Source organism: Herpetosiphon giganteus (genome assembly GCF_016907925.1).
In the GTDB taxonomy this organism is placed as follows: domain Bacteria; phylum Chloroflexota; class Chloroflexia; order Chloroflexales; family Herpetosiphonaceae; genus Herpetosiphon; species Herpetosiphon giganteus.
Genome location: NZ_JAFBCZ010000040.1, coordinates 1 through 50726, shown reverse-complemented (window position 1 = coordinate 50726; position 50726 = coordinate 1). Strand labels below are relative to the sequence as shown.

Below are 50726 nucleotides of genomic sequence, written 5' to 3'. Positions count from 1 at the left end.
CGATTGGGCAATGGTATGGGCCTCCGCCACCCATCGCGTTGGATCGCTATTGTCCCGCATCAGCCGCTACGGCGAAATGGTGACATACTGATGATCCAAGCGACGTGGTATCCGAGCGAGGACGCTGCGCAGGCGTTAGGTATCAGCCCCGCCACCGACCCGCCGCTTGAGGAATCAGGCGACACGTTGATCGGCGGCTACCCGATCGGCACCAGTAGCCGCACGCTGGTGTTTGAAGCGCCCGCAGGGGATGCCCAGGCATGGGGGATTACACTCACGAACGCCGATACCAGTCGCGATGATGGTGCAGGGAGCGGCCAAGTCTGGGTTTTACTGCGCAACGACCCGAATTGCACGACGGGCGTGGGTGGCGGAGCCAGCGAGGGCGGGGCGGTTCCCCCCGCAGGGATTCCGAGTACCGGATCAGGCCGTTGGCCTGTTCCTTTAGACACGCCAATTACCCGTGGCTACGCCTGCCACGCCTTTTTCACGGGGACGCGTGGCCCGTGTGGAGGCGCGACCCCGTGGTGGCATGACGGCATCGACTTTGCGAAACCGGAAGGCACACCGCTGTATGCCACGCGCGATATGACCATCCTCTTCGCGGGACGTGACACCTCAACGATTGATTGTTCCGGTATCAGCGGGTCAAAATCACCCCATTTTGGGTTTGGGAATTATGTCAAAACACAGGATGCGCAAGGCTTCAGGTATTGGTATGGCCACGTTTCCGCGTGGTCGGTCAGTGCAGGCCAAACCGTGCAGGCAGGCCAGCAGATCGCGTCGATGGGGTCAACAGGCTGTTCCACCGGATCGCATCTGCACTTTCGGGTGCGACTGAACGGCCTCGATAGAAATCCGCTGGATGTTATCGCGAAATAGGAGGAACGATGCACACCTTGGTTCAAGCGGTGGTGGCGGCCTATGCCAGCGGCACGCCGGATGTGGTTGCGCTGACGCTGGCCCATATGACCACGCAAATCACCGGACAGCCCATGGCAGCGGAAGCCTATACGACGCTCTTGATGCACTGTCGCTCAGGGCTTCGGGCGATGGAGCGCGACGGCACGGGCATCATTCCGCTCGTGCTCAACGATGGCCGCACGGTGTTGGGGATTCGGCTCACGCTCGATCAGCGCACGCTGCTGGTGACGGTGTTGCCGTGGAAAGGCGAGATTTGTACCGTGGTGCGGTGGCTGGATCGCTTCGGCGTGGCCAGTCCACGGGTACGGATTCCGCCCTTGGCACTGCGGGAGGTCGGCGCATGAGGCTCATCTTCTTCTTCCTTATGGCAACGCTCACCCCTGTGGTCGCAGGGCGCGGTGATTTGACCCTGTTGGTGCGTGACCCCACAGGCCAACCCATCCCCCAGTTAACCGTGACGGTGTTTCAGGACACCGACACCGATGGGCGCGTGCTGGTCGCGACCATGACGACCGATGTCACCGGACGAATCATGCTGCCGCAGCTGGCATGGGGACTGTACATTGTGCAGTTTCAGGGCGCAGGGATTCAAGCACCAGAGCAGCAAAACATGGGGCTGCTCGACGACGGCGGGGGGACGAGCAATGGCTTTGGGGTACGCTTTGCCGAGGCGGCTCGCACCGAGCGCTTTGTGCTCACGCCGATGAATGGCGAACCAGCCCTCGTCCCACTCTTTGACATGGCCGAGCGCGATGATGCGCCGCCCCAGCCCTACGATCCGCTCGTGGCGATGATCGGGGTTCCGACCCCCACGCCGTTTTTGGTACGCGATGTCGTTGAAGGGCGGGTTGATGCCAGTGGCCAGCCGATCCGTGCCCGATGGGATACTGGCTGCTTCATCGGCATTGGCCTCATGGTGTGGGGCATGGCGCTCATCGCGTTTTTGGGCTGGTGGCGGTTGCGACGATCACGGCCCCCAACACAGCAGAAGGAGGCTGATGATGCCGGATTGGATGGATAATTTAGTCCAACAGCCGCTCTACCAGTTAGAGCAAACGGTCGCGCAGGTGACGTGGGGGATCAATCGGGCGATGTTGTTCATTGTGGATGTGTTGGATCGCTTTCGCGAACAACTGGTCACGACCGGATTCACGCGGGCGCTGGATACGGTCAGCACCGAGATTTTAGGCATTAGCCGCCCCGTGGTGGAATTGTCGTTGACCGTGGGCATGCTCTTAATCATCGCTACGCCGATTATCAAATTCCAGTGGGTGAATATCAAGAAGGTCTTAGGCTTGGCCGTGATTGTCCCGCTCTTGTTGCCGATGCTGGCAGGGGGCTTTCAGGACATCGACGCAGCCCGCAGCGATCTTGGCAGTTTGTTTTATAACCAAATCTTTAGCGGGTCATCGTTCAACATCGCGCCCAGTGACGCGGCGCAGGGAACCGAGCGCGGGATTTTGGTGGATGGCAGCGGCCAGATTCCGGCCTATGGGCCACGGAATGACGGACGGTCGGGCTTACGTGGGGTCGATATTGCGGCTTCCTACTTATGGGCCACGCGGGCGGATGTGATGGAGAGTAGCCGCCTGTTACCGACGGCGTTTGAACAGCAGTATTTTCCCTACGATATTGGCCAATTTGGCGATCAAGAAAGCGCGACGCGCTGGGAGTTGATCGAACGGGCAGGCGGCGGGATTACGCGCACCGTGTATGGCCTGATTTTGGTCGCCTTCGCCTTTCTCGAAACATTAATCAATTTGGCGTTTACCCTTGCGTTGGGCTTTCAGTTGATTGCCCTCATCATTGCGACCTTATTCATGTGGTTCACGCCCTTTGAGGGCATGGTGGTTGGGATTATCAAGAAGATGGCCGACCTCATGTTACAGAGCTGGGGCATCAGCGCGGTGCAAGGCTTGACACTCGCTGCCGTGGTGAGCGCCGCCAACCAAAGTGGCTCGATTGCCGTGCTTGGGGTCGGGATTCTTGGGCTTGCCTTAGAGATTGTCTATGTCACCGTGGCCTATAAGGCGGTTATCGGGGCGATTACGGGCATGGGGAGCAGTAGCGGCGGCATCAGTTCGGTCGGGCGGGCGTTGGCCCCCGCAGCGGCGTTGGCCACGGGTGGCGCGAGTGCGGTACTTGGTGGTGCGCTGGCTGCCCCGAAAGCGGCACTCGCCTACCAAACGGCGCGTCAGTCCGGCGTGAGCAGCAGCGCGGCCTTGGGCTATGCCGCCCAAAGCAATCGACCCCTTGCCGCGATCGGCAATCTCGCGACGATGATGGGCTATGGCAATAGTGAATACACTGCCGGAGCCGCCATTGGCCAGAACGCCAAGGATCGCCGCTATGGCATGCACAGTCCCATGGCCCGCCATCAATTAGGGATGCACGCCGACCGCGAGCAGCAACGCACGGAACGAACCCAGGATCGCCAAGTGGCCCACGCGCGCCAACAGCAGCAGGAGGCGGATCGCCACCATGCGCTCGAACGGCAGGCCCAGCAGGCGATGGCGCGAGAACAAGCCCAGGCCCGCCAAGCCCAGCAGGAGGCGGAACGACAGGCCGAACGGCAAAAACGCATGGCCCGTGAGGCGTATGAAGCGCCCATCAAAGCCATCGGGCGACCGCAGATTGCCGAGGCGATGACCAACGCCTATGCGAGCGCCTATGCGAGCGACCCGACCACGCCAGCGAATGTGGACAGTGTGACCAACGCAATTGGCCTTGCGCCTGGTGCATTTGGCTACCAGACCGCCGCCATCCAAACCGTCTTGGATGATTTACATGCAACGCCGTTTGCGCCGGATTTGGCGCAGCGCCTCATGGTGGAGGCGGGACAGGAAGGGCAATTTCGACCGGAAACCCGCGCCGAAGCGCAGCACGACTTAATGGCGAGTGGGATGACCGAGGCGGTTGCGAATCGCCGGATGCAGACGATGGAGCGGCATATGCAACGCATACCCAGTGGCGTGAAGGTCAGTGATGCCGAGGCCGCCGCTGCGCTTCAACAGCAACCGAGTTCGTATGCAGGCTACAGCGCGGAGCATCGGCAGCGGCCCAGCGAGCGTGAACCCGTGATTACGCCGACCCCCGAACGGATTGCCGCCCCGCCCCCTGCGGCCTTGCGCGCGCCAACGGAACAACGCCCACGCGGCTATGGGCGCACCCCGCGCCGATCCCGCGCTGGCCAGTAATCGATCCGACAAACCCTGATTGAGAAAGGAATAGCGATGACTCGCACCCTTGTGCGGCGCTGGCCCACGGTAAGCATGCTGCTGATCGTGTGGTTGGTGCTGCTCACGACGACCGCCCGCGCATCCATGCCGCTGGCGGTGCAGTTCACTGTACCCGAAGCAGGCCACGGTGAACCCGTGACGCTGACGATCACCGCAGCGATGCCGCTGGCCACCACAATCACGGTGGATATTGCAGCCCCATTGACCGTCACCGCATCGCCTGCGGATTGCCAACCGACCGCAGCCCAGTGGCAGTGTCGGACGAGCGACAGCCCATGGATTGGGGTGTTTGCCGTGGCGTTTGACCCCACCACGACCATTGGAACCGTGGCCACCGCAACCGCGACCGCATCCGATGCCAGCGCAACCGCGCAGCTGGTCGCAATTGGGATTCCCGCCGCGACGGCCACCGCAACCGCGACGAGCCAGCCAAGCGTAACCGCGACCATACCAAGCGTGGCCACCGAAACCGCGTGGCCACCCGCAACCCCGTGGCTCACGCCCACGCCGATGCTGCCGAGTGCCGAGCCAGTACCCGATAGCGCGGAACCCAATAATGAGGCGAGTCGTGCAACGCCATTGGGCGCGCCCGCGACGCTGGATAAACTCTCGTTTTGGCCATTGGGCGATGTGGACTATTTCAGTGTCGTGATTAAGCCGAGCCAAGCAGGCCTCACGCTCACGATCAACACCTATTTAACGGTGGGGTTGGATACGCAGCTGCGCGTGTTGGCCAGCGACGGTGCTGAAGTCGTGAGCAATGATGATGTCGGGCCAACCGACCCGCGTTCGTCACTCGCCGTGCGCGCCGAAGCCGGAACCTATCTGGTGGAAGTGCGCAACGTGGCCCCGACCCATCCAGCCTTCAAAACCTATCGCTTGGAGGTGGCATTCATCACAGCCCCCGTTGGCGCGCCAAACCCCACGGCGGAGGCCGCGCCCGCAGCGGCCCCGTGGGATAGCTACCACGGCAACTACCAGTGGGACACCGCCGCGCTCATTCCCATCGGCGCGACGGTGGAGGCCCTGACCTTTGGCTGTCCTGACTATGCCTATTTGGATTTGGCCAGCTGCACCGTGCCCGACTTTTTCACCGTGAGCGTCAAAGGCGGCTTGTGTTATTCGGCGAGCACCACGGTTTCGCCTGGCGTAGACAGCAACTTAATCGTGTATGGGCCAGAACGGGACATGGCCGCGCCATGGGCTGGCAACGACGACGCGACACCGGAGGACGCAGGCAGCACGGTGCTGTTTTGTGTGCCCGAAGCGGCAGGGGTCTTAGATGCCTATCTGCTGATTGGCCAGGTCGGCAGGCTCGCCCCACCCCTGAACGAACGCACCTACACGCTGCGGGTTGATCGCTGGTTGCCGACGACGGCCACGCCAACGGCCACAACCACGACGATCCCCATGGGAACGGGTGGCACGGCAGGCGGCAGCGCCCCGAATAACGGTGGTGATGGCATGGGCGGCGCGCCGAGCGGGAGCAATCCCCAGCCCCAACCCGCCGCCCCGCAGCCGACCACGATCCAGCGTGATACGCCATTAGCAGGCATTCAGATTGAGGAAATCGCGATCGCGCAAGCGGCCCAACCCACGGCACAGCCCACCATTCTTGTTCCGCTCAGTGTCGTGGTCTGTTACGACGGTATTCACAGCAATAAAAGCTGTGACATCGACGAAGGGGTAGCAGGTGTGACGGTCTACGTGACCGACGAACAAAGCGGCACGGTGTTGGCCCAAGCCGTCACTGACCCCAGCGGCAGGGCGGCGATGAGCGTGCGGGTGCGCGACACGGCCATGCTGATTGTCAGTATGCCGAGCTTCGATGCCACCCAGCGGGTCTCAGCGCGCACCCCGCAGGTCAAGCCGATCATGGTCTCGACCGTGACCCCCTTGCCTGCACTGCTGCCTTAAGTCAATGAGCGAGGAACCCTATGAGTGAGCATCAGATTGAAGCCCTCCTTGCCGAAATTCCGGCGGATGAACGCGCCACGTTCCAGGCGTTCTACCAAGAGCGCTTGTATGCCGCGATGCAGGCGGCGAGTCGGCGCGGCGGGATGGAGGTCGATCCCGACCAGATTGAAGAAGAGTTGGTTGATGCCTTGATTCGCGAGGCGGAAGGCAGGGATAGCCCAACCGGGCTGGGCATGGTGCCAACCAGCGAGGGCGAATATGCCCTCATTCCACCAGAAAGTGACCCCCGCTTGACCCAACCAACCAAGGGGAGTGGCCGGAGCGGGGACGCAGGCGCGATGACCCCGCAGCGCTGGGCCGCGATTGGGCTGGTGGTGCTGCTGCCGTTGCTCTGGTTCTTGTGGCCAAGCGGCGACGGCGATACCGATACCGACGCGCAAGCGTTGGACACGACAACCACGCCAATCACCACCACACTCGCCTTGGTTACGCCAACGGCACTGACCGACTTCAGCGGCGGCAACGACGTGACGGTGGCCTACCCCGCCTCGCTCGAACTCTCGCGCGACGATGGAGCCAGCCCCGATGTGTATCGGGTGTTGGCCAGTGCCAGCGAGCTTGGCGGCGTATGGGAGCCGGATGTGCCCGAAGGAGTCGCGGCATGGCTGAATGGCTCCTATGTGAATCATATTTTTTGTTTGCCAACAACCGCCAAAAGCACCATTGACGGCCTCAATCGGGGCAGCGTGATCACGATGCGCCCTGCCAGTGGAGCCGTACGGGAGTACACGGTGGTGCGCGTGCGCCAAGTCGGCAGGCAGGAGGTGGAAGTCTTAGATCAGCGCCGTGCAGGCATGACGCTGATTCTCTGCGGGGACGGCCAGAATGAACGCACTATCGTGGAAGCAGCCCACCAGCCGACGAGCCAAACCACCGCGCTGCTGCAACGGGGCCAAGCCGCGACCGTGCCGGATATGGCCCGCCTCACCGTGCACACGGTGCAGACCCTTGCGCCAACAACCACCACGCCTGTGGGCTATGCCGAGGTGGCGATCACGGTGCAGGTGGAAAACCTCACCGGACAGGTGTGGACCAGCCAAGCGATGGCTGATCAGCTCGTCCTCGACGGGGTGTTGGCCGAGCGGGTGACGGTCGAACACGATGCAATCGATGCCCACGCGGCGCGCCGCGTGACCTATCACTATCTCGTGCAAGAAACAGGCGGCCAAGCAATCTGGCGGGCAACCGCCCTCACGGGGGAAACGGTGGCAGTGGCGCTGACGATTCCGCCTGCCCCTGCCGGAGCCGACCGCCGCCCGTTCGTGACCACGCTTGACCCCGCGTCCGTTCGGCTTGAACCCTTGGGCAATGGTCACCGCTTCACGATCACGGCAGTGCTCACGGCCACGGGGAGCGACCCCGTGACGGTCGATCTGAACGCGGTAAGCGTGTGGAGCGGCGGGCGCACTGTCCCGCTCGATGGCACGAGCGATAGTTTGCCGATTGTCCTTCAGCCAGGCACGCCCACGCCGCTGCGGCTGGTGGCGAGCGTGCCCGATGTGGCGCAGCTTGAACTTCAGATTGGGCAGCAGCGTTGGCGCATCACGCTGCCCTAGATCGATACAGAGGAGGAACGCAATGAACCGACAACAACGGAGCCGGTATCAGGGGTGGTGGTGGGGAATCGGGGTGGTCAGTGGCCTTGGTGTTGGGTTGGTTGGATTGGTCGGGTTGGATGCCACGCTCGTCAGCCGAGGGCTGGCACTGGTGGCGGTCGGGTTGGTCGTGTGGAGCTATCGCCCCACGGGTCGTGTTGGATTGGATTAATTGTTTGTATGGAGGAAATCGCTATGAAATCGTTCGCCTATACCGTGTTGACCGTGATTGTGTTTGGGTTGGCCGTCTTTGCTGGCCCTGTTGCAGCAAGTTACGCCGCGCCGATTGACGGCAGCAGCGTCGTTGCCGAGGAGCCGACCTTGAATCAAGTCGGGCAATTAGAAGCCAAGATCGAGGACATCACCGAGCAACTGACGACCATTGGCCGCCCGCTCGCTGTCCTTGCCTTGGTGCTCGTCTTTATCAGTTATGTCGCGGAGCCAGTCCTGCCCGACTGGGCCAGAGACAATAAAGGGATGATGCGCAAAGTGTTGTTCGCTGCTATTGGTCTGGGTGTGATTCCCGACCTCGTGGGATTCGCCTTCGGTAGCTAGGGTTAGCGGTGATGGTGTGACCGTGGTGGGGTGCGATGCCCCGCCAGTCCGTTGTGCTTTGATTGATCGTGTTTTTTTGGAGGAAACCCCATGAAATCGTTCGCCTATGGAATTTTGTCGATCATCGTGTTTGGGTTGGCCGTGTTTGCTGGCCCCGTGGCCGCCAGTTACGCCGCGCCGATTGGCGGGAGTTCGGAAGTCGTTGTCGACGAGCCAACGCTCAACCAAGTCGGGCAGCTTGAGGCAAAGATTGAGGATATTACCGAGCAGTTGACCACCATTGGTCGTCCGCTCGCTGTCCTTGCCTTGGTGTTGGTCTTCATCAGTTATGTCGCCGAGCCAGTTCTGCCCGACTGGGCCAGAGACAATAAAGGGATGATGCGGAAGGTGCTGTTTGCGGCTATCGGCTTGGGTGTGATTCCCGACCTCGTGGGATTCGCCTTCGGCAGCTAGCTGGCACACGACACATTGTTCGCAACGCGCCGCTGCGGCGGCGCGTTGATCATGGGAGGTTGCAATGGCTCGTGAATTAGAACAGTTTTTAGGTCGTGGGGAAGAGGCAGCTTTTTGGATTTTTTCCTATAAAAATGTCGGCGCAGCGATTGTTGGCGGATTCATGGGCAGCCGCATTGGCCAACTCATGGGGACGGGTGGGATTGTGATGCTGCTGAGCGTGGTTGGCCTTGCCCTTGGCTTGGGACTCTCACTGAATCGACGCGGCCTGATGTGGGGCCGACGACTGTGGTTAGCCCTGCTCTTTTATGTGCGCAGTGCGATCAAACCGCGCACGCTTGACGCGGGGGAGTGGTATCGGGTCGTCGAGGAACGCGAGCATGCCGTTGGGTTAAGCCACGCTGGTCAGCTGGTGCTTGCGCCGCGCACGATGGCCACCGAGGCCAGCACCAGCGCACGGTCGGAAGGAGAACGCCCATGAATCAGCCGCCCTTGTGTTTGACGATTGACCCCTTTTCGGTGCGCCAATATCGGGAGGAATTGCCACAACTCGAACAACGCTTTGCCAACTTTTGGGCAGGGATCACCTACGATGCGCGCTTGATCTCGTGTACACGGCGCTTTTCGTTTGCCCCCATTCGCCAGCGTCTCCGGCAGCAAACCAGCCCGCTCGATGACTTGCGCGATCTGCTGCCGCTAGTGGTGTCAGCGCAGGACGGTGAGCCGCGTGCTGAGGTATTAATCAGCCTGGTCCAGAAACGGCTCGCGACCTATGAACGAGCAACCGCCGCCTTGCAGGATGCGCCAGCGGTGCAGCGGGCCTTGCGGATGTTGGCCGACGGCGCGAGCGATGCCACGACGCTGGCCGTGGTTGCCGATGGCTGCCGCCGTGCGCTCTGGCCGTGGCGCTGGCTGAAAAACTACCGCCGCGCCTACGAAGTGATGGAGCGCGAAGGCAATCCGCTTGGTATCCAGCACTACTTTGTGGCGTGGCCGTCTGAATACACTGATGCAGAAGCGGTGCGCAGCGTGGTGAAAGGGACATTCTTGCTGCCCGATGTCCAGATCGCGCCGCTGCCGCCCTTGTTTCAGGGGAAATACCGCGAAATGGCCACCTATCTCAGTCCGCTCGACGAGGGCCGTCCGTATTTGCGCGTCATCCATGCGTTTGACGTGCGTGGCGAGTGGGATTTGTGCAGTATGCAGGATCTTTTAGGCGGCGAGGAGGAAATCGCGGTGGCGCTCGATGTGACGACCTTGCCACGTGCCAAGGCCCAACGGGCCACGACCGATGCCTTTAATGTGCTCGAAGGCGCATTGACCGCCCGCAACGCCGTGAAGGATGCCAGGGCAGAACGGGCATACCGCGATGTCAGTTACGCGATGAATCAGTTGGATGTCCAGCAGTTGCACGAAGTCGCCTATGCCATTTTGGTGCAAGCGCCGAGCGTGCGGGACTTGAATCGGATTACCCAAACGCTGCGTGACCGCATGGGCGCTCGCTTGAAATTGGATGTGCTGAGCGGAACCCAAGGCGAATACCTCAAATTGTTCACGACCACGCCGAGCAAACAGATTGCCGCGCCGCTCATCCGGCGGAATGCCTTGAGTGAGCATGTCGCGGCCAAGACCCCCTGGGGCATTCGCAAGAGTGACCGTACCAGCGGCATCCTGTGGGGCTTTGACCCACACGATCAACTGCCATTTCACTATGACCTCTTTGGGGCCACCGGAACCGATAACCCGCACTTGCTCATGCTCGGAAAATCGGGCAGCGGCAAAACCGTGAGTCTCGGCATGTTGGCGTTGCGCCATGCGGTGGCAGGCCACCAGATCGTGATGTTCGATCCGGTCGGGAATTGTGCGCGGTTATGCGAGGCGGTGGGCGGTGGCGCGGCCTACTATCACTTGGCCGAGGATGTGGCGATCAATGTGCTTGATCCCATGGAAACCAGCTTGCATCGGCAGAAAAGCCATGTCGAACGCAAGCTGTCGATGGTGTTGGGCCGCGCGATCACCAGCGGGTCAGGGGTGCAGTTGCGGCCCCGCGAGTTCAGCAACGCCGAACGGGGCGCGCTCGATGCCGCATTAGCATCAACCCGCATCTATGGCCCTGATGGGGTGTTTCTGGCCCAAATGGATGACGATACCGCGCCGCTGCTGCGGGATCTTGTCGTAGCGTTGCGGGAAACCAATCGCCCTGTTGGGTTGGCTTTAGCCGAAGAAATCACCGATATTGCCCTGCAATCGCAGGCCCATCTGTTCGATCGCCAGACCACGCTCAAGTGGGATTTTGGCAGCGATGTGGTGGCCTACAACCTCAACAATGCCGATAAAGCCTTGCTGCCACTCTACCTCGACCATGGCATCGGCGCGCTCAACCACTATATTCGCAGCCCCGAACGGCGGGCGCGCGGCCAAAAGCTGATCTGCGTGATCGATGAATTTGGCATTCTGTCACAAATTGAAAGCCTGAAAAAAGAGGTGGCCAATGCGACGAAAGAATGGCGGAATTACGGGGCGGCACTCTGGTCGTGTGATCAAAACGGGGCCACCTACATGGGCGGCAGCGGGAATGCGCAGGATTTTAATAATCTGACCACCAACAATACCGCCGTGAAATTGTTTGGGCGGCAAGAGGGGACGGACGCAAACCTGTTGGCCGAGGCATACCCTGAATTGTCGCCAAGTGACATCGCAGCAATTAGAACCGCAGGCGCAGGCGAGTTCGTGGGGATTTTCGGGACGAATGAAGTCCATCACTTGCGCATGCAGTTAACCGATCAAGAAGTGGCCTATTTCATTCGGAAGGGCTAAAGGAGGCAGGGATGAAGCTGATGAAACGCACGAATACGACAGGTCAGCAGGAACGGGCCGACTTGGCCAACGCGACCGAGCAGCTGCACCGCGTGTTGGTGGTGCGCTGGTGGCGCTGGCGGCATGGGTTTTTGGCGGCGAAACGCGTGGAGATCGAGCAACGCCGCCGCGAAGGGTAACAATCGATTGGCTATGGAGGATGCAACAATGCAACGATGGATTTTGGTGCTGGTGGTGGCAGGGTTGTTGGGCGGGTGTGGAAACGATGCGAGCGCCTCAAAAACATCCGTGGATGTGATCACCACCTGGGCGGAGGCGGTGGTAGCCGATGACTGGGCAACGGCAACATCCATGATTGGCTGGGAGCCGGAGCGCTGGGAGCGGGTGCTGCGCGGCAAGGACGGAACCGATGACTACACGGCCTATGCGCTGGTGGGTGATCCGGTGGTGTTGACCGCCTCGACCACGGCGAAGATTCAATGGACACGGGCAGGCGATCCGAAACCGCAGTGTATGACGGTCGAGGTAGGGAAAAGTAACCGCATCACGGTCAATGGCTGGTCACGCTGTTCCGATGAACGCTAGGAACAGTGCCCACCCATGCAACCTTTGCGACGGTCGTGCGTTTAACATGACAGTATGATTGACGTGAAGGAGTATCGAATGAAGACGCGATGGAATGCCGTGATTGGCATGCTGGTGCTGCTCGTGCTGGTAGGCTGTAGTACCACGACCGAGCGAGTGGTGGGCGATACCCTCCCTGCGAACCCAACACCATCGGATATTCCGCCCCCGACATTTACCCCGACGGTGGTGTATGAACCGCACGCAGATCCCGCCCTTCCGGTGGTGCTGGAAGAAGCGATGGTGGATGACCATGCGTATGGGATCTATGCGTGGGATGGCGGGTTGCAGATAGTGCTGATCTATACGGGTTTGGCGACCGACCCGACCTGTGAGCGTGCCCCTGCCAATGGCCCTTCCGGCGAAGCGCACCGCTGCTCGGTTGTGTTTACGAATGGCCGAACGACACGATGGTCACTCATCACAACGGACGGGACAACGGGGATGCTCCTGGTTAATGAAACCCTCTATCAGCTGCCGCATGATGCCACGATGCTATGGATCAAGCCGAATGGTGAAGGCCTTGTGATGACCTCGTCGCAAAAGATTGTGCCGTCCTTGACAACGGGCGATGCACCCACCACGTTGGGGCAATGGATGGCCAGCGATCCGGAGCTTGCCACGTGGGCGGAGGCATTCCGCACGCCGTAGCCACGACCCACAACCAATGAAACGAAGAACGACACCAGCACGCCAATGCTGGTGTTTGGTTTTAAGCAGCGCGGGACGGTGAATCACCGTCGCGCGTTTGTGTATCCACAAAGGAGGATGGAATGACAACTACCGCGATTTCTGCTGATCATCCGATGAACGAGCAAACCATCGCGCCATCATGGCGAACGTGGCGTGACCATCGGGACGACGTATGGGCATCTGATGTCAATGCCAACAGCTACCGTGGCCCAGTAGATACGGTAGCATTCCACGCCATGACGACCACCAATACGGCAATCCGTTTTGACCTCGACCAATCCGAGGAGCCACGCGATGAGTAATCCACCGCCAGCTGCCCAATCCGCGCCGAGCAGCGACAGCGGCGGCGCAATGATGGGCTTTTTCATGGGCTTGATTGTGGTGATCGTGGCCTTGCCCGCTGCCATTGGCGCACTATGGGGCCGCAGGTATCTGAAAACGCATCAGCCGATGGTAGCAATGGCCGCCCTTGCAGGCGCAGGCTTCATGGCCTTGGTCGTCTGGTCGCCCTTGCGCGATCACTTAAAGGAAAGCCGCACGGCAATTGAGCGAGGCAAGCGGCGCGATGGGATGATGGGCGTGGTGAGCGCCGGAGCCACTGCCATTCCACTGCTGTGGCTGTATACGATGCCGCTTGCCCCTGCCTTAACCATGGTGTGGGAAAGTGTACGGCCAAAATCCTTAGCGGAACAACAGTCCGAGAAGGACAGCCACGCCAAGGAAAAGCGGGACATCCAGCTGGAATCCGCCAAGCGCCGCGCCATGAAGGCGAGCGCAGCCAGTCTGACCCAGCGGCCTATTACCAAGGAGATTGCGAGCGCCACGGTCTTAGGGGCCAAGATTCAGGGCGATTCCTTGTTCTTTGCGGTAGAGCATAAACGCCTGCTGTATCTCACCACCAACATCGGTGCAGCCAGTCTGCATATGCTGTTTATTGGTGAGAACGGCGCAGGCAAGTCGGAGTCGATGTTGCGCGTCGCAGCGTCAATCGCGGCTTCGACGAACTGGGATGTGTTTTTTGTGAACCCCAAAAACGACGTGAAGATGATGCAACAGTTTTACGACTTAATGGCCTTCTATGGGCGGCAGTGTCGGTTATTCCCCCAAGAAGCCTATAACGGCTGGGAAGGGGACAGCGGGGCCTTGCTCAGTCGCATCATGGCGATTCCGGCCTATGCGACCGAGGGTGCCGCTTCATTTTATTCCGACATGGCCGAGGTCTACTTACGCGCGGTCTTGAACACCGACGAAGCCTTACCAGGCTCGTTTGAAGAACTCGAAGAACGCTTGCAATACGGTCGGTTGGCTGATCAATATAAGAACAATGCCCAGGGCTTTGCACGGGTGGCCAGTATCAGTGCATCCGATGCGAAAAGCGTGTTCATGCGCTTTGCGACCATGACCCCGAAATTGACCCAAATTCGCCGCGATGGCTGGCGCTTAAGCGAGGCCCGCGCCGCCTACTTTGGTTTGCCCGTGTTGGCCAACGAACGCGATAGCCAGAGCATTGCCAAGTTTCTGCTCGAGGATGTCAAGCACTACTTATCGACCCGCAAGCCCGCCGACCGTCGGGCCGTGCTGATCATCGACGAGTTCTCATCATTAGGAACCGAGAGCGTGATCCGCTTGGCCGAAATGGCGCGGAGCTTGGGCGGGATCGTGATGCTCGGAACCCAAACGCTGGCAGGGCTTGGTGATGCCGATCAACAAGCACGGATTGTGGGCAATATGACCGTGGTGTTGCACCGCATGAGTGCCCCCGAAGAATTGACCAAACTTGCGGGGGTGCAGCAGGCGATAGCAACGACCTATCAGTTTCAGGGGAAGCAGGTCTTGAAACGCGGAACCTATCGCATGGAGGAGGAAGCGCGCATCGACCCGCAAGATGTCAGAACCCTGCCAACCGGATGCGCCTGGGTCATCGCGCGCGGGGCAGCGGCGAAGGTGCAGATCGCGATGATGCCCGCTGTTCCCCATGTGCCGATTGTCATTCAGCGACCCCGCCGCACGCCGACCCCTGCGCAGGCATTCGCGCCGCCAGTGCTTGCTGCCACTATGGCCAACACAGGCGCAACCATGCCGTTGGCCAATGCCGAAGAAACAAGTTTTGGGGCAACCTTTACGCCCATTAACGAACCGACCCCTGTGCCGAGCGACCCCCAACCCCCGATGGAGGAATCATTCGATGATGCAGACCCTGTGATGGAGGATACCCATGAGCCAGAGCCAACCCCACCATTTGATCCCACGGGCCTTACTTTCAGGTAGGGTGGCCGTGACGGCACGGGATCATGTCATGCTTGAAGCATTGGCCACGGCCCGTTTTTTGACGGCAACCGCGCTGGAATGGATTGCCTTTCCCGACCGTCGCCCCATGTGGGAAGCGGATATGCAGGCGCGCCGAGAGCAGCGCGACCTCCCGCCGTATAAACCAGGGCGCGTGGTCTATCGGCGGTTGAGTACGTTAGAAAGTGCGGGTTTAATCCATCGGATACCACGCCCCATCGCCCGCGCAGGCCATGGCGGTGGGCGTGACCCTGACCTCTTTATGCTGACCCCGTTAGGCGCAGCGGTCTTAGTCGAAACCACGACGCTTGATCCCGACCGCATTGCCGCCTTTCGGATTCGGCCACGGTCGAGTTTCACGACCAATCATAGTGCCGAGATTGGCCAAATCTACGCTGCCTTACGGGCGAAAATCGCGATGATGGAGGGCATCGCCTTAAGCGACTGGCGCGGCGACCATCTCACGGCGCGCGCCTATGATCAGGTCACGGTAATGCGCCAACAACGCGGCAGTATGGTGCGGATGCAGTTGCCCGTGGTTCCCGATGGATCGTTTGTGCTCATCCATCCCAAAGGGAAACTGCAAGTCTTTATCGAAGTGGATCGGGCCACGCGGCGGATTGAAACCTGGCGGGACAAGATTGCGGCGTATGCTGCCTATGGTGGAAGCGCCGCCTTGCAGGCACGCTACCAGACCGACAGCTTTGTCTTGTTGACGGTTACGCCGACCGCAACCCAACGCGACAAGGTGATGCGCGCGACCGCCCAAGTGTTGGGGCAGGGGAATGCGCGCTATCTCTTTACGCTGCATGAAGCGGTGCATCCGCTGCGGATTGGGAATGCGTGGCAGCGGATTGGTCAGATTGAGCGATCCATGCAGCCCACGGGATTGAATGGCCAATTGGTCGAACGGGTTACGGTGGAGGCGATTCCGCATGTCTTTTTGCAGTAAGGACGGCCAAAAACCTGGCCACCACGACCGTACACCAGCCTATTCACCGGAAACGAAGCCCCGACATGACCGGGGTTGGTGAACACCCACACGGGCAGGTGGAAGCCCCAAACGGGGATACGGAGCTAACGACGATTGCACTATTGCGGGGGGTATGCTGTCGCCGTTTGACCCACCAGCAAGGGCTAAAGCCTGCTGCGCTGCGCTTGCACTGGTGTTCCACCCGTCGCCATCAACCCCCCGCAATAGTGCAGCCGCCCTGCGGGGCGGCAGGCGCGGCGGCTGCGCCGCGCCACCGTGGGAAATCCCATCGTCCAGGTGCTGCCTATCTCACCTCGCTGCGCGAGCGCCTGCGGCGGTTCTGCGAACGTTGCGATACACGGCTGAACGCACGCTGGACTCATGGCTGCGCAGCCCCTTCGGGCAATCCTTCGGCTTGGTTTGCAACGCTGCTTGGGGTTCGTCGCGGGGGCGCTCCTCACCCGATTTCCCACGGTGGCGCGGCGACGTGCGCTTCAACCCTCAACAGTCTGAGCCATCACCCAGTGTGTGCAATCCCCATAGTCAGAGCCATCAACCAGGCGCACTCTGCCTTGCCGCGTCTGCCGCCGTCGCTCCCGCATGGAAGGTCAGGCCACGCCAACGCCCCTGCACGGCAACGATGCCCAACGATACTTTTCGTTAAGCAGCCTATCCAGCCCCAAAAGGCGAACCAGAACCAAGGGCCGTGCGAGGGCTTTTGACGCGACGCTTCCCGGACGTTTTTAAAGGTGCTTCGCGTGGACTATCCGATTTATAGGAACTACATACAAATACACTACAATTGTAGTTATTACTCTTCTTTGTCTATACTACAAATACACTACAATTGTAGTTGACACATCCATGCGCATCCACTACAATTGTCGTAGCTCGATGGGATTCAATTTTAGGAGAATCTGTTTATGTCACTCACGACAACCCGACCCGTGACCGTCTACGATCATTTGGCCGCAGGCTTGCCCCTACGCAATGAATCGATGCAATTACCTGCCCAAATCCAGATCAATGGTGAAGTGTTGATTCCGTTGGGGGATGATGATGGCAACGGCAAGAAGAAACTGGCGCTGTTGAATCGTTCCGCCGAGGTGATTACGGTTGAAATTCCGGCTTCGTATATGGAAGCGAAAGAAATTCGTATGGGCAAAAGCCTGACAACCTACCAAGTCAATAACGGGCCATTGTTTTGGATTGGCGAAGATGCGGTGCGCAGTGGCGGCGATGCCTTGCCGATTGGCCCAACTGCCCAACGGTTGTCCGATCAGCGTCACCGTGATTTTGGCGCGGCCTGCGTGGTTGAAATTTTGCGGAAGGGTGGCTTTTCCTCTGGCACCTACCGTTTAGCGGTTGCCCGCGCAATTCCCAACGAAGAGATTAAGGCCAAGAAAAAAGAAGATGACGCTGGTGGCGCGACGGAAACGCTGGCCGTGAAGAAAGAAACCCGCACCGCTCTGAAAGAGCATCTGTTAGGGAAAACCTTCAGTGTCGTGCGGACTGATGAAGATGGGCGCGAAGAACAGTGGACAATTACCTATGCACAAGTTGTTCCCCAAGCCCAGTCGGTTGGTACCTTTGTCGCCTATACGCGTGATTTGTACGGGCGCAACCAAATGGGCGATATTGAAGCCATGCGCATTAACGATATTGGCGGCGGCGATGATCAGATCATTGAGGTGATTCATGATCGGGGCAATTGGCGCATGACCACCAAACCCCGCAAGGAAGGCACGATTGGCTTAGCACGAGCCTTGGCGCGCCAGTTTCCCCGTTTGTCCTTGAACGATGCGCAAGCCCAGTTTGCCCTAGAAAATCGCTATATCCGCAATGATGCAGGCCGACGGCAAGTGATTGATCTCGAAATTCGGCGGGTGATGGATTCGGAAGGTCAGGATATGGTTGCGCAAAAACTGCCCTTGCTGCAAGAACCTGGGTTTTTTCTCTTATTTACGGGGGGGGGTATTCGGATTCCAGAGCTTCGTGCTATGATTGCCGAACGCGCGATGGTTGCTGGAAAAGAAGAAGAAACCCACTTTGCCTTTGTTGATCCTACGGTGAGCGGTGTCATGAATGCCTTTGGGGTGCTCATGTTGCTCATCTTCGCCACAAGCGGTCGGAGTATCTAATGACAAATTCACCCCGCCAGGTGCGCATTGATGAAGACGATCTTCAGCTGATGGAGAACATCAAGGCGAACCGTCCGAACTATCATCATGAAAAAGATCTGAAAGCAGTAGCCCTCAAACGAGGGCTACGGTTGCTTGCCGCAGAAGCAACCCTTGATGGTCCTGGTCAATATGGCGGGTTGAATAAACGACAGCTTGCCCGTGAACTGCGCCAGATGATCTTGCCCATCCTCGATTTTCTGGCCGAGGCCAATGAGCTACCGGCTATTGTGGCAGCTAGTGGCAATAGCGTGGACATGCCAGCAGCGGAAACCTTGGTATCGGTGCTATCAACCCCAGCCCCAATTCAACCGGAGCCAATTAACTACGAGCGCAATATGCAGGACTTGCGCGGGGTGATGACGAGCCTTGATGATGATGACGACGATGATGATGAATAAGTGTGGGTTACGAGCACATCGAACAAATTGACCAAGCTGTTATAATGAGCGCAACAAAAATCCCCGCACCACAAAGCGTCAACCAGTGGTCGGGGGATGGACGACCCTATATGCTTCGCTAGGCCGTCACCGCAATGATACCATGCGGAACGGCCTCCCGAAAAGGAGGCACTGTATGCACACAAATCCTGACCCCAACGCACCAACAACCTCGCCATCAACCAATTCGAGTGGTGTTGCCGCAATGGCGCAACCATTTCCAGTCACAACACCACTATCAGCCCCGCGTGTAGAACGGGTCGATACCGTTACGCGGCCCGCTCCAGCGATGATTCGTCGTCCGAAACCACCACGGCGGGCCGCCAATCCGGTGCTGTCGCTTGGCGTTGAAGCGCTCATGTGTGTTGTGTTATTAGGCATTGCTACGCTGCTCTGGTACTGGGATGGTGCGTTTACCCTGACATTTTTACGGGAACACTTTCCCCAACTCGGAACATGGCTCGCTGGTTATGGCCAATGGCTGATTCCGGTTGCGATTACGATTTTGACCTTGGCCTCATGGCCACGCAAAGAGCTTCGTGGTGAAGTATCGAAGGCCCGTGCAGCATGGCGTGAAAGCAAAACCGATCATGATTTGCTGGACTATATTGATATTCGCCGCGTGTTGCGCGTAAAAACCGTGATTTTTAGCATTGTTGGCGCGTTTAATCTCGGAACATCGTTTAGTGGCCTCTTGATTTGGGGCGCAGGCCGCGAACTCGATTTGTTTGTGGGCTTGACTATTCCAACGACAGGCTGGGGCTTGTGGGCATTTGCGGGGATTGTTGGGCTGGTGTGTTCCTATGGGCCAGAAAAGATTGCTCGCTGGTCATTGAGCTACCTTGATCGCCTTCGCTATGCCTGGAAACGGGGGATTGCATGACAACCGGAATGACACTGCTTCTGCTCTTTGGCTGTCTTGGTGTGATTGCCGTATTTAAAGGGCGCGACATCTATGATGAAGTGCGGCTCTATCGCATGTGGCGTTCGCGCTACTATGCAGGGTTGCTCGATGCCGCCGTGCCTGCGAATCCTGGGCCAGCCACGCCGCCTGTGGTGCAGGCTGTGTCAGTGGTTCCAGTCATGCCTGCTCTCCCAGCAACACCTGCCCCGTTATTTGATACAACTGATGATATATCCCCGCCATTGACCGGAACGGTCTTAGAGGGCGCTGGTCGGGCCTTGAAGAACCCACCCTCAGACTTGCGTATTGCAATCAAGGAGTGTTTGCGCTTGCATCCTACCGGACGCTATGGCGTGCCATTGGGCTGGTGGTTTGGCTTTGCAAAACCGAATTTGGCTACTGCGTCGTTGGTGAACGATGTCAATATGACCTTGGTAACAGGGTTTACCGACTCTGGTAAAGATAACTTTGTCTTGACTTGGCTCTTTTCCTTAGCCTATCGCCATACTCCACGCGAGCTTCAGTTTGCCTTGATCGATGGTAAGGGCGGATTGTCGTTGAATGGTTGGCATACCAAGCAACACACCTGGCTCTTTGCTCGTGGCAAACAAGACATCCAGCCTGCCATGGATGCGCTGCGAGCCGAGCGCGAGCGCCGCACCAAGATTTTATGGGATGCGAAGTGCGAAAAATGGGAAGAATATGAACAAGGTGATTTGCCCCTTTTGGTAGTCTATGTATCCGAATTAATGTTGCTTCAGAGCATTGTTGGCAAAACCGATCTGGCCGATTGGCTAAATGAGGAACTGACCAGTTGCCGTGCGATGGGCATTCGCTACATTATCGGAACACAGAACGCAACCAAGCTCGATACCCGTTGGCGTTCGCAAATTAGCTTGCATGTGGCAGGCTATCAGCAATCACAAGATGGTGACGAGCCAAATACAGGGATTAGCAGCAATGCGCTGCGCAAACTGGGGACGCGCGATGATGGCACGGTCGTGGGTGTTCCCCCATCCGAATTGCCTATCCCACCCGCAGGTGCAGGGGTCTTTACCTGTGTTCAAGGCCGTGAAGTATTGACGATTCGTGCCCCGTTCTTGGATCGCGCACAACGCCAATGGTGGCTGGCTCAATTACCCGATGATGCAGCGAAATTGGCTGCCGAGCGGAAAGCCACCGCAACCGTGATGTCACAGCCTGATAGTGATCCATCATCCTTATTACATGCGTTAATGACTGGACAGCCATTGGCCATTGCTGATGCGAAGCCTATCCAGTCTGCTGTTTCTATTGCTGATCTGGTCAAACACAAGACCTTGGCGGAACTCGAAAAAGACCCAACCTTCATTGAAACCTGTGTGCAAATCTATACCCGTTTGCGCCAAGTTCGCCCCGTCACTGCCGAGCTTTTTGAATCAAAGCCTGGTGCGAAAGATGGCTATACCGGCAGTCGCCACCAGCTGGTGACACGGGTGCTCCGAGCAGCAGGTGCTCTGGCCGATGATGCCTCAATTCCTGCAATGGCCGCTGCATAACCTAGAGCGCTCTGGCTTGCTCTACGCCTGTCTAATGCCCTAAATGGCGCTCTGAACACCGGAGCGCCAGAGCATACCGGAGCGCTCTACGGGAGCATTTTGGAGCGGCATAAACCTCCTGCGAAATAATCGGATATCCCTTGAATTGAAAGCAGTCTAGCAGCATTGATTAATATTAGAGAAGAACTGTAAAATAGTGTTGGATGTAATTGTATGACATGCCACATTATAGGATTTTGAGGTATTGATTCAGTAACTTGTTTGGCAATTGCTCGTAATAGATTAACAAATACTTGACCTTCGGTAAGGATAAATCAATGCAAACGAAAACTGCTAGATTTTCGATAGGGGATAAAATTGCTTTTGCTGGAGTAGTTGTAGCAATAGTATTACCGCTGGTTCTATACTGGATCAGCATAAAAGGCAAGGAAATTTCATATGAAATTGTTGCCAATACCCCTCTTTTAAGTGTAAAAGAAATACCCGATACAAGATTGCAACTATCTTTCGATGGCCAAGAGGTTAACGATGTTTCTCTGGTAATCCTTAAGGTCATTAACACAGGCGATGAGCCGATCGTTGTAGCAGATTATCAGCGTCCAATGGAATTTGCGTTTGGAAGTGATGCGGATATTTTAAGCGCCGAGGTTCTTTCAACTGTGCCAGCCGGAATTCCAATCAGTATTACACATAGTAGTGAAACCCTTTCCTTATTACCAACATTACTTAATGAGGATGACAGTATCGCAGTTCGTGTGTTGGCATCTGGTCCGAATACAATTAGTGCTTCTTGCAGGATTGCAGGCGTAAAAGAATGCAATCTGGCTGATTTGACAAAAGAAAATGGTAGTTTAAATATATTTATTGGCGGCTTGCTTGGCGCAGGTTTTGTATTTCTCTACGGTCTTGTTGCAGGAATGCTTTATAGGGAAATGAAAATCGATATACTATCTCCTGTATTGGGAATATTGTTTTGGAGAGGAGATGATATTGCTAAATTGATATTGAAGGAATCTGATAAAGCCATTATTAGTAATACTGAAAAGGGATAATACAACTATGTTTCTGTTGGCGCATCTCGGTAACAATATGAATCATCTTTTTCACTATTAAAATAGGACACTTTTAATTCGACCATAGAAAGAATTTACAGAAGAATTGGGACATGATCTAACATAACTGCGAAGTTTATTTATTACACACCCTTGGAGAATATAGAATATGAGCGAATCAACCTGCATCATTGGACAACTTCCGTTTTGCCTTTATCTTGAAGATGCTTGGTACACGATTTTAGTTCCTGAATTATCGAATTCAGAGACTATAGAAGTAAAACTAACTAAGTTCAGACGGCCAAAAGAGAAAATTGATTATAAAAGCTTTTGGGGAGCTGAACATGTAGGCCGTGGTGAACTATGGAATGACAAGAATGGGACGTTTCGACGTACTGAATTCGTGATTTTATTTCCACCTTCAATAATAGTATTAGGACAATCATTACAAAATAGTTATTTTGGAGATGATGTTGATAGGATTATTGATTGTACAGTTACAGTTCTTAATAGACTTATTAGAATATATCGATATGTGACACAAGACACATACATACCTTTTATTGATAAGACGGAAATTTGGAACTCATTTTCATATGGTGTTGTTTCACGAAGCAGTGAAGGGCAGCTACAAGGAAACATACGAAACGCTGGCTATGATGTTAACTTAGTTAATACTATCCAAGAATACGATCATAATATCCATCATCAAATCTCACAGATGCTAATTACTGAAGATAAAATACCTCTATACGAGGAACTATTAATTAGCGCGAGATACTATTTAAGTATATCAAATTGGCGAATGGCGTGTGTTGAAATACAAACTTGCTTTGAGGTTTTTGTTAGTGAGATAGTTAGAGAGTATTATGTAAAAAAGGGTAAGACCCTGAATCAAATAACAAATATTCTTGATTGCGGTCTTAAGAACTTAATTAAAGATCATATGAATAAGGTACTAAGCAAGCAATTCGATACAAATAACCCAATCTATAATGACTGGCTCAACAAGACGTATAATATTCGGAATAAGATAGTTCATGAAGGTTATCAGGTTGCCTATGAAGAAGCGATTGAATCTATATTAGCCGTCGAAGAGTCATTAGAATATCTAATCCAACGACCTAAACAAAAATCTTGGACTAAGGGTCGCCCTATTGTAAATGTTAATGAGTTCATTGTTCCAGATAATAATAATTCTTGAGAACTTTTAAGTTTTTGAAACGATGGGCTAGGGTGACCAAAATCGCTTCTGTATCAGCATTTCAGCAGGATTGCTGCAAATTTGAAGCAGACCTAAGTTTTAAGAGCAATGGACATAAGGCTATACTAAATGAAACCCCGCGCGCTAATGACCAAGCCAGCGCCAGGAGAAAATCCTATGGAATACCCAATGCGTGAAGTGGGAAGAATATGAAGGTGGGACACTGTGCCACATCATGCTTAATGGGTGCATTCACTCATCCCTCACTATACTGGATTTTTGTATGAGTAAACGCCAAGTCATCGTTGGCCAACACACCCGATCTATGCCGCTGCGTACAATCACTATTGTGTGTCGCTGGTGTGGCAATGAATCAACCATCGAAAGCTACCCAGGGCGAACGCCAACGCTCTGTAGTCCTGAATGTGCTGATGCTGCCCGTAAAGACCACGACCGCCAACGGAAAGCGGCGCAGCGTGCGAATAAGCCCGCGCCAGTGTCAGCACGAGGCCGGAAGCCGATCCCACGTCCGCAGCGGTTTGTGCTGTGGCCGTCGCAGGTGGAGCGCAGCCTGGACCGATCGATTGATCGCCAGCTGACGGCGATGAAGACCAAGTTCGATGGCCGGAATCTGATCGCCACGTTGAAGGCGCTGCTCGTCGAATATCTGGCCGTGAGTGTGCGCTGGGTCATTTTAGAGTGCATCGCGCGCGAGCAACACACGTTGGCCGAACGCACCGAGGTCGTGTTAACCACAATAGACGATCCTGAACACAAGCATAACCGCTGGCAACGGGAGCTAGAGCAATTGCGCAGCGAACTTGCAGGGAATGGAAAGTTAAATCATGCCCAGCGGGATCAGCTGTGGTCACTCGCCCGAACGATTGAATTTGCGGTGGTGGGCCGACATGGGCTGAGTCAAGATTTTGAGGAACGCTTAACCGGATCACAACGGGCGACCGCCGAGCGAGCGCTGATAGCCGCGTTGGTCCGGCTGGAAGGGCTGCTGGTTGGTGCTGATTAAAATAAAGATACCTACTGGATTCGCAGGCTTAAAAAACAACTCGTGTAGTAATTATTACACCTACCCATTCTCGAAATGAATAAATGCTGCATAGGTATGTTGGATAAATCGATCATAAATACTCTTTATTTGATGCCTCTATTGTAAAGATTAATCCCCCTTATCGTAATGATTATGCTTGGTTTGTGGTAAAAATACTCAAAAGATCCCCCTATACAGATTGCAACTCTCATCCTATAATTTTGGTATAGTGATATGAGAGTTCCCTTGAATCGCTTCGAAGGGTAATGTTATGAGTAAACATGATTTTTTTATCAAATTACTATCACCGACAGAACGCAAACGCGATCAATTGCTAAAAAATCTTCGTGTACTCCAAAAAAAGGCAGCTTCCTTAGTCGATGAAGGGAACGTCTACGGGATTTGGTCAATTTATGAGCTAAAGGCTCGACGAGAGACATTACAACAAACGATTGAATCATTATTGGCATTTATCAATAATGCAGAAACATTTGATCAGTTAAATCGTATAACAGCCGCAACCATCCAAAAAAATATGAATCTTCTTAGCCAGTCTGTAAAAGCACAAATTTTGGCTATCCCACCTCGTGATCGGGTCGAGAAAATTTTTGATTGGTTGCGGGATATGCTGGCAACGCTACATGAGGCTGGATCTATCAATGAATCGGATCGACAAATGTTGCTCATTACGGCAGAAGGCTTTGGTCAGCCTATTATTGAGCGACTTAATAGTTCAACATTTGCTGATCGGGTTGTTGTTGATACATTAATAGCTGCATACTATGAAGAAATAAGCCAGCTGATCGCAAATATCGCCATGCGCCATCCTGAAATTGCCCCTATTTCGCCTCATCCTGAGGCTGAATCACGGGCAACCCAACCGTTACTCAATAGACCAGAGGAGGGATATAAAAGATGACAGAAGCCCTCGTTATGTATGGCATTCTCTTTCTTATTGTTCCTGCCGCATTGGCTCCAATTTATATTAGTCTATATAAAAGTATGAGACGGCATTCGCGTCGGCCTGGAGCATCCGAGACAAGTCGGTGGGCCACAGGATATCTGTCAAACATTGCAAATATCGTTGTACAAAGCCCTATTGGCGGTATTCTGATTATTGATGCAATCTTTTCAAGCATGGTTACTATTTTTTTTTATCCAGACACGTGGGGATGGATTCTTTCCATAAGTCTAGCGATATGCTGTGTTGTTTCTGTTACGGATTAAGGCATTTACCAAGTTGCTGGGAGAGATATTGATGAATACTCATAATAGTGGCATGCAACAGACGCAAGTATCGGTGCCTATACCTATAGCCGGCTCATCATTACCAATAACATTACACCATTCAGCACAAATGAGTGTTCAAGTACTTGAACTGATCGTGGGAACTGTGGTGAAAGGTGTTTTTACCATTGGTAAGCATGTTATTGACGGTATTAATTACTTGGCGAATGAAATTATCAAAAGTATCAAAATCTCGTGGCATCGTAGTCGGACGGAAACATACATAGGAATGATCGAAGTTACGTCTCAGGGCTTTGGTGCTGCATTGAGCATGCTAGATGCAAATACTAGTATGCCTCAAATAGTAAAAGATGCAACGCATAAAACCCTTCAAGACGGTATGCAAGCTGAACTTGCTCGTATCACGAAACTGTTTCTTAACTAATTCAAGGAGCTAACAATGACGAATCAATCCGAACAGGAATGGAATGATGGAGAAAATAAAGATGGAGAAAATTTATTATTTTCTCCATCTGACCTACTTCCATTAGCCCAATATACTCGAAATTTATCTTTGCGAGCCAAGCTTGCTGTGGCTATCCAAGCGAAGCGTGTCAATATCGTTCATATCCAACCAGCCTTATTTGATGCGTGGCTTGCGGAACATGAGAAATAATGGTGTAAGAAACTTACGCCAATACGTGGAATACCTATCTGTTCTTAAGCACCAGCGGATTTGACCATTGATGACGATCCATAGTTCATTCAGTGTAATTGCCTAAAATGGCTTTTCCGATACGTAATATAGATGGATTCTAACGTATTGGCGTAGGGTATTATAGGGATTGTGATATGTTATGAATAGAATGCAGAAATTCATACTAAAAACTGCCACTATTTTATTTTTTGCCCTCCTCATGTTTTTTGCTATTTGGAGCGCAGATCAAGAATTGAGAAAAAAAGTTTTTGATTTTATCGATAATAAGAACGCAGTTCCAACCGTTATTATTTATCAAGTATCTCCAGATATTATAGTCAATACCGCAAAGTTAGAAAATACTATTATTATATCGGGCCAATATGTAAAGGGATATTATATTTGTTCCCGCTATCCATATAAACAATCTTGTGATGGAAAAGGATATCTTAACCTTCGATCATACCCGTGTTCTCTTGATAAAAATGTTATTAAAGAATTGAAGAGTGGTCAATATGTCGTGCCTACAGGGCCAATAGTTGCTGCTAATTGTGATGGTCGGAATGATGCGGTGCCAGAGTGGATTCCTGTGAAAACAGAAGATGGAAAAGAGGGATACATATCGGCCTCACCGAAATATAGTGTTGCTGATGTTATTGAGATCATTCCCACTGTTACGACCCCTATTCCTACCCATTACGCCCCTTAAACTAAAATCTAAAGGGATTAGTTTTTATTTTTTGTCCAGTATCCCTCACGATAGTGGAATACAATTTTGCTCACCATGCCATGGTCATGGTTCGAACCTTCAGAAGCCGCGCCACGAGCTATCACAGCCAACAAATGCCATACCGTACCCTCGTGAAATCCCATCGGTCAGCCCATGTGAGGCTGGTGGCGGGTCTTCTTCCGGCACTCTGCACGCCATTTCGCCAGCATGACATATCCCGCAACAGAGCATATGCCCACAATCCCTGCCGTATCCATGAACTCACTGCCCCCGCGAACCGTCGTGCGCCGCGATTCCCCCGTGCCACTTCACCAGGCATGCTATTCCTCATTTGTCCGCGCCAACTAACCCTGTGTCATGCGCCCGGCAAGCGAGCCATAATCACCAAATGCTCACGTCATCCTTGGTCTGTTATCAGATGGTGGCCACTGCGCGGCAGTCATTGGGTTGGTATCCAAAATCAAACGGCAGAACTGGCACGAATGCGATTATCCAAACGTAACGATTGTTCTTGGGGGAAGGAAGGGAGACCATCGCCCCAAGGTTTCCCTTCCTTCCCCCAAACCCCCATCCAACCCATCCTTCCCCTTCTCCTCTCGCTCTCTCACGACCAAGGAAACTGCCGTGCGCGGCAGGCCAATTAGCGCGCGGAGCGCCGCGCGAAGCCGAACGGCCACGCCAGCCAATGCCCCGTAGCGGCCCGTACAGCGTTTTATAGCAGCATCACCACGACCCCAACGAGCCAGCGTCAAGCCTGAAAACAGAGGCGCTGAATTGGTCAGAATTGGTCGTTTTAGGGCATCAGAAAGCAAAAAAAGGTATTGAAAAAGAGTTGAAAAAGATATATAATATAAAGGAATTCAAGAACGGCAGCACGTGTACCAGCACCGCTATCGCCGAGCACAAGGGAGCCAATCTATGAACACCTCGATTGATACCACCACCGACGTAGAAATTTTGAGCGATGCCGAGTTAGAAGCTCGTGAAGCTGCTATCAAGGCCCACATTGACCACTTGCAACGCTCTTTGTGGGAGATTGACGTAGAGCGTTGGAGCCGCACCCAATTCCCCATGCCCGCGAGCATTCCCGTGATGGCCGAAGAATACGCCGCTTAAACAGGAATGAGCAGACGCGAGCGGCCAAACATGGCCGCTCGTCAGCAATGAGAGGGGAAGCCCCATGCAGCCAACCATGAGCCAGCAAATGGATTTGTTCAATTATACAGCCCCCGTGATAACCCAACCCGTGATTGTGAAACAATCAGCCGCAGCCCGCACGACCGAGCGCATGATCCACGCGAGCAGCTGGATGGGTGTGAGTGTGGTACGCGCGGCCTTCACGAAGCCGAACAGCACGATGCTGCACCTCATTGTTGGCACGGAGTGCTACCAGTTTGGCGCACGCGAATTGCGCCGCTTGTTGGAGGATGTGGCCGACACCCACACCATTCAGATCAGTGCCGACCTTAACGAGGATGCGATTCGCGTCCAGATCCGCGACGCAGCCCAGCAGATCTATAGCACGATGCTGATTCGTGACGGTGCATGGTTTCGCGAACCCCGCGCAAAGATTCCCGCCAAACGGCAGCGCTGGATCATGGGCGATGCAGCCTATACCGCCGCGCATGAAACCGCCGAGCGTGAAGCCGTCAAGAAAACCACGGCCCAAACCATCCGCGTGCTGTTGCATTCATGCGAGTAAGCAGATCCAATCCATGACCCGACTAAACTACACCAGCAATCGCCCGCAGAAGCCCGCACAGCGCGTTACGGCAGCCGCGAAACGACCTCAACCAGCCAAGTCTACATCACAAAATCGAGGCGCTGAATTGGTCAGAAATGGTCGTTTTAGGGCATTAGGAAGCAATACATTTTATTGACAAAGAGTTGAAAAGAGTATATAATACAAAGGAAATCAAGAACGACAGCGTGTGTACCAGCGCCGCTGCCGCCGAATGCACAAGGAGCCAATCTATGAACACCCCGATTGATACCACCACCGATGTAGAAACCTTGACCGATGCGGAATTGGAGGCCCACGAAGCCGCCGCCCGTGCCTTGATTAATGAGCTGGGTGTCTATATGTGGAAAATTGACTTTGAACGCTGGAACCGCACCCAGCCCCCTCTGGTTATCAATACGCCCATCGCCACGGACTACACCGCTTAAACAGGACGATAGCCATCAATCAGCGCGGCAGCGTGTGTACCAGCACCGTTGCCGCCGAGTGAACAGGGAGCCAACCTATGAACACCAAACGCAAGCCCGTGTTGACCGCCGACGAACGCACCGCCCGTGATACCAACCGCCGTAGCCAGCTCGATAGCGCCTTACTGGCAGGTGTCCAAGCGATTTTGGATAGTGCCTCGTTCCAAGCGGTATTGGCCGCTAACGCAAAGTTTCACACGTATAGCGCCAACAATGCCATGCTGATTTGGCTGCAAAAGCCTGCCGCCCAGCGCGTGGCAGGCTTTCACACCTGGCGGAAACTTGGGCGAACCGTGAAAAAGGGCGAAAAAGGCATCATGATTTATGCGCCGCGTGTGGCCGCCAAGGTCGATGCTGCTACGGGCTGCGAAGAAACCCACGTCTACTTTGGGGTTGAACATGTGTTTGATGTGTCGCAAACGGAAGGCGACGACATCCCCACGCTGGATTGTCCTCTCTTGACCGAGGAACGCGGCCACTCCATCTATGATTGCTTGGTGTCCTACGCTGAACGCGAAGGATTAACCATCAGCAGCGACGAACGCCACGCCATGGGCGAGGCCATGGGCTATTATTCGGCAGCGTCGAAGCTGATTTGGATTCGACCCGCTGCCAAGGCGCAAATGCTCAAGACCTTGGTGCACGAAATCGCCCACCACCTTACGGAAGGCAAGTACACCCGCGAGGCGCACGAAACCATCGCGGAAGGGGTGGCGTTCCAAGTGTGTGCCTGCATCAACATTGACAGCGGCGAGCGCTCATTCCCGTATATAGCGGGATGGTCGGCCAGTGAGGGAGGAACCGCATTGATTAAGCAGGTGTTGGGGACGATTCAAACCCTCACCAAGCAGATCATGGCCATCGTTGTGCCAGCCGAGGAAGCCAGCGACGGCGCGCCCGAACCGCCGCCCGCCGCCGCTGCTGCCATCAAACGCCGCCGCACGACGACCGTGATGGCTGCCTAACGAGGAAAAAAACGGCAGCGGCCTCACGCCGCTGCCGATGACAGAGGAGGATCAAGCTATGACGAGCCACACCGACATCACCACGCTGTACCAGACCATCGCCGCGTTAGACGACCAGATCGCCAGCCTGAATACGGAACGCGAGCAGGCACGGACAGCATTAAGCAGTCTCGTTGAAGCCGCAGGAGGCAAGGTCGTGCTTGATGGCATCGCGACGCTGGAAATAACGCGCCCTGCAATTGTCGTGAGTTATGATCGGGCTGGACTAGAGGATCTGGTACGAAAACTCGTGGCCAATGGGCGGGGAGGGATTGCCGAGATGATCGAAAAGCAACGTAAGCAGCACCATCGTGCAGGCAGCTTGCGAATTACCAAGGTAAAAGGAACGACGGTCGAATCAGCCGCTTAAAACAATGCGCTGGCAGTGTAACCAGCACTGCCAGCGCGTGTTTAGTACCCAAAGGGAACCAAACTATGAACGCCTTAATTGTACCCGAAGCCGATCGCATGCGTCAAGCCCTCTATGCGCAGATTGCTAGCACAACGAGCGCCCACGACCTGCATGCCCTCGCCCGTTCGTTATCAGCCGTTGATCGTGCCGTGGCGCTGATCGCGGCCCAGCATCCGCAGACCATTGACGATCTTTCGGACGAGGTGGTGCACTGTGTCCTGGTCTGCGATGGCACACGCCGCTATCGGGTGACGGTTGGCCACAATGCATCAGGCGTGGCATGGTTGTGTCACTGTTCTCGCCGCCAGCGTGGCTATAAGGAAACCTGTGTGCATATGATCGCGGTTTCGTTGTGGCTCGCTGCCGAGCGTGAACGCCAACGCCAAAGCGCCCATCACTTCGCGCAACACATGCTTAATGTGGCGATTACAGCCTACGAGGATGCGACCGAACAGCGCATGATCTGCGAAGAACAACTGGCCGAAGCCCACCGCGCGGAAGCGAATGCGTGGCAACTGGTGTGCGAGCGCCGCGAGGATGTGGCACGGATTGAGCGACAAGCTCCGCTGCCGATTGTTCCGCGTGAGCAGGAGCGGAACGCGGCCTAAGAAGCGTCATGCGCCATGGTGGGGTGATTCCACCATGGCGCATCAGCATATGAAGGAATGATGATTAAGGAGGAGTAATGTATGATCGATACGAATGACCAATGGAGGCGCGTATGGCCCGACCGACCGACCGAACCTATGCTGATCAGGGCATTCCTGGACGGGTGAAACAAAGCATCAGCCGCACGACTGGACAGCCCGTGACCTTATATTATGCTGAGCAAGCAGGAATTGAAGCCGAACACTCGTGGGTCGTGGTGTGTGAAACCCATGGCGAACAAGCGAGCTACCCAACCTTACGCCAAGCGGAGCAGCATATCCCGCTTGGTGATTGGTGTGCCGCATGTATGGCCGCACCGAAGCGCACGCCGACGGTTATCGCCTATGGCACGCCCGCAAACCCGCACAAAGGTCGCCGAACAAGTCGCTTTGTGCGGGTTCATGGGGATCGGTTTCTGGCATTTGGCAAGGATGTTTATGATCATCTTGGGAATCCTGACTGGATCGCGCTTCAAATGAAGGGCAATATGGTGATCTTGCTCGCTGCCGAGGAACCAGAGAAGCACGGGCAGGGGATTCATAAGGTGAAGCCGAGTAGCCATACCGGGGTTGTTTTAACGGTGAAAACCTTCCTTGCTGAACACCAGATCGCGAATGGCAAATATATTCCAGTGTTAACCGGTACGACCGTGCGGTTTGTACCAGAGCGGACGACTGACCAGCCCGCTGCCGGAGGAACTGAGGATGCATGAGTTATTATCCAGTGCCCAGGTGGCCACGCTTTGCAAGGTCTCGCTGGGGACGATTCATCGCGAGATTATGGCTGGGCATCTTATCCCAAGTTTTAAATCGGAAGGCAAACAGCGCACCCGCTACCTGTTTACGCGCGCGGATGTCTTGGCGTATCAAGCATGGCGCACAAAAACCTATAACGAGCAGTTTGATCCGCTGCCGGACGAGCATGCTGAATGAACCTTGTGCTGTTGATGCAGTGATGAAAGGATCGCGATGGATGATGCATGGACCCAGCTGCATGCCGATGGTGCTGCTATGGATTCGTTGATTATTTCCCGACAAGCGGGCTACCCTGGTTTGTTTGCGATGCAGTGGCTTGACGATGCGGTGAAGCAGCACGCGACGCATATTCTGCTTGCACCAGCGCATGCCCAACTGTATTGTGCGGATCAGCCTGTTGGGATGATCTTTCCCTTTAATGATGCGCGCTTGTATCCTGCGATTCGGCAGGGCTTCGATCAGGTGTTGGCGCTGTATCCACAGCTGGCGCGCTGGGTGGGGCAGGAAGAAGGGCACGATCAGATCTGCTATCGGATTCTTCGGGATGCATAGCCAGACTTAATTGCGCGTTGGGCTGGCCCGCGCGCTCAGCTATCGGTATACTAGACAGCAGATGTGTGAAAGGAGTCAGGATGCCAGAAGCATTAACGCTCCATCGGGGCTTTATTCAAATGCTGATCGAATCACCTGACCCCTGTTTGGGCTTGGGGATGCTGCTCTGCGGTGGCGTGCGCACCGGCTATGTGGTGATGCGGCCCGCAACCCCGATTCCCGCCCGCGTGACCAACCAGGGCTTTCGTTTTGGCCATGCGATGCTGGGCGATCCGCAGGATCAAGTGATGCTGATGAGTTTGCAGTTTTATGGCGCAACCACCTACCATGGCCTTGTGAATCCGAGTAATCGGGTGGCCTTGGCGGTAATTGATCAGATGTTGGCCATGCGCGATTATTTCTTTATGGTGCTTGACCCGAAGGCAGGGTTGACGGTGTTCCGCTCACGGGGTGAAGAAGCCAATTTGGTTGGCTTGCGCACCAATCGCGAAACCTTCCCGACCGCCCAATGCTCGCCTGCGGCCTATACGCGGATGGTTAACATTTTTCGCAAGAACCCAACTCCACCGCGAAGTGTTGACCTGGCTTGACAGCGAGGATCGGGATATGCTTGACGTGATGAATGATCCACTGGAATTGCATGGCGGCTAACCCAACGACACGGAGGCTCTGATGATGGTAATTGACATAACCATGGTGCAACAAAACCTTGCAGAACTGATTGAGGCTGCTGCTCAAGGCAACGAGGTGATTATCACCCGCCCCGATGGCAGCGACGTCCGATTGATTCCGGTGGCCACGGGCACGCCCCAGTTTGGCAGTGCCTGTGGCAAAATTCGCCTGCATGCTGATTTTGACGACCCGCTTGCGGATGGGATGCAGGATGCGGCATGAGGTTTTTGCTCGATACATATACGCTGCTCTTGTATTTGGCGGGTGATCCGCAACTGCCCGCAGCGGTGCGCGAGCGGATTGAGTAGCCGTCAACGCATTATTAAGAAGCCCTTGCCTCACTCTCAGAATATGACAACTGTTGGTTCATGGCTATGCCCGTCCGGCGGTAACTCGTGGTGCGGAGCGATACCACGCTTGCCGACTTGTATTTCGTCATCCGAATTACTTTTGGCTGGGACGGCCCAACGGTAATATTAATTTCTTCTAGAGCCACGGAATTTCATGATAGATACAAGAATGATATGTAAAAACAAAATACTCTAGAATACATTATGGCTATGCTGAATAGCTAGCTTTAATATTTTCCTATCAGTAGTTGCAATTCAATTAAGAGGATGTTTATAATACATAGTAGCTACATATTGATGCCGTTCCAGAGGCTATACTTTGGATGTGTGAGGCCAGCATGCAACAATGGAAAAAACTGTTAGCTGACTCAGGGGTGGGAATTCTAATTACCAGCCTGATACGGATAGCCTTCGAAGGTGTTCTCGGAAATCGAGCCGATGGTCTATTTGTATCGATCGTTTCATTCAATCTTCGTAATACTCTTATTTGGATTGGGTTAGCAATACTGGTTTTAATTGGGTATAAGGTATATAACATGAAAAGATATTATGAAAATGAAATCAGTAAAATGAGAAATAATTATGAAATATTAAATAAACGCAAAGATTTGGGAGACAAAATGTCATTAATTCGACAAAGTATTTTGCAATTTATATACACTATTGCAATACGTTTAGATCAAGCAAAGGACCGTGAAAAGTTTAATGAGATTACCAATCGTATTTTACGAGATATTGCTGATGTTTTACCAGATAGACAATTCCGTATTTCTATTTTCATGAGAGATAAAAAAGAACCAGATTATTTAACACGTTGGAAATCAAGTGGTATACCAAGTGAAACACTTGAGAAACCACGATTTTATATTGGAAATCAGACTAATATAAGGAGAGGCATAGCCGGAAAATCATATATGATGGGAAAACCATATAATGTTACTATCGAATATAGTAAAGGGGAAAGAATAGTCAGCGATCTCGATTACAAAGACTTTGGTCCTAGCACTGGAAATAAGAAATATCGTGCATTTCGTGTTATACCGTTGAAAAATGATAATGAGTGTATCGGGGTTATTTCCTTTGATAGTATGGATAAAAATGTATTTGATGATCCATCGATAACAGAAACATTGGATGATCTATCAAATCAAATAGCGATTGCGATATTGTTGTACCAAACGTTGTATAATACAATACGACCCAAACTTGGCCATGGTGGTAATGATACCAATCATTCCTAAATGAGATAGTGAGGCAGGATAGACTGTAGGTTTGTTGATCCAATAACACAGGACTATTTGGTCACTAGCGAAAAGAACGATGGTATGTATACTGCACTCATGACGCTATACGACTATTGACAACATAACCAATCGAGGAACGGTATGCCGAGCTTACCCAAAAACGATGCAACAGTAACGGATGAATTTGTGGCATTGAATGAAGCATCTCGTCAATATATTGACGGGAAGATCACCATCGAAGATTATGATGCCGCAAAGAACCGCTACAACCAAGCCTATACACGGCTGCTTGATCGGGTTGTTGGATTAGATACAGAAAAGCCAGAAGAAGCTGAACGCGGTGGATTATTCCGCTTACGACGGCGGAATCAACGTTAGATCGTGAATTTTACATTTACTTTCTGGAACCAAGGATAGCATTGTTGCTATTTTTATGGCACATAGCCAATATGGCTCTGTTTTCTTCTGCACAAGGGATCATGCTATCGTATTATAACGAGATAGTATGATCCTTTTCGACTTCTACTATGATATAGCCTCAAACGGATTCAGCTATCGTAGAATTTGATACTATCTGGTATACTAGATGCTCGACGTTCTCGCCACGTAACGGCGAACGCGCAGTTCATGGGGTGAACTGCGCGTTTTTTTTGTCCGTTCCGCCATCGTATCCCGCTCGAGCGTGTGGTTATGGCTGATGCGCTGTGGCAGTATGGTGAGTCCTATTGCCGCCCTACTACGTTTTTGGTACACTTGCCAATATGTCCGCTGATGGAGTGTGTCGCCTCGCGAGGAGCGATGGCGCTGTACGAACTAGTAACGACAGACGCGCCGTATATATCGTTATTATGCGATGTTGGCTGAATTTGCTATATCAATGACCGCGCCCCATTCCCCTCTATAGCCTACGCTGCGTTATACCGATGAAAGCAGAGATATATCCGCTAGGCATACAAGGACGTTTACTAGCGTGGCATCAATGCACATAAGCGATATGAGTCCATATAGCACAAACCACCTATGCATGCCTATAGGCGATTTTGAATAACGAGATAATCCACACTCGAACCTATGACATGATTGGTACCTTATGCCGTGATTTATACGAATATATCGAAATCTTTGACCCTCGCTATCGGCTACATATTGTCGTAGTCTACCAAATGCCTTCGATGATTAAAACGGGTGAGAGTGGATAAGCATCGGCCTTCATTAAGTCATGATTTTATAAGACTCCAATGGCTAAGAAAGAAGCTCTTTAAATGAATCACCCCCCCCAATACATCAAGTCCAAACAACGTGTTGCTGATCACGGCGAAGTTTTCACCCCACCTTGGCTAGTTGAGGCTATGCTCGACTTGGTAAAGGATGAAACACAGCGCATTGATGCCCGTTTCTTGGAGCCAGCATGCGGCAGTGGTAATTTTCTGATACCGATCTTACAGCGCAAACTGGCTGCTGTGGAACTTCGGTACGGTAAGTCAAATTTTGAACGCCAACACTATGCCCTGCTAGCCCTAATGTGTATCTATGGTATCGAATTGTTGAAGGATAACATCACCGAGTGTCGCGAGAACTTGCTGGAGATTTTTAGTGGTTATCTTAAACTCGACGAATCGGATGACCTTTATCAGGCTGCATCGTATGTCCTTACCCTGAACCTAGTGCATGGCGATGCGTTGATAATGCGTACCATTGATAACCAGCCGATTATTTTTGTTGAGTGGGGCTATTTGGGTAAAGGTAAATTCCAACGTCGCAATTTTCGCTATGACACACTTGCCCTTGCATCAACGTTCAATATGGAAGGGTCGCTCTTTGCCAACCTTGGTATACATGAAATTTTTAAGCCAGATGCAACTTGGCCACCACTAACCGTGGGTGAGCTAGCAGCTATTGGCATAGCTCCACAGGAGGCTTTATGAGTACCCAAGCCCAATTTTCGTTGCGTGGACGTAACCCTGATGTGTTGTCGTGTATTGCTAATCTTTCCAATGACGAAGTGTTTACGCCACCGGAACTCGCTAATCACATGTTAGATATGGTAGCAGAAGCGTGGGCAGCGAATAATAGCGGTGCAAATATCTGGGAGGACAGTTCTGTTCGTTTTCTTGATCCATTTACTAAGTCAGGTATCTTCCTGCGTGAAATTACGAGTCGTCTTACTTCTGGGTTGGCCTCCAAAATCCCCAACCTTGAGGAGCGAATCAACCACATCTTAAAACGACAGGTGTACGGTATCGCCATTACCCACCTCACTAGCTTATTGGCACGGCGCAGTGTTTACTGCTCTAAGAATGCTAATGGTCAACATTCGATTGCTAAGGGGTTTGATGGTGAGGCGGGCAATATCTGGTTTGAGCAGTTGAAGCATACTTGGGTCAACGCAAAGTGTACATTTTGTGGTGCAAGTCAAGGTACTCTCGATCGCGGCGCGGGATTGGAAACCCACGCTTATCCATTTATCCACACTAACAACATTAAGACCCGGATTAGCGAGTTTTTTGGAGGGGATATGCAGTTTGATGTGATTATTGGGAATCCACCATATCAATTGGCAAGTGATGGTGGTACCAGAGATGTTCCAATCTATCACCATTTTGTTGAACAGGCAAAAATGCTTGAGCCACGATACTTGGTCATGATCATCCCATCACGTTGGATGACAGCCGGGCTAGGACTGAATGAATTCCGTAAGACTATGCTCAACGATCAACGTATACGAACGCTTATAGATTATCCGGTTGCTAAAGAAGTATTCAGTAGTGTTGAGGTGAAGGGTGGAGTTTGCTACTTCTTGTGGGATGCTGCGCACAGTGGAGACTGCGAAGTAACGATAAGCCGTGATGGGGTGTCTGTTGGGCCAACGAAGCGTAATTTATCTGATTATGACGTATTTGTTCGAGATGTCCGTGCTATATCAATCCTAAATAAAGTCCTTGCGAAGGATGAACGTTCAATTATGTCTATCCTTTCTGCTGATAAGGAGTTTGGATGGACTTCGAACTTTAATCAATTTCATGACACTAGAGAGCGTGGTGATATACCTTTACACTATGCCCGAAATGGGAAGCGGTATATAGGATACATTCACCGTAATAAAGTTGTAAAGAGTGCAGGGCTTATTGACACATGGAAAGTCCTAGTTCCAAAGGCAGGGTCTGGCGCGATAACTGTGCCCGATTATGTTCTTGGAACACCGATTATTGCTCCATCTCCATCGGTATGTACGCAAACATTTTTGTTTTTCTATGTGAATAGTTTGTCTGAGGCAGAAAGTGTGCGGTCATACTTGGGTTCACGATTTTTGCGATTTCTTGTCTCATTGCGAAAGATTACGCAAGATGCCACTAAATCTACGTACACCTGGGTACCAATGCAGAGTTGGGATCGTATATGGACTGATGCTGAACTTTACGCAAAGTACGGAATTATCACAGAAGAACAGGAATATATTGAGTCACAGATCAAACCTGTCTCATGGGGGGAGGGCAGTGATAATGAGCAAGCCCATTGAGGAAATTCTTGTACCCAAGCCAGAAGTCAAACCCCGTATTTATGCCTATACGATCCACGATGATACGCACGTTGGTCTGCTCAAGGTGGGGCAAACAACACGTAATGTGAAGCAGCGTGTCGCTGAGCAGCTCAAAACGGCGGCAATAACAAATTACACAATCGAACTTGATGAACTAGCGATTCGTGATGATGGTAGTTTCTTTAGCGACTACGAAGTACGTGCTGCATTAATCAAAAAGGGATTCGTAAACACAAAACTTGAATGGATGCGCTGTACTATCGCTGATGTACAGACGGTGATCGGCGAACTACGTAGCGGCAACCACTTTAGTGGTACACATCACCAGACGTTTGCAATGCGTCCTGAACAACAAGAGGCGGTTGACAAAACATATGCGTACTTTCACTCCATCTGGAAGGAGAATATGCATGCCGTCCCGCGTTTTCTCTGGAACGCTAAAATGCGTTTCGGTAAGACATTCACTGCCTATCAACTTGCCAAACGGCTTGGTGCCAAACGTATACTCGTTGTCACCTTTAAACCTGCTGTTGAAGATGCATGGCAAACGGATCTCGAAGCACACAGAGATTTTGACGGCTGGCAGTATCTGTCCCGCATATCTGACCTTAATCCGACAGAGGTTAATCATCGCGATCCAGTAGTCTATTTCGGCTCCTTTCAAGACCTACTCGGTCGTGATAAAGCTGGAAATATCAAACCGAAGAATGGATGGCTACACACAATCAACTGGGATCTTGTCGTTTTCGACGAGTATCACTTTGGTGCTTGGCGAGACAGCGCCAAGGAACTGTTTGAGGGTGAAGACAAAATAAAAGAAGAGATTAACGCTGTGTATGGCACGACTCTTTCCGGCAAGCCCAGCAGGAGTGTAAGCATTGAGGATTTCGAGGAAGAGTTTGTAGAGCTTTCAGAGTCCGAGCCTGAGTTCCTTCCCATTACGACTAAGGCGTATCTCTATCTTTCTGGTACACCATTTCGTGCAATGGCTACTGGTGAGTTTATCGAGGAACAGATTTTTAATTGGACGTACACTGATGAGCAGCGTGCCCGTGCCAAATTTGCGGTAACCTATCCTGACCAATGGAATCCTTACGGTGCTATGCCAGAAATGTGCTTACTCACCTATCAGATGCCTGATGAATTGCTGGCGATTGCCAGCGCCGGAGAGTTCGACGAGTTCGATTTGAATGCATTTTTTGAAGCAACGGGACAGGGTAAACAGGCTACCTTCAAACACAAGCACGATGTGCAGAAGTGGCTGGACATCATCCGTGGCAGCTACATGCTCACAGGAGTGGCGCATCTCAAGACCAGTTCGAGGCCGCCATTCCCCTACTCCGACGTGCGCCTGTTGCCCTACCTACAACATGCGTTCTGGTTTATGCCCAATGTTGCCGCATGCCACGCTATGGCCAATCTACTGGCGGAGAGAAACAATGTTTTCTGGCACGACTATACGGTGATTGTCGCTGCCGGTTCCGCAGCAGGCATTGGGCTGGAGGCGTTGAGACCTGTGCGCAAATACATTGGTAGCGGACTGGAAAGTAAAACCATTACCTTGTCGTGTGGCAAACTCACCACGGGTATTACGGTGCCTCAGTGGTCGTCGATCCTGATGCTGCGTAACCTGAAATCGCCAGAGACCTACTTTCAGGCTGCTTTTCGTGTACAATCACCTTGGTCTATTAAGAACCCCAACGGTAATGACCCGAACGAGGAGGAGATTCTCAAACCCGTCTGTTTTGTCTTTGACTTTGCTCCAACGCGGGCGCTACGCCAGCTTTCAGAGTACGGTATTGGTCTTTCTTCCAACAACGAAAATCCAGAACACGCCGTTCGTGACCTCATCTCGTTCCTGCCTGTGCTAGCCTACGATGGTGCCAATATGACACAGATTGACGCTGGCGGCATTCTTGATATTGCTATAGCAGGTACTTCGGCCACATTATTAGCTCGTAAGTGGGAGAGTGCCCTACTTGTCAACGTAGACAATGACACCCTGCGCCGAATCCTTAACAATCCAGAGGCGTTGGCTGCCGTGGAGCGTATCGAAGGCTGGCGCACATTGGGTGACAACATCATCGAGACGATCATCAATAAGAGCGAGAAGGTGAAGGCACTTAAGGCTGGTGCCAAGGATGGTTCGTTAACCCCCAACCAAGAGAAGGAACTTACCGCCGAAGAATACGAATATAAATCTAAACGCCAGCAGATCCAAAAGAAATTGATCAAATTTGCCACGCGAATTCCGGCATTTATGTATTTGACCGACTTTCGCGAAAATACACTACAAGATGTGATCAGAAAACTGGAACCGGAGCTATTTTACATAGTTACTGGCCTGACAGTCGAAGATTTCCAACTGCTCGTAGAGCTTCGGGTGTTTAACACCGAGCAGATGAATCAGGCCGTATTTGCGTTCCGTCGGTATGAGGATGCATCGCTCCGCTATACGGGCATCGAGAGCCACCCCAATCTAACGCACTATGGGTTGTATGATACTGTTGTTGCGAGAGATTGAACGTATAAGGCATTTGCACGCCATAATGCGTTTTTGGCAGAGTTAGGCTTGCTCCCGCTGCCGTGATAACCAGGCGGCATTCCCCACGGCACTGCGTGTGTGCCGTGGGGAGCGAGCATTGATCATTGACAGGCTTGATACAATGGACACAGATTGTAAAGCAACTATTCCTTGTTTGACATAATTATTATCTCTAAGTTCATCGTGTATGGTGGTGGTTACTCAGTGCCTCTGAATGCGGCTCGTCGAGCAGGCACATTTGCAAACGTGGACACAGAGGACTTGGAATGGCCTTAATCCCCGTGAGAGGATTAAAACGTTGGATCAGCAAATTGTTTTACGAATAATTGGGTCTTGGAATGGCCTTAATCCTCGCGAGAGGATTAAAACTTTAATAGCATCTTCTGATAGATCAATATAAATATTTATCTTGGAATGGCCTTAATCCCCGTGAGAGGATTAAAACATGAGTTTCGCCAATTCGCTTTGAGCAGAACAATTGTCCTTGGAATGGCCTTAATCCCCGTGAGAGGATTATCATTAACGAACCAGCGCCTACCATACCGCTGGTTTTTCTTTTGTCCTATATCCCTCACGATGCTGGACTAGAATGGAAGGTTTCTCACAAATCTACCGATGCTGGAGCATCAGGGCTTCCCGAGGGCTTTGACGAATCATGAGACAGAGATTTTTGAATTTCGTTTCGATCATGCCAGAAATCGCCTGTGTATGGCTCTGAATAGAGCAATGACATAGGAGGTAATCATGCAGAAAGCAGACGCGCTGGTCCAGATTGAAGGCATTATTGACGATCTCTCGAATGGTGAGCTATTCGAGGAAGTCGGCGAAGTAGGATTCCTACTGCTACGTGAGGCGCTGGAAGTTGTCCAGCTGGCGCTTCAAGGGAAGATATTCCCAACCGAAGCAAACCAGAGGCGGCTTATGGAGATTATTAATCAGCAGTTGGCCAATCCGCCGGATGAACACCTGAATTGAGGATTGCCCGTGTTTTTGCATGGTTCGTTGTCTTCTACAGACCCCTTTTTATGATACACTTATGCCATCAAAAAACGTGTATCACGAAAAGGGTTGTGTGATGTGGCTTGAATACGGCGTATCGGATGAACGTGGTCTCGTCCACATCAGCGACACCCCGCGTGGGCGATCCGATCTGCACTGCCCCTATTGTCATGGGCGACTGGTGGCGAAGAAAGGCCCAAGAGTCGCGCATCATTTTGCGCACAACGGTGCGACCTGCAACCCTGCCAAGCGCACGACCGATCTGCCGCTGTTGCCCTTTTTCCATTCCTTTACCTTGCATGTATCCCCAAAACTATTGGCCGAACTTCACGCATTTAAGTCGGGTCAACGTAGCGATACCCAATGGCTGTGCAATGAGAAATTACTGCGTTACAACGACTATACCCATCAGCATGAACTGACGAAGCTTGGCCAAATTCCGTTTGGCCTTCTGTCCGTGAATCTCTTTAGCCAGGTCCATGATGCGCGATTGGCCATGGTGCATGCCCAGCTTGATCAACGATTAGCCACGGCATGGAAGTTGGGCAATGCGGTTGCGACAGCGGAGGCCGAGACGGATTTAATGCTCTACCGCGCCCAGTGGCAGCGGGTCTTACGGTGCACGTTGTATGTGCTGGAGCTACAGACCAATACGGAGCATTTCTATAAAGTGGGGATGACGAGCCGTCCAATCGAGGAGCGGATTTTAGAGATTCAGGCAGCGCTCATGCCCCATGTTGGCACAACGGCGGTGAAGGTGCTTGGTGTGTTTCCCCATCGTGGCCATGTGGAGCCGTATGTGAAATTTAAGTATCGTGACCAGCGTCGCGCAATCGGCAATTTCACCGAATATTTCGATTTTGCTGACCTGAAAGCGACGCTGCGCGATCTGCGCCGAATGCCTGCAAAGGTCTTGACCACTGTTGAAGAAACCGTCCTCGCTGGCATGCCTTCGCCAATAATGCAGGCGATGTTTCAGGCGCAGCTGGAGCAGGAAATCGCTGCGCAGCGGGCAGCACAGATCGCGTATCACCGCGAACAAACCAAGGCAGGCATGGAGGCGGCGCGGCAGGCGGGTGTGCATGTTGGCCGACCCAAAGGCTCACGCCAGGCGAACGCGGTGTTGTTGGCCAAGCCCAGTAGTCAGGCAATTATCCAGTGCCTTGCAGCAGGCATGTCGTTGCGCGAGACAGCGCTGGCTGCTGGTGTGGCGGTGAATACCGTGCGCAAGGTAAAAGCGGCATTGGGAGATTGACAGGGTTGGTACAATGGACACAGCAACGGAACGAATCGCTTTTATTTGACATAATTCAGTGATGCTCTCTATGCTGCAAGTACGTGGTCAATTGGCAGGACTGAATGTGGCTCAGGGAGTTGATTTATTTCCGAAAGTGGACACAGAGGACTTGGAAGCATCGCCCCGACAGGCAGGGGTTTAAAACACTTCCTGTACTGATTGTTTTATCCCTCATGTCTACCTTGGAAGCATCGCCCCGACAGGCAGGGGTTTAAAACCCGGTGCGGGGGTTGTTGTCGTGCTGATAGGTCCACGCTTGGAAGCATCGCCCCGACAGGCAGGGGTTTAAAACCCAAGACGGACGCAACGGGGCATGGATTGCGCGACCCCTCAGTCTTGGAAGCATCGCCCCGACAGGCAGGAGGGCTGGACGAATTCCTGAGGGGTTTTGGCAGGTTTTTTCGCTGATCCGCGCCGCCGCTGGCCGATCACCACGCAAGGCGTGGTTTTTTTGTGGGCAGATCCGCCCCATCGCCCGTTATGCTGCCCGCAATCCCGCGCAGCGGTAGCCCATCGGTGTGCTTCGTCGCCGCGTTGGCTGATGTACGGACAGCCGATCACGCCGACCGATCATCCCTGATCCGCCGCTGTGGCCGTTGCCTGATCGCTGCGGCTGCGTCCGTCCATCCATCCAAGCCATCCCCATGGCGATTCACGGACGAGACGCATGCCACCTTAGGCGTGGATCGGGTCGTGTGTTCCCTGCTGGCGATGCACCACGCGCAGGTTAATCACCACATAGATTAAGGATGTCCACGCCGCGACCGCGCTTTGACGACGCAGTTTTGGCCATTCGATCCCCAAGGCATACGCTTGGCTGTTGATCTGTTCGACCAACGCGCGTTCGCGATACAAGGCTTTATAGGTCGCTGACCCACGATCGATCGTCCAGCGCAGTGTTGCCCCAACTTGCGTCCCGATCGTCGTGACACACCCGCCCGTCGCAAAATGTTTGTCGTTCGTTGGGCATGGCTCGCCGGTGGCCGTCGGGTACAGCAACGGACAGCGATGGCGTGCCCGCTCTTGTGGCGGGCCATTGGTGTTCATGGCATACGTAAACTGTTGCGGCATGGCCAAGCCAGCGGCACACAGCGGCAACCCGTCGGGCGAAAACTGCCGTGGCTGGTTGGTCTTGCGCACCGGAACCGCCGCCATCCCGCCAGCCGTGTGGAAGTAGGTATAGACCCGTTGGCTGTCGAAGGCGGCATCCCACACGCCATTGCGCGGTCGGCGACCGAGCGTCTGCTCCACCTGCGCCATGAGCGGGTCAAAATAGGTCATATCGCCCGCATTGATCGGTTGGGTGTGTTCGGCAAGCACGATGGAGCCGAAGGGGGTGCGGGTGACGACAATGCCACTGGCGTACCCCCAGTAGGCTTCGGCCTTACTCTGGGTTGGCGATTGACCATCGGTGGTGGGGGTCGGCTGCTGGTTACTCCGGCGCTTGACGCCGAGCCGACAGTCCGGATCGCCGGGGGGTTGCACCTGCTTCTTGGCGCGATCAGGGGCAAAGCGGTTGGGATTGTTCTCTTTCACCCACGCCAAAATGTGCTTGGTATCGCCCGCAATGGTGTCGGCGAAGGTGGCATGGTGCTCCGGTGGGAGGGCATCACGAATGCGCCGCACGAGTGCCATGCGGAGGAAGTCGAGCATGGGCGTGGGCAAGGTTCGCAGGACACGGGCAAACTGACGACGCGACGGGACACTGGCGGCGACATCGAAGCCGAGCGGGGCGGCAGGGTCAGGCCGGAGGGGAAAGCCGAGCGTCCAGACAAGGGCGGGATGGCGCAGGAGATAGCGGCGCAGATGCCCCATGGAGGGCAATTGGAGATCGAGTTTGAGGAGGAACGCGGCGAGAAAGGGGGCACGCGGCGCGGGACGCGGCCCCGGCCGAGGGCGGTCACTGAGCGGCGGCAGGGCATGCCACGGAATGGGGGCGAGCCACTGATGGGCCGCAGCAGCGGTGGGATCAGCGGCAATGATCGGGGGGAGATCCGGCATGGAGAGCGGGCAGGGACGACGGGGATGGGTGGGTAGCAGGGCACGATCGGACACGGGCACGGTGGGCACAGGGTGCTTGAAGCGACGAAGGATGTTTGGTATGATGCGATCCAGCATCAGCGACTCCTATTCTGGGGATGGTTGGATCTGATACCCGTATCGTACCCGATAGCGAGTCGCCTGGTGTCGAAAACGACCCCGATTGGGGCATGGGTGTCGCGCTACGGCGGATCGGTGTCGCCCCCCGACCCTGATGGATCGGGCAGGGGAACCAATTCTATGTTAAGCCCAGCCCTCCAGGCAGGGGTTTAAAACCCGAGCCGCAGTGGCACTACCTTAACCTGAATAACCTCTTGGAAGCATCGCCCCGACAGGCAGGGGTTTAAAACGCAAGCGTCATAAGCGTAATGCCCACTGGCTTGCTTGGAAGCATCGCCCCGACAGGCAGGGGTTTAAAACAGATGAGAGGTAGTTCATTATTCTGTTAGGAACTACCTTGGAAGCATCGCCCCGACAGGCAGGGGTTTAAAACGAGAACCACAAGCAACGCGATAGCCAGACAAGCAGAGAAGCTTGGAAGCATCGCCCCGACAGGCAGGGGTTTAAAACTCGCATTGACCGCACCAACATCTTCCAGGATGTCCTTCTTGGAAGCATCGCCCCGACAGGCAGGGGTTTAAAACAAATGGGTTTTTTTCATAATATGCTTTTGCGTCTCTTGGAAGCATCGCCCCGACAGGCAGGGGTTTAAAACTTTGTATATTTTTTGATTGATTTGTCAGAAATTTTACTTGGAAGCATCGCCCCGACAGGCAGGGGTTCAGTTTGCATGGGAGCGTGATTTTTTTGCGGCATCCCATGGCGAGCATGGGCCTGTCGTGTGCTAGGAGGAGGGTTCCTATGCGTCTCTATGATCGGTTGCGTTGGAAAATCGGGCTGCCCACCGTTCCCGTGATCGATGCCTCATCGATTGCGGATGCTATCGACGCGCTGCCTGTCGATGTGCCTGGCTATCCCAGCGCCAGTTATGGTGTGGTCGCTCCGCCCTTCACATCGTTTTTTGTGGAGGCAACAACCGTCGTGGAGCCAGACAACATCATGGCCCAACGGGGTGTATTGTTTCGCGCGACGACTGATAAAATTCATCCTGCAACCCCTGACCGAACGCGCTGGACGATGACCCTTGAGGCATTTATGCACGTTAAGGGAAACGGAACCTATGGCTATCATGGGCTGGCCGTGATCTTTCTTGATCGAGAAGGAAAGATCATTAACAACATGCTGAAAGGTGTTCTGCTGCTGCCGAACCCCACCCAGTATGCGAAAATTGGCCAAAGCCGCGTGCCAGGCGCGGCGCTGCATTGTGTCTATAGCCTGAAGGCGATTAACGCGATGCACCTATCCTGCCCCGCCGAGCATGTATCGCCAACGGACGAGGAGCGGCGGCACTACCAGCGAAAAGCTAGTGCGAGCGCCGAGCCAAGCGCGTATTATCTGTTGAAAGTGCGGCCACGCGCCAAAGGAGGCTTTGAGGCGATTGGCCATGGGCAGGCCGAGGAGCCACGCCGCGCCCATGTCGTGCGTGGCCACTTCAAATACTATGATCCGGAACGCCCCATGTTTGGCCAAGCGGGCAAACATGGCATGATCTGGATTCCCGATCATAGCCGTGGGGACGCTGAACGTGGATCAATTGAGAAGGGCTATCAGGTTCAGCCTGATGGACCCGTCTCCTAAAATAGTGTGCTGGATAGCAAAGAATCACGCATACTCGCTCATGGTATGCGTGATGATAGATGCGCTGTGGCCCAACCGCAACACGGGATCGTACTTGTCGAAACGGCCAGCCATAGCGTATCATCAGACCCAGCCAAGGGATCTTGTACGCTGGAGACGATGGATGAATCAGGAGCTTCTTGAGCAAACCCTCCAAATGATTCAAGAACACCGTGTCCATGATGGCTTTGATCCAAGCTTTGACTGGGTGGATCGACTGATCGATGATGCAGGTGAGGAGCGATTGGCCGAGCGCCTCGATGCCGCCATTGCCGATACCTGGCCATGGGAAGTCGTGGCACATTTGTTTGCGATCCTCCTTTATCAAACGAGCGACAATGGCACAGCCTTGTTCGCGACAATCAACGACTGGTTACGCGAGGGGATGCCCCTGCGGCGCATCCAGATTGCGCTGCACCTTGATGTCTATCCTTTTCGCGATCGCGACGAAATGGTTCAGGTGTTGGAAGGCATTGCCCAGCGCTTTCCCGAGGTGGCTACTCGCTGCACGGACTTGATCGCGAGTCGCACGCGCTTGAAGGAATGAACCCTATGCCCACCAATCCTCCATTCACCGATTGGCCACCGCTGATCGCCGATCGGTTGGAACTGGCAGATTCCATTGTGTCCTTGACGCAATCACGCCTTGCGGAATGGCCTGCCACTGCGCCGTTGGCTCCGTATGCAGCTGGCGATCTGCTGGATTTGTTGCGTGAGGGGATGGAAGTCTGGGAGCAGGTGGCGGTAGCGCTGGAAATGGTGGCAGCGGCGTTTCCCCCATCGGGTGTCATCGTGTTGGCCAATCCGGTATTTGCGCAAGAGCGGGTCGCAGCCACGCTTCAGCCTGCCCATTGGACGGATACACTGGCCCCAATCGTTGCCCACGTTCTCACCATGCAGCCCGTCACCGGCGACATGGGTGTGACGCTGCGGGAGCAGGCAACGACCCTCGTATCCGGACTAGGAGCCGCTGCCGCCACGCTCGATGGCATGGTGCGCGACCGCTGGGATAGTCACCAGGCACGGCAGGCAGAGCAGGCATTGCGTGATCTGAAGCGCTTGGCTGATGATTTAACTGCCCTGATTGTCCCGATTCCGCTCGCGCCCGTCGCTCCATGGCCTGCTGATTGGTGGACATTGGCCCCCGATGGCCCTGCCAGTCTTGACGCGATACTTGCCCATGCACGCGCAATGCAGACGATGCTGATCCAGCACATGCGCCTGATTCAAGTAGCACGGCGCTCGGCGTTGCGTTCATCACGAATCCCTCAGTATCAACGGGTGGTGATTGAAGGATTTGATGCGCTGCGGCGGGTGCGGGTCGTGCAACATGTGGTGGCCTTTGTGATCAATCGCACGCTGCACGAATGTCCAGTGATTTTGCCTGTGCCCATTGAGGCTGGGCTAGCATGGGCGATCAGCGGTGACGACCTGGCAATGCTCGAAGCCCAACGTGCGGTGGTGCTGGCCAATCCTGACGATGCAGGGCCATGGCTTGCGCTGCTTGGCGTGTTAGCCGAGGCTATCCAGCATGCGCTCGATGAGTACGATGCGATTGATCAGACCCAGCTTGGGTTGCTTACCGAAGGTTGGGAGGATGTTGATGCGGCGCTTGGGCGGTTGGTGCATGGAGCCGCCGCGCCACCACGCCCGATCATGCCGTGGGCTACCGAACGGACTGCCGCACGAGCGATGCAGCAGACCTTGCTCAAGCATGCGGCGCAGGTCGTGTCTCCTAAGAAGCCTGCAAAACGCCGCCAACTATGGCGTAACGACGACATCACACCGGAATGGCGTGTGTGTTTTGATCTGACCCAGGAGGCGATTCGCCAGCATCATGCGCCAATCATTTTTCGGGCAGGGGTGTTGCAGCAGGTGGCGCAGTTGGTGCAGCGGCAGGAATCGCCCACGCCGGAATCCTTACAGGAGCGGTGGGTTGGGCGGGTCTGGTGGGCGTGGAATCACCACGCGACGGCGTATTTGGTCGCTGAGGCGGTGCATGCATCGATGGAATCGCCCATGTATGGCGTTGCCCATGACCAAGCCCCCAGCCCACAATCAGGGAGCTATCAGGCCACTGCCGAGGCACTTGGCGAGGCGCTGCGCACGGCGAGTCTGGCCGAGGAACGGTTGTGGCGGTTGGGGATTGACCCGCGCCCATGGGTTGCTGCTGCCACTCAGGTCTATGCCGCTGTCGATGCCGCCAATCCGCACACGCCCGCGACGGTGTGTTGTGATTGTGGGAAACCGTTCACGGAACCGTGGTCATCGATCCAATGCAAATCCTGTGATAAACGCGACTGGCTCAGCGATGCACGTGCCTTTCGCGAGGAGTGGGGTGGTGTGCAGCCTAGCACTATTAATGAGGAATGATTGCTATTTCGAGCAGCGTGAGGGATACTGGACAAAAGAATTGTTTGCCTGCATGGCGTGACGAAACGCCGATGCTAGAGGACGGAGGATGATTGATGCTGTTTACGTTTACCGTACTCCATGATCGCACGCTCTTGAGCCATGGAGCGTCGCGGATTCGCGTTCCAGCGTTGTCGGCGCAGACCCATGATCCGGCGTATTATGCCCGCTTTCGCGGAGCCTTACTGGCGCGCTTTGGCCCGCCGCTCGCGACCTCCACAGATGCTGGGGATGCATTTGCATATTGGTTTTTGGTGACGACTGATGCAGGGGAATCGTGGATGATGACGGCCTACGAAGGCCCATCAGGATCAGCCTTTGGTGCACTGGATGCCCATCGGGAAGAGGTCATTGCGGCAGCAACCGCACTGCTCGCGTTACTTGATGCGACGCACCCTGCTGATTTTGAAGTCGTGCTTGCATCAGATGAATATGAATCCCATATTCGGTATGGATGCCGCGATGGCGTTTGTTATTGGCATGAAACACCGCTCGATGTGACGGATTGAGGCAGTCAGGATCATTCATTGCCATCAACAAATCAGCGCCATGCGCTGGTTTGTTCTTGTATCCGGTATCCCTCAGGATAGTGGAAATCAACCACTACTTGTCGAAACAACCCGCCATGGCGTATCATCAGCCCAGCAGTAGCCCACGACGAGGACACAATCATGGCCGATGGCAGACAGAAGAATGGTGGAAAACGCACGGGGGCAGGCCGCAAGCCGAGCCTCAATCCCTGAATAACTAACACTTTGCTGCTCCCCACAATCATGCCATACTTTGGAGTGCTTATGCTTCAAAGAAAGGTGATCATTATGGGGAGCAGTCATGAATTATACACGCGGGTTTGGACGACGTTGCACCAGTTTCATCCAACCCTCCATGCACGGCGACTGGCGACTTGGGCTTGGGTCATTGTCGGCTTGATCCATGCGCGATCCGTCCATCTTAGCGCTGTGGCGCTCCATCTGGCGAGCGATGCTGAGGCCGCTGGGCGAATCGCACGCATTCGGCGCTGGCTCGCCAATCCGTGGCTTGATACCCAAACCCTCTATCGTCCACTGATCGAGCACGTCTTAACCGCGTGGCGACATCGCGAGGTAACGATCATCATCGATGGGTGTTGCGTCAATCACGATAAACTCCAGCTCGTGCGC

51 protein-coding genes, 1 pseudogene and 1 CRISPR repeat array are annotated in these 50726 nt (G+C 53.9%); of the genes and pseudogenes, 51 read left to right on the top strand and 1 reads right to left on the bottom strand.

What is annotated here, in order from left to right; all coding sequences use genetic code 11:
• From JOD20_RS24030 to JOD20_RS23805, 46 genes are all read left to right on the top strand, one after another.
• The coding region (locus JOD20_RS24030; RefSeq protein ID WP_239584047.1) for a M23 family metallopeptidase at positions 1–882 on the top strand (882 nt) is incomplete at its 5' end.
• Positions 883–890: 8 nt separating this feature from the next.
• Positions 891–1268, top strand: coding sequence for a hypothetical protein (locus tag JOD20_RS24025; protein WP_204757712.1), 378 nt, complete (start codon positions 891–893; stop codon positions 1266–1268).
• Positions 1269–1429: 161 nt separating this feature from the next.
• Positions 1430–1945 carry a carboxypeptidase regulatory-like domain-containing protein gene (locus tag JOD20_RS24020; RefSeq protein WP_338034210.1) on the top strand — a complete coding sequence of 172 codons (516 nt, stop codon included), beginning with the start codon at positions 1430–1432 and terminating at the stop codon, positions 1943–1945.
• The gene (locus JOD20_RS24015; RefSeq protein WP_239584046.1) at positions 1923–4121 is read left to right on the top strand and encodes a hypothetical protein; all 2199 of its coding nucleotides are present in this window, start codon (positions 1923–1925) and stop codon (positions 4119–4121) included. The genes JOD20_RS24020 and JOD20_RS24015 overlap by 23 nt, the downstream gene beginning before the upstream one ends.
• A gap of 36 nt (positions 4122–4157) precedes the next feature.
• Positions 4158–6080, top strand: coding sequence for a pre-peptidase C-terminal domain-containing protein (locus JOD20_RS24010; protein ID WP_204757710.1), 1923 nt, complete (start codon positions 4158–4160; stop codon positions 6078–6080).
• A 20-nt stretch (positions 6081–6100) separates the two neighbouring features.
• Positions 6101–7696, top strand: a complete 1596-nt coding sequence (locus JOD20_RS24005) for a hypothetical protein (RefSeq protein WP_204757709.1) — start codon at positions 6101–6103, stop codon at positions 7694–7696.
• Between the two features lie 22 nt (positions 7697–7718).
• A complete protein-coding gene (locus JOD20_RS24000) occupies positions 7719–7907 on the top strand; it encodes a hypothetical protein (RefSeq protein ID WP_204757708.1) in 189 nt (62 codons plus the stop codon).
• 23 nt (positions 7908–7930) lie between these two features.
• The gene (locus JOD20_RS23995; protein WP_204757707.1) at positions 7931–8290 is read left to right on the top strand and encodes a hypothetical protein; all 360 of its coding nucleotides are present in this window, start codon (positions 7931–7933) and stop codon (positions 8288–8290) included.
• A 90-nt stretch (positions 8291–8380) separates the two neighbouring features.
• Positions 8381–8743 carry a hypothetical protein gene (locus JOD20_RS23990; RefSeq protein ID WP_204757706.1) on the top strand — a complete coding sequence of 121 codons (363 nt, stop codon included), beginning with the start codon at positions 8381–8383 and terminating at the stop codon, positions 8741–8743.
• 64 nt (positions 8744–8807) lie between these two features.
• Complete coding sequence (locus JOD20_RS23985) at positions 8808–9224, top strand: hypothetical protein (protein WP_204757705.1); 417 nt, start codon at positions 8808–8810, stop codon at positions 9222–9224.
• The gene (locus JOD20_RS23980) at positions 9221–11560 is read left to right on the top strand and encodes a VirB4 family type IV secretion system protein (protein WP_204757704.1); all 2340 of its coding nucleotides are present in this window, start codon (positions 9221–9223) and stop codon (positions 11558–11560) included. The genes JOD20_RS23985 and JOD20_RS23980 overlap by 4 nt, the downstream gene beginning before the upstream one ends.
• A gap of 11 nt (positions 11561–11571) precedes the next feature.
• Positions 11572–11739 carry a hypothetical protein gene (locus JOD20_RS23975; protein WP_204757703.1) on the top strand — a complete coding sequence of 56 codons (168 nt, stop codon included), beginning with the start codon at positions 11572–11574 and terminating at the stop codon, positions 11737–11739.
• Between the two features lie 28 nt (positions 11740–11767).
• Positions 11768–12145 (top strand): hypothetical protein, encoded by a 378-nt coding sequence (locus tag JOD20_RS23970; protein WP_204757702.1) that lies wholly within the window; start codon positions 11768–11770, stop codon positions 12143–12145.
• Between the two features lie 78 nt (positions 12146–12223).
• Positions 12224–12835, top strand: a complete 612-nt coding sequence (locus JOD20_RS23965) for a hypothetical protein (RefSeq protein ID WP_204757701.1) — start codon at positions 12224–12226, stop codon at positions 12833–12835.
• Positions 12836–12957: 122 nt separating this feature from the next.
• Positions 12958–13179 carry a hypothetical protein gene (locus JOD20_RS23960; protein ID WP_204757700.1) on the top strand — a complete coding sequence of 74 codons (222 nt, stop codon included), beginning with the start codon at positions 12958–12960 and terminating at the stop codon, positions 13177–13179.
• The gene (locus tag JOD20_RS23955; protein ID WP_204757699.1) at positions 13172–15145 is read left to right on the top strand and encodes a TraM recognition domain-containing protein; all 1974 of its coding nucleotides are present in this window, start codon (positions 13172–13174) and stop codon (positions 15143–15145) included. Before JOD20_RS23960 ends, JOD20_RS23955 begins: the two co-directional genes overlap by 8 nt.
• 28 nt (positions 15146–15173) lie before the next feature.
• Positions 15174–16115 (top strand): replication-relaxation family protein, encoded by a 942-nt coding sequence (locus JOD20_RS23950; protein WP_239584045.1) that lies wholly within the window; start codon positions 15174–15176, stop codon positions 16113–16115.
• Between the two features lie 944 nt (positions 16116–17059).
• On the top strand, positions 17060–18277 hold the full coding sequence (locus JOD20_RS23945) for a hypothetical protein (RefSeq protein WP_204757697.1): 1218 nt from the start codon (positions 17060–17062) through the stop codon (positions 18275–18277).
• A complete protein-coding gene (locus JOD20_RS23940; RefSeq protein WP_204757696.1) occupies positions 18277–18717 on the top strand; it encodes a hypothetical protein in 441 nt (146 codons plus the stop codon). Before JOD20_RS23945 ends, JOD20_RS23940 begins: the two co-directional genes overlap by 1 nt.
• Positions 18718–18892: 175 nt before the next feature.
• Positions 18893–19639, top strand: coding sequence for a hypothetical protein (locus tag JOD20_RS23935; RefSeq protein ID WP_204757695.1), 747 nt, complete (start codon positions 18893–18895; stop codon positions 19637–19639).
• On the top strand, positions 19636–21198 hold the full coding sequence (locus JOD20_RS23930) for an FtsK/SpoIIIE domain-containing protein (RefSeq protein ID WP_204757694.1): 1563 nt from the start codon (positions 19636–19638) through the stop codon (positions 21196–21198). The genes JOD20_RS23935 and JOD20_RS23930 overlap by 4 nt, the downstream gene beginning before the upstream one ends.
• A gap of 317 nt (positions 21199–21515) precedes the next feature.
• Positions 21516–22250 (top strand): hypothetical protein, encoded by a 735-nt coding sequence (locus JOD20_RS23925; RefSeq protein WP_204757693.1) that lies wholly within the window; start codon positions 21516–21518, stop codon positions 22248–22250.
• Positions 22251–22419: 169 nt separating this feature from the next.
• Positions 22420–23454, top strand: a complete 1035-nt coding sequence (locus JOD20_RS23920) for a hypothetical protein (RefSeq protein ID WP_204757692.1) — start codon at positions 22420–22422, stop codon at positions 23452–23454.
• Positions 23455–23737: 283 nt separating this feature from the next.
• Positions 23738–24478, top strand: a complete 741-nt coding sequence (locus JOD20_RS23915) for a hypothetical protein (protein WP_204757691.1) — start codon at positions 23738–23740, stop codon at positions 24476–24478.
• Positions 24479–24770: 292 nt separating this feature from the next.
• Entirely contained in the window at positions 24771–25418 is a 648-nt protein-coding gene (locus JOD20_RS23910; RefSeq protein WP_204757690.1) for a hypothetical protein, read from the top strand.
• Positions 25419–25757: 339 nt separating this feature from the next.
• Positions 25758–26171, top strand: a complete 414-nt coding sequence (locus JOD20_RS23905) for a hypothetical protein (RefSeq protein WP_204757689.1) — start codon at positions 25758–25760, stop codon at positions 26169–26171.
• 15 nt (positions 26172–26186) lie between these two features.
• Positions 26187–26402: a hypothetical protein gene (locus tag JOD20_RS23900; protein WP_204757688.1), complete on the top strand. Its 216-nt coding sequence runs from the start codon at positions 26187–26189 to the stop codon at positions 26400–26402.
• A gap of 181 nt (positions 26403–26583) precedes the next feature.
• The gene (locus tag JOD20_RS23895) at positions 26584–27132 is read left to right on the top strand and encodes an SH3 domain-containing protein (protein WP_204757687.1); all 549 of its coding nucleotides are present in this window, start codon (positions 26584–26586) and stop codon (positions 27130–27132) included.
• A 939-nt stretch (positions 27133–28071) separates the two neighbouring features.
• Entirely contained in the window at positions 28072–28269 is a 198-nt protein-coding gene (locus tag JOD20_RS23890) for a hypothetical protein (protein ID WP_204757686.1), read from the top strand.
• A gap of 64 nt (positions 28270–28333) precedes the next feature.
• Positions 28334–28855 carry a hypothetical protein gene (locus tag JOD20_RS23885; protein ID WP_204757685.1) on the top strand — a complete coding sequence of 174 codons (522 nt, stop codon included), beginning with the start codon at positions 28334–28336 and terminating at the stop codon, positions 28853–28855.
• Positions 28856–29127: 272 nt separating this feature from the next.
• The gene (locus tag JOD20_RS23880) at positions 29128–29322 is read left to right on the top strand and encodes a hypothetical protein (protein ID WP_204757684.1); all 195 of its coding nucleotides are present in this window, start codon (positions 29128–29130) and stop codon (positions 29320–29322) included.
• A gap of 77 nt (positions 29323–29399) precedes the next feature.
• Positions 29400–30326, top strand: coding sequence for an ArdC-like ssDNA-binding domain-containing protein (locus JOD20_RS23875; protein WP_204757683.1), 927 nt, complete (start codon positions 29400–29402; stop codon positions 30324–30326).
• A gap of 58 nt (positions 30327–30384) precedes the next feature.
• The gene (locus tag JOD20_RS23870) at positions 30385–30735 is read left to right on the top strand and encodes a hypothetical protein (protein WP_204757682.1); all 351 of its coding nucleotides are present in this window, start codon (positions 30385–30387) and stop codon (positions 30733–30735) included.
• 65 nt (positions 30736–30800) lie between these two features.
• On the top strand, positions 30801–31385 hold the full coding sequence (locus tag JOD20_RS23865) for a hypothetical protein (RefSeq protein WP_204757681.1): 585 nt from the start codon (positions 30801–30803) through the stop codon (positions 31383–31385).
• Between the two features lie 113 nt (positions 31386–31498).
• Positions 31499–32137 carry a hypothetical protein gene (locus JOD20_RS23860; RefSeq protein WP_204757680.1) on the top strand — a complete coding sequence of 213 codons (639 nt, stop codon included), beginning with the start codon at positions 31499–31501 and terminating at the stop codon, positions 32135–32137.
• Positions 32130–32357 carry a helix-turn-helix domain-containing protein gene (locus tag JOD20_RS23855; protein ID WP_204757679.1) on the top strand — a complete coding sequence of 76 codons (228 nt, stop codon included), beginning with the start codon at positions 32130–32132 and terminating at the stop codon, positions 32355–32357. The genes JOD20_RS23860 and JOD20_RS23855 overlap by 8 nt, the downstream gene beginning before the upstream one ends.
• 36 nt (positions 32358–32393) lie before the next feature.
• Positions 32394–32732 (top strand): hypothetical protein, encoded by a 339-nt coding sequence (locus tag JOD20_RS23850; RefSeq protein ID WP_204757678.1) that lies wholly within the window; start codon positions 32394–32396, stop codon positions 32730–32732.
• A gap of 80 nt (positions 32733–32812) precedes the next feature.
• Positions 32813–33322: a hypothetical protein gene (locus JOD20_RS23845; protein WP_204757677.1), complete on the top strand. Its 510-nt coding sequence runs from the start codon at positions 32813–32815 to the stop codon at positions 33320–33322.
• Between the two features lie 82 nt (positions 33323–33404).
• The gene (locus JOD20_RS23840) at positions 33405–33626 is read left to right on the top strand and encodes a type II toxin-antitoxin system Phd/YefM family antitoxin (protein WP_204757676.1); all 222 of its coding nucleotides are present in this window, start codon (positions 33405–33407) and stop codon (positions 33624–33626) included.
• A gap of 466 nt (positions 33627–34092) precedes the next feature.
• Positions 34093–34995: a GAF domain-containing protein gene (locus tag JOD20_RS23835; RefSeq protein WP_204757675.1), complete on the top strand. Its 903-nt coding sequence runs from the start codon at positions 34093–34095 to the stop codon at positions 34993–34995.
• Positions 34996–35139: 144 nt separating this feature from the next.
• Positions 35140–35376 carry a hypothetical protein gene (locus tag JOD20_RS23830; RefSeq protein ID WP_204757674.1) on the top strand — a complete coding sequence of 79 codons (237 nt, stop codon included), beginning with the start codon at positions 35140–35142 and terminating at the stop codon, positions 35374–35376.
• Between the two features lie 884 nt (positions 35377–36260).
• Complete coding sequence (locus tag JOD20_RS23825) at positions 36261–36923, top strand: N-6 DNA methylase (RefSeq protein ID WP_204757673.1); 663 nt, start codon at positions 36261–36263, stop codon at positions 36921–36923.
• On the top strand, positions 36920–38515 hold the full coding sequence (locus tag JOD20_RS23820; RefSeq protein ID WP_204757672.1) for an Eco57I restriction-modification methylase domain-containing protein: 1596 nt from the start codon (positions 36920–36922) through the stop codon (positions 38513–38515). The genes JOD20_RS23825 and JOD20_RS23820 overlap by 4 nt, the downstream gene beginning before the upstream one ends.
• Positions 38499–41060, top strand: coding sequence for a DEAD/DEAH box helicase family protein (locus JOD20_RS23815; RefSeq protein WP_204757671.1), 2562 nt, complete (start codon positions 38499–38501; stop codon positions 41058–41060). Before JOD20_RS23820 ends, JOD20_RS23815 begins: the two co-directional genes overlap by 17 nt.
• A 765-nt stretch (positions 41061–41825) precedes the next feature.
• Positions 41826–42056 (top strand): hypothetical protein, encoded by a 231-nt coding sequence (locus JOD20_RS23810; RefSeq protein ID WP_204757670.1) that lies wholly within the window; start codon positions 41826–41828, stop codon positions 42054–42056.
• Between the two features lie 61 nt (positions 42057–42117).
• Positions 42118–43335, top strand: coding sequence for a competence protein CoiA family protein (locus JOD20_RS23805; RefSeq protein WP_204757669.1), 1218 nt, complete (start codon positions 42118–42120; stop codon positions 43333–43335).
• Positions 43336–44052: 717 nt separating this feature from the next.
• On the opposite strand, the gene JOD20_RS26930 is transcribed toward JOD20_RS23805, so the two are convergent.
• Positions 44053–45012, bottom strand: coding sequence for a transposase (locus tag JOD20_RS26930; RefSeq protein WP_338034211.1), 960 nt, complete (start codon positions 45010–45012; stop codon positions 44053–44055).
• 718 nt (positions 45013–45730) lie between these two features.
• Positions 45731–46205: direct repeats of the CRISPR family, unit length 37 nt; unit sequence CTTGGAAGCATCGCCCCGACAGGCAGGGGTTTAAAAC.
• 73 nt (positions 46206–46278) lie between these two features.
• Here JOD20_RS26930 and JOD20_RS23795 point away from each other — a divergent pair.
• From JOD20_RS23795 to JOD20_RS23775, 5 genes and pseudogenes are all read left to right on the top strand, one after another.
• Entirely contained in the window at positions 46279–47115 is an 837-nt protein-coding gene (locus tag JOD20_RS23795) for a hypothetical protein (RefSeq protein ID WP_204757667.1), read from the top strand.
• A gap of 163 nt (positions 47116–47278) precedes the next feature.
• Positions 47279–47701, top strand: a complete 423-nt coding sequence (locus JOD20_RS23790; RefSeq protein WP_204757666.1) for a hypothetical protein — start codon at positions 47279–47281, stop codon at positions 47699–47701.
• Positions 47702–47706: 5 nt separating this feature from the next.
• Positions 47707–49527 carry a hypothetical protein gene (locus JOD20_RS23785; protein WP_204757665.1) on the top strand — a complete coding sequence of 607 codons (1821 nt, stop codon included), beginning with the start codon at positions 47707–47709 and terminating at the stop codon, positions 49525–49527.
• 95 nt (positions 49528–49622) lie between these two features.
• Positions 49623–50075 carry a hypothetical protein gene (locus JOD20_RS23780; protein ID WP_239584044.1) on the top strand — a complete coding sequence of 151 codons (453 nt, stop codon included), beginning with the start codon at positions 49623–49625 and terminating at the stop codon, positions 50073–50075.
• Positions 50076–50384: 309 nt separating this feature from the next.
• A pseudogene (locus JOD20_RS23775) lies at positions 50385–50726 on the top strand (transposase); the annotation flags it as partial.

Excerpts from the sequence above, each read along its gene's own strand:
- JOD20_RS24025 (WP_204757712.1), top strand. The coding sequence starts at position 891 with ATGCACACCTTGGTTCAAGCGGTGGTGGCGGCCTATGCCAGCGGCACG.
- JOD20_RS24020 (WP_338034210.1), top strand. The coding sequence starts at position 1,430 with ATGACGACCGATGTCACCGGACGAATCATGCTGCCGCAGCTGGCATGG.
- JOD20_RS24015 (WP_239584046.1), top strand. The coding sequence starts at position 1,923 with ATGATGCCGGATTGGATGGATAATTTAGTCCAACAGCCGCTCTACCAG.
- JOD20_RS24010 (WP_204757710.1), top strand. The coding sequence starts at position 4,158 with ATGACTCGCACCCTTGTGCGGCGCTGGCCCACGGTAAGCATGCTGCTG.
- JOD20_RS24005 (WP_204757709.1), top strand. The coding sequence starts at position 6,101 with ATGAGTGAGCATCAGATTGAAGCCCTCCTTGCCGAAATTCCGGCGGAT.
- JOD20_RS24000 (WP_204757708.1), top strand. The coding sequence starts at position 7,719 with ATGAACCGACAACAACGGAGCCGGTATCAGGGGTGGTGGTGGGGAATC.
- JOD20_RS23995 (WP_204757707.1), top strand. The coding sequence starts at position 7,931 with ATGAAATCGTTCGCCTATACCGTGTTGACCGTGATTGTGTTTGGGTTG.
- JOD20_RS23990 (WP_204757706.1), top strand. The coding sequence starts at position 8,381 with ATGAAATCGTTCGCCTATGGAATTTTGTCGATCATCGTGTTTGGGTTG.
- JOD20_RS23985 (WP_204757705.1), top strand. The coding sequence starts at position 8,808 with ATGGCTCGTGAATTAGAACAGTTTTTAGGTCGTGGGGAAGAGGCAGCT.
- JOD20_RS23980 (WP_204757704.1), top strand. The coding sequence starts at position 9,221 with ATGAATCAGCCGCCCTTGTGTTTGACGATTGACCCCTTTTCGGTGCGC.
- JOD20_RS23975 (WP_204757703.1), top strand. The coding sequence starts at position 11,572 with ATGAAGCTGATGAAACGCACGAATACGACAGGTCAGCAGGAACGGGCC.
- JOD20_RS23970 (WP_204757702.1), top strand. The coding sequence starts at position 11,768 with ATGCAACGATGGATTTTGGTGCTGGTGGTGGCAGGGTTGTTGGGCGGG.
- JOD20_RS23965 (WP_204757701.1), top strand. The coding sequence starts at position 12,224 with ATGAAGACGCGATGGAATGCCGTGATTGGCATGCTGGTGCTGCTCGTG.
- JOD20_RS23960 (WP_204757700.1), top strand. The coding sequence starts at position 12,958 with ATGACAACTACCGCGATTTCTGCTGATCATCCGATGAACGAGCAAACC.
- JOD20_RS23955 (WP_204757699.1), top strand. The coding sequence starts at position 13,172 with ATGAGTAATCCACCGCCAGCTGCCCAATCCGCGCCGAGCAGCGACAGC.
- JOD20_RS23950 (WP_239584045.1), top strand. The coding sequence starts at position 15,174 with ATGCTTGAAGCATTGGCCACGGCCCGTTTTTTGACGGCAACCGCGCTG.
- JOD20_RS23945 (WP_204757697.1), top strand. The coding sequence starts at position 17,060 with ATGTCACTCACGACAACCCGACCCGTGACCGTCTACGATCATTTGGCC.
- JOD20_RS23940 (WP_204757696.1), top strand. The coding sequence starts at position 18,277 with ATGACAAATTCACCCCGCCAGGTGCGCATTGATGAAGACGATCTTCAG.
- JOD20_RS23935 (WP_204757695.1), top strand. The coding sequence starts at position 18,893 with ATGCACACAAATCCTGACCCCAACGCACCAACAACCTCGCCATCAACC.
- JOD20_RS23930 (WP_204757694.1), top strand. The coding sequence starts at position 19,636 with ATGACAACCGGAATGACACTGCTTCTGCTCTTTGGCTGTCTTGGTGTG.
- JOD20_RS23925 (WP_204757693.1), top strand. The coding sequence starts at position 21,516 with ATGCAAACGAAAACTGCTAGATTTTCGATAGGGGATAAAATTGCTTTT.
- JOD20_RS23920 (WP_204757692.1), top strand. The coding sequence starts at position 22,420 with ATGAGCGAATCAACCTGCATCATTGGACAACTTCCGTTTTGCCTTTAT.
- JOD20_RS23915 (WP_204757691.1), top strand. The coding sequence starts at position 23,738 with ATGAGTAAACGCCAAGTCATCGTTGGCCAACACACCCGATCTATGCCG.
- JOD20_RS23910 (WP_204757690.1), top strand. The coding sequence starts at position 24,771 with ATGAGTAAACATGATTTTTTTATCAAATTACTATCACCGACAGAACGC.
- JOD20_RS23905 (WP_204757689.1), top strand. The coding sequence starts at position 25,758 with ATGAATACTCATAATAGTGGCATGCAACAGACGCAAGTATCGGTGCCT.
- JOD20_RS23900 (WP_204757688.1), top strand. The coding sequence starts at position 26,187 with ATGACGAATCAATCCGAACAGGAATGGAATGATGGAGAAAATAAAGAT.
- JOD20_RS23895 (WP_204757687.1), top strand. The coding sequence starts at position 26,584 with ATGAATAGAATGCAGAAATTCATACTAAAAACTGCCACTATTTTATTT.
- JOD20_RS23890 (WP_204757686.1), top strand. The coding sequence starts at position 28,072 with ATGAACACCTCGATTGATACCACCACCGACGTAGAAATTTTGAGCGAT.
- JOD20_RS23885 (WP_204757685.1), top strand. The coding sequence starts at position 28,334 with ATGCAGCCAACCATGAGCCAGCAAATGGATTTGTTCAATTATACAGCC.
- JOD20_RS23880 (WP_204757684.1), top strand. The coding sequence starts at position 29,128 with ATGAACACCCCGATTGATACCACCACCGATGTAGAAACCTTGACCGAT.
- JOD20_RS23875 (WP_204757683.1), top strand. The coding sequence starts at position 29,400 with ATGAACACCAAACGCAAGCCCGTGTTGACCGCCGACGAACGCACCGCC.
- JOD20_RS23870 (WP_204757682.1), top strand. The coding sequence starts at position 30,385 with ATGACGAGCCACACCGACATCACCACGCTGTACCAGACCATCGCCGCG.
- JOD20_RS23865 (WP_204757681.1), top strand. The coding sequence starts at position 30,801 with ATGAACGCCTTAATTGTACCCGAAGCCGATCGCATGCGTCAAGCCCTC.
- JOD20_RS23860 (WP_204757680.1), top strand. The coding sequence starts at position 31,499 with ATGGCCCGACCGACCGACCGAACCTATGCTGATCAGGGCATTCCTGGA.
- JOD20_RS23855 (WP_204757679.1), top strand. The coding sequence starts at position 32,130 with ATGCATGAGTTATTATCCAGTGCCCAGGTGGCCACGCTTTGCAAGGTC.
- JOD20_RS23850 (WP_204757678.1), top strand. The coding sequence starts at position 32,394 with ATGGATGATGCATGGACCCAGCTGCATGCCGATGGTGCTGCTATGGAT.
- JOD20_RS23845 (WP_204757677.1), top strand. The coding sequence starts at position 32,813 with ATGCCAGAAGCATTAACGCTCCATCGGGGCTTTATTCAAATGCTGATC.
- JOD20_RS23840 (WP_204757676.1), top strand. The coding sequence starts at position 33,405 with ATGATGGTAATTGACATAACCATGGTGCAACAAAACCTTGCAGAACTG.
- JOD20_RS23835 (WP_204757675.1), top strand. The coding sequence starts at position 34,093 with ATGCAACAATGGAAAAAACTGTTAGCTGACTCAGGGGTGGGAATTCTA.
- JOD20_RS23830 (WP_204757674.1), top strand. The coding sequence starts at position 35,140 with ATGCCGAGCTTACCCAAAAACGATGCAACAGTAACGGATGAATTTGTG.
- JOD20_RS23825 (WP_204757673.1), top strand. The coding sequence starts at position 36,261 with ATGAATCACCCCCCCCAATACATCAAGTCCAAACAACGTGTTGCTGAT.
- JOD20_RS23820 (WP_204757672.1), top strand. The coding sequence starts at position 36,920 with ATGAGTACCCAAGCCCAATTTTCGTTGCGTGGACGTAACCCTGATGTG.
- JOD20_RS23815 (WP_204757671.1), top strand. The coding sequence starts at position 38,499 with ATGAGCAAGCCCATTGAGGAAATTCTTGTACCCAAGCCAGAAGTCAAA.
- JOD20_RS23810 (WP_204757670.1), top strand. The coding sequence starts at position 41,826 with ATGCAGAAAGCAGACGCGCTGGTCCAGATTGAAGGCATTATTGACGAT.
- JOD20_RS23805 (WP_204757669.1), top strand. The coding sequence starts at position 42,118 with ATGCCATCAAAAAACGTGTATCACGAAAAGGGTTGTGTGATGTGGCTT.
- JOD20_RS26930 (WP_338034211.1), bottom strand. The coding sequence starts at position 45,012 with ATGGCACTCGTGCGGCGCATTCGTGATGCCCTCCCACCGGAGCACCAT.
- JOD20_RS23795 (WP_204757667.1), top strand. The coding sequence starts at position 46,279 with ATGCGTCTCTATGATCGGTTGCGTTGGAAAATCGGGCTGCCCACCGTT.
- JOD20_RS23790 (WP_204757666.1), top strand. The coding sequence starts at position 47,279 with ATGAATCAGGAGCTTCTTGAGCAAACCCTCCAAATGATTCAAGAACAC.
- JOD20_RS23785 (WP_204757665.1), top strand. The coding sequence starts at position 47,707 with ATGCCCACCAATCCTCCATTCACCGATTGGCCACCGCTGATCGCCGAT.
- JOD20_RS23780 (WP_239584044.1), top strand. The coding sequence starts at position 49,623 with ATGCTGTTTACGTTTACCGTACTCCATGATCGCACGCTCTTGAGCCAT.